55 protein-coding genes and 3 pseudogenes (1 of these 58 cut by a window edge) are annotated in these 57,671 nt (G+C 49.6%); 31 read left to right on the top strand and 27 right to left on the bottom strand.

The features are described from left to right. The first annotated feature begins 3 nt into the window (after positions 1–3). Positions 4–1,323, top strand: coding sequence for a DEAD/DEAH box helicase (locus N8M53_RS15670; protein ID WP_269580273.1), 1,320 nt, complete (start codon positions 4–6; stop codon positions 1,321–1,323). A gap of 661 nt (positions 1,324–1,984) precedes the next feature. Here the strand turns inward: N8M53_RS15670 and N8M53_RS15665 are convergent. Both N8M53_RS15665 and N8M53_RS15660 read right to left on the bottom strand, forming a co-directional pair. Next, a complete protein-coding gene (locus N8M53_RS15665; protein ID WP_131825352.1) occupies positions 1,985–2,182 on the bottom strand; it encodes a hypothetical protein in 198 nt (65 codons plus the stop codon). Positions 2,183–2,381: 199 nt separating this feature from the next. Beyond that, complete coding sequence (locus N8M53_RS15660; RefSeq protein WP_269580272.1) at positions 2,382–2,921, bottom strand: hypothetical protein; 540 nt, start codon at positions 2,919–2,921, stop codon at positions 2,382–2,384. Positions 2,922–3,200: 279 nt separating this feature from the next. Between N8M53_RS15660 and aroG the strand changes: the two genes are divergently transcribed. Next, a complete protein-coding gene (gene aroG / locus N8M53_RS15655) occupies positions 3,201–4,283 on the top strand; it encodes a 3-deoxy-7-phosphoheptulonate synthase AroG (RefSeq protein ID WP_269580271.1) in 1,083 nt (360 codons plus the stop codon). Positions 4,284–4,365: 82 nt separating this feature from the next. Here the strand turns inward: aroG and N8M53_RS15650 are convergent, their stop codons facing one another. Further along, positions 4,366–4,791, bottom strand: coding sequence for a DUF3069 domain-containing protein (locus N8M53_RS15650; RefSeq protein WP_269580270.1), 426 nt, complete (start codon positions 4,789–4,791; stop codon positions 4,366–4,368). 12 nt (positions 4,792–4,803) lie between these two features. Beyond that, a complete protein-coding gene (locus tag N8M53_RS15645) occupies positions 4,804–5,244 on the bottom strand; it encodes a bactofilin family protein (RefSeq protein ID WP_269580269.1) in 441 nt (146 codons plus the stop codon). A 219-nt stretch (positions 5,245–5,463) separates the two neighbouring features. On the opposite strand from N8M53_RS15645, the gene N8M53_RS15640 reads away from it, so the two are divergent. Both N8M53_RS15640 and N8M53_RS15635 read left to right on the top strand, forming a co-directional pair. Continuing rightward, positions 5,464–6,102 (top strand): YceH family protein, encoded by a 639-nt coding sequence (locus N8M53_RS15640; protein ID WP_269580268.1) that lies wholly within the window; start codon positions 5,464–5,466, stop codon positions 6,100–6,102. Between the two features lie 5 nt (positions 6,103–6,107). Beyond that, complete coding sequence (locus N8M53_RS15635; RefSeq protein ID WP_269580267.1) at positions 6,108–6,386, top strand: GIY-YIG nuclease family protein; 279 nt, start codon at positions 6,108–6,110, stop codon at positions 6,384–6,386. Here the strand turns inward: N8M53_RS15635 and N8M53_RS15630 are convergent. Next, the gene (locus N8M53_RS15630) at positions 6,383–8,626 is read right to left on the bottom strand and encodes a putative bifunctional diguanylate cyclase/phosphodiesterase (RefSeq protein ID WP_269580266.1); all 2,244 of its coding nucleotides are present in this window, start codon (positions 8,624–8,626) and stop codon (positions 6,383–6,385) included. The two genes, N8M53_RS15635 and N8M53_RS15630, sit on opposite strands and share 4 nt — an antisense overlap. Positions 8,627–8,904: 278 nt before the next feature. On the opposite strand from N8M53_RS15630, the gene N8M53_RS15625 reads away from it, so the two are divergent. Genes N8M53_RS15625 through N8M53_RS15575 form a run of 11 tightly spaced genes read left to right on the top strand, consistent with a single transcriptional unit; the run spans position 8,905 to position 18,117 of the window. Then, on the top strand, positions 8,905–9,858 hold the full coding sequence (locus N8M53_RS15625) for a YbgA family protein (RefSeq protein ID WP_269580265.1): 954 nt from the start codon (positions 8,905–8,907) through the stop codon (positions 9,856–9,858). Beyond that, positions 9,848–10,678, top strand: a complete 831-nt coding sequence (locus N8M53_RS15620) for a MerR family transcriptional regulator (RefSeq protein ID WP_269580264.1) — start codon at positions 9,848–9,850, stop codon at positions 10,676–10,678. The genes N8M53_RS15625 and N8M53_RS15620 overlap by 11 nt, the downstream gene beginning before the upstream one ends. After that, a complete protein-coding gene (gene phrB, locus N8M53_RS15615) occupies positions 10,669–12,111 on the top strand; it encodes a deoxyribodipyrimidine photo-lyase (RefSeq protein ID WP_269580263.1) in 1,443 nt (480 codons plus the stop codon). Before N8M53_RS15620 ends, phrB begins: the two co-directional genes overlap by 10 nt. Further along, complete coding sequence (locus tag N8M53_RS15610; RefSeq protein ID WP_077772467.1) at positions 12,108–12,548, top strand: nuclear transport factor 2 family protein; 441 nt, start codon at positions 12,108–12,110, stop codon at positions 12,546–12,548. Before phrB ends, N8M53_RS15610 begins: the two co-directional genes overlap by 4 nt. Further along, on the top strand, positions 12,545–13,270 hold the full coding sequence (locus N8M53_RS15605; RefSeq protein WP_269580262.1) for an SDR family NAD(P)-dependent oxidoreductase: 726 nt from the start codon (positions 12,545–12,547) through the stop codon (positions 13,268–13,270). The genes N8M53_RS15610 and N8M53_RS15605 overlap by 4 nt, the downstream gene beginning before the upstream one ends. Positions 13,271–13,273: 3 nt before the next feature. Next, the gene (locus tag N8M53_RS15600; protein WP_269580261.1) at positions 13,274–14,533 is read left to right on the top strand and encodes an NAD(P)/FAD-dependent oxidoreductase; all 1,260 of its coding nucleotides are present in this window, start codon (positions 13,274–13,276) and stop codon (positions 14,531–14,533) included. Then, complete coding sequence (locus tag N8M53_RS15595; RefSeq protein ID WP_269580260.1) at positions 14,530–15,276, top strand: DUF1365 domain-containing protein; 747 nt, start codon at positions 14,530–14,532, stop codon at positions 15,274–15,276. The genes N8M53_RS15600 and N8M53_RS15595 overlap by 4 nt, the downstream gene beginning before the upstream one ends. A 2-nt stretch (positions 15,277–15,278) precedes the next feature. Further along, entirely contained in the window at positions 15,279–16,520 is a 1,242-nt protein-coding gene (locus tag N8M53_RS15590) for an SAM-dependent methyltransferase (protein WP_269580259.1), read from the top strand. A 3-nt stretch (positions 16,521–16,523) separates the two neighbouring features. Next, positions 16,524–17,042, top strand: coding sequence for a DUF2878 family protein (locus N8M53_RS15585; RefSeq protein WP_269580258.1), 519 nt, complete (start codon positions 16,524–16,526; stop codon positions 17,040–17,042). Further along, positions 17,039–17,572, top strand: coding sequence for a hypothetical protein (locus tag N8M53_RS15580; RefSeq protein WP_269580257.1), 534 nt, complete (start codon positions 17,039–17,041; stop codon positions 17,570–17,572). Before N8M53_RS15585 ends, N8M53_RS15580 begins: the two co-directional genes overlap by 4 nt. After that, the gene (locus tag N8M53_RS15575) at positions 17,569–18,117 is read left to right on the top strand and encodes a DUF3833 domain-containing protein (RefSeq protein ID WP_269580256.1); all 549 of its coding nucleotides are present in this window, start codon (positions 17,569–17,571) and stop codon (positions 18,115–18,117) included. The genes N8M53_RS15580 and N8M53_RS15575 overlap by 4 nt, the downstream gene beginning before the upstream one ends. Before the next feature lie 26 nt (positions 18,118–18,143). Here N8M53_RS15575 and N8M53_RS15570 read toward each other — a convergent pair whose 3' ends face one another. Further along, positions 18,144–19,775, bottom strand: coding sequence for a DUF2813 domain-containing protein (locus N8M53_RS15570; RefSeq protein WP_269580255.1), 1,632 nt, complete (start codon positions 19,773–19,775; stop codon positions 18,144–18,146). 199 nt (positions 19,776–19,974) lie between these two features. On the opposite strand from N8M53_RS15570, the gene N8M53_RS15565 reads away from it, so the two are divergent. Continuing rightward, entirely contained in the window at positions 19,975–20,895 is a 921-nt protein-coding gene (locus N8M53_RS15565; RefSeq protein WP_269580254.1) for a LysR family transcriptional regulator, read from the top strand. Positions 20,896–20,970: 75 nt separating this feature from the next. On the opposite strand, the pseudogene N8M53_RS15795 reads toward N8M53_RS15565, so the two are convergent. Beyond that, positions 20,971–22,152, bottom strand: a pseudogene (locus N8M53_RS15795) (GNAT family N-acetyltransferase); the annotation flags it as partial. A 289-nt stretch (positions 22,153–22,441) separates the two neighbouring features. Here N8M53_RS15795 and N8M53_RS15790 point away from each other — a divergent pair. Beyond that, positions 22,442–22,486, top strand: a pseudogene (locus N8M53_RS15790) (hypothetical protein); the annotation flags it as partial. Positions 22,487–22,506: 20 nt separating this feature from the next. On the opposite strand, the pseudogene N8M53_RS15785 reads toward N8M53_RS15790, so the two are convergent. After that, positions 22,507–23,676: pseudogene (locus N8M53_RS15785) on the bottom strand (acetate--CoA ligase family protein); the annotation flags it as partial. A 283-nt stretch (positions 23,677–23,959) separates the two neighbouring features. Here N8M53_RS15785 and N8M53_RS15555 point away from each other — a divergent pair. After that, complete coding sequence (locus tag N8M53_RS15555) at positions 23,960–24,448, top strand: SPOR domain-containing protein (RefSeq protein ID WP_269580252.1); 489 nt, start codon at positions 23,960–23,962, stop codon at positions 24,446–24,448. A gap of 227 nt (positions 24,449–24,675) precedes the next feature. Then, the gene (locus N8M53_RS15550; protein WP_269580251.1) at positions 24,676–25,680 is read left to right on the top strand and encodes a D-alanine--D-alanine ligase; all 1,005 of its coding nucleotides are present in this window, start codon (positions 24,676–24,678) and stop codon (positions 25,678–25,680) included. Here N8M53_RS15550 and N8M53_RS15545 read toward each other — a convergent pair whose 3' ends face one another. Next, complete coding sequence (locus tag N8M53_RS15545) at positions 25,681–26,634, bottom strand: tyrosine-type recombinase/integrase (protein WP_269580250.1); 954 nt, start codon at positions 26,632–26,634, stop codon at positions 25,681–25,683. 213 nt (positions 26,635–26,847) lie between these two features. Here N8M53_RS15545 and N8M53_RS15540 point away from each other — a divergent pair, with 213 nt between their 5' ends. After that, positions 26,848–27,216, top strand: a complete 369-nt coding sequence (locus N8M53_RS15540) for a DUF3319 domain-containing protein (protein ID WP_269580249.1) — start codon at positions 26,848–26,850, stop codon at positions 27,214–27,216. Positions 27,217–27,305: 89 nt separating this feature from the next. Beyond that, positions 27,306–27,629 (top strand): stress response translation initiation inhibitor YciH, encoded by a 324-nt coding sequence (yciH, locus tag N8M53_RS15535; protein WP_077772478.1) that lies wholly within the window; start codon positions 27,306–27,308, stop codon positions 27,627–27,629. Positions 27,630–27,693: 64 nt separating this feature from the next. On the opposite strand, the gene N8M53_RS15530 is transcribed toward yciH, so the two are convergent. Continuing rightward, entirely contained in the window at positions 27,694–28,584 is an 891-nt protein-coding gene (locus N8M53_RS15530) for a TPR end-of-group domain-containing protein (protein WP_269580248.1), read from the bottom strand. 232 nt (positions 28,585–28,816) lie between these two features. On the opposite strand from N8M53_RS15530, the gene N8M53_RS15525 reads away from it, so the two are divergent. From N8M53_RS15525 to N8M53_RS15515, 3 genes are all read left to right on the top strand, one after another. Further along, positions 28,817–29,179, top strand: a complete 363-nt coding sequence (locus N8M53_RS15525) for a hypothetical protein (RefSeq protein WP_046075841.1) — start codon at positions 28,817–28,819, stop codon at positions 29,177–29,179. Further along, positions 29,172–29,711, top strand: coding sequence for an RES family NAD+ phosphorylase (locus N8M53_RS15520; protein WP_269580247.1), 540 nt, complete (start codon positions 29,172–29,174; stop codon positions 29,709–29,711). Before N8M53_RS15525 ends, N8M53_RS15520 begins: the two co-directional genes overlap by 8 nt. 745 nt (positions 29,712–30,456) lie before the next feature. Then, a complete protein-coding gene (locus N8M53_RS15515; protein ID WP_269580246.1) occupies positions 30,457–31,491 on the top strand; it encodes a Gfo/Idh/MocA family oxidoreductase in 1,035 nt (344 codons plus the stop codon). Positions 31,492–31,630: 139 nt separating this feature from the next. Here N8M53_RS15515 and chrA read toward each other — a convergent pair whose 3' ends face one another. Further along, positions 31,631–32,776 (bottom strand): chromate efflux transporter, encoded by a 1,146-nt coding sequence (chrA, locus tag N8M53_RS15510; protein ID WP_269580245.1) that lies wholly within the window; start codon positions 32,774–32,776, stop codon positions 31,631–31,633. Between the two features lie 466 nt (positions 32,777–33,242). Here chrA and N8M53_RS15505 point away from each other — a divergent pair, with 466 nt between their 5' ends. Further along, complete coding sequence (locus N8M53_RS15505; protein ID WP_269580244.1) at positions 33,243–34,163, top strand: LysR family transcriptional regulator; 921 nt, start codon at positions 33,243–33,245, stop codon at positions 34,161–34,163. Between the two features lie 5 nt (positions 34,164–34,168). Here N8M53_RS15505 and N8M53_RS15500 read toward each other — a convergent pair whose 3' ends face one another. Then, a complete protein-coding gene (locus N8M53_RS15500) occupies positions 34,169–35,332 on the bottom strand; it encodes a lysophospholipid acyltransferase family protein (protein ID WP_269580243.1) in 1,164 nt (387 codons plus the stop codon). A gap of 299 nt (positions 35,333–35,631) precedes the next feature. Between N8M53_RS15500 and N8M53_RS15495 the strand changes: the two genes are divergently transcribed. After that, the gene (locus tag N8M53_RS15495; protein ID WP_269580242.1) at positions 35,632–36,198 is read left to right on the top strand and encodes a hypothetical protein; all 567 of its coding nucleotides are present in this window, start codon (positions 35,632–35,634) and stop codon (positions 36,196–36,198) included. A 51-nt stretch (positions 36,199–36,249) separates the two neighbouring features. On the opposite strand, the gene N8M53_RS15490 is transcribed toward N8M53_RS15495, so the two are convergent. After that, on the bottom strand, positions 36,250–36,768 hold the full coding sequence (locus N8M53_RS15490; protein WP_269580241.1) for a nicotinate-nicotinamide nucleotide adenylyltransferase: 519 nt from the start codon (positions 36,766–36,768) through the stop codon (positions 36,250–36,252). 203 nt (positions 36,769–36,971) lie between these two features. On the opposite strand from N8M53_RS15490, the gene nadE reads away from it, so the two are divergent. Then, a complete protein-coding gene (gene nadE / locus N8M53_RS15485) occupies positions 36,972–37,811 on the top strand; it encodes an ammonia-dependent NAD(+) synthetase (RefSeq protein WP_269580240.1) in 840 nt (279 codons plus the stop codon). Between the two features lie 57 nt (positions 37,812–37,868). On the opposite strand, the gene N8M53_RS15480 is transcribed toward nadE, so the two are convergent. From N8M53_RS15480 to N8M53_RS15435, 10 genes are all read right to left on the bottom strand, one after another. Next, positions 37,869–38,423, bottom strand: coding sequence for an HD domain-containing protein (locus tag N8M53_RS15480; protein ID WP_269580239.1), 555 nt, complete (start codon positions 38,421–38,423; stop codon positions 37,869–37,871). 85 nt (positions 38,424–38,508) lie between these two features. Further along, on the bottom strand, positions 38,509–38,667 hold the full coding sequence (locus N8M53_RS15475) for a YoaH family protein (protein ID WP_269580238.1): 159 nt from the start codon (positions 38,665–38,667) through the stop codon (positions 38,509–38,511). Positions 38,668–38,754: 87 nt separating this feature from the next. After that, complete coding sequence (gene traF, locus N8M53_RS15470; RefSeq protein WP_269580237.1) at positions 38,755–39,885, bottom strand: conjugal transfer protein TraF; 1,131 nt, start codon at positions 39,883–39,885, stop codon at positions 38,755–38,757. A gap of 123 nt (positions 39,886–40,008) precedes the next feature. Next, positions 40,009–40,914 (bottom strand): DUF2861 family protein, encoded by a 906-nt coding sequence (locus tag N8M53_RS15465; RefSeq protein ID WP_269580236.1) that lies wholly within the window; start codon positions 40,912–40,914, stop codon positions 40,009–40,011. Then, positions 40,911–41,576, bottom strand: a complete 666-nt coding sequence (locus N8M53_RS15460) for a response regulator transcription factor (RefSeq protein WP_269580235.1) — start codon at positions 41,574–41,576, stop codon at positions 40,911–40,913. The genes N8M53_RS15465 and N8M53_RS15460 overlap by 4 nt, the downstream gene beginning before the upstream one ends. Beyond that, positions 41,548–42,987, bottom strand: a complete 1,440-nt coding sequence (locus tag N8M53_RS15455) for a DUF3404 domain-containing protein (RefSeq protein WP_269580234.1) — start codon at positions 42,985–42,987, stop codon at positions 41,548–41,550. The genes N8M53_RS15460 and N8M53_RS15455 overlap by 29 nt, the downstream gene beginning before the upstream one ends. Positions 42,988–43,131: 144 nt before the next feature. Next, complete coding sequence (gene pntB / locus N8M53_RS15450; protein ID WP_269580233.1) at positions 43,132–44,508, bottom strand: Re/Si-specific NAD(P)(+) transhydrogenase subunit beta; 1,377 nt, start codon at positions 44,506–44,508, stop codon at positions 43,132–43,134. Between the two features lie 9 nt (positions 44,509–44,517). After that, a complete protein-coding gene (locus tag N8M53_RS15445) occupies positions 44,518–46,071 on the bottom strand; it encodes a Re/Si-specific NAD(P)(+) transhydrogenase subunit alpha (RefSeq protein WP_269580232.1) in 1,554 nt (517 codons plus the stop codon). Positions 46,072–46,383: 312 nt separating this feature from the next. Then, positions 46,384–46,665 carry an HlyU family transcriptional regulator gene (locus tag N8M53_RS15440; protein WP_269580231.1) on the bottom strand — a complete coding sequence of 94 codons (282 nt, stop codon included), beginning with the start codon at positions 46,663–46,665 and terminating at the stop codon, positions 46,384–46,386. Between the two features lie 142 nt (positions 46,666–46,807). After that, on the bottom strand, positions 46,808–46,981 hold the full coding sequence (locus N8M53_RS15435; RefSeq protein ID WP_269580230.1) for a hypothetical protein: 174 nt from the start codon (positions 46,979–46,981) through the stop codon (positions 46,808–46,810). 348 nt (positions 46,982–47,329) lie between these two features. Here N8M53_RS15435 and N8M53_RS15430 point away from each other — a divergent pair, with 348 nt between their 5' ends. Beyond that, positions 47,330–48,262, top strand: coding sequence for a hypothetical protein (locus N8M53_RS15430; RefSeq protein WP_269580229.1), 933 nt, complete (start codon positions 47,330–47,332; stop codon positions 48,260–48,262). Between the two features lie 229 nt (positions 48,263–48,491). Here the strand turns inward: N8M53_RS15430 and N8M53_RS15425 are convergent, their stop codons facing one another. Next, a complete protein-coding gene (locus N8M53_RS15425; RefSeq protein WP_269580228.1) occupies positions 48,492–50,240 on the bottom strand; it encodes a bifunctional metallophosphatase/5'-nucleotidase in 1,749 nt (582 codons plus the stop codon). A gap of 110 nt (positions 50,241–50,350) precedes the next feature. Here N8M53_RS15425 and N8M53_RS15420 point away from each other — a divergent pair, with 110 nt between their 5' ends. Both N8M53_RS15420 and ylqF read left to right on the top strand, forming a co-directional pair. After that, positions 50,351–51,253 (top strand): NAD(P)-dependent oxidoreductase, encoded by a 903-nt coding sequence (locus N8M53_RS15420; RefSeq protein ID WP_269580227.1) that lies wholly within the window; start codon positions 50,351–50,353, stop codon positions 51,251–51,253. 330 nt (positions 51,254–51,583) lie between these two features. Continuing rightward, the gene (ylqF, locus tag N8M53_RS15415) at positions 51,584–52,528 is read left to right on the top strand and encodes a ribosome biogenesis GTPase YlqF (RefSeq protein ID WP_269580543.1); all 945 of its coding nucleotides are present in this window, start codon (positions 51,584–51,586) and stop codon (positions 52,526–52,528) included. Between the two features lie 68 nt (positions 52,529–52,596). Here the strand turns inward: ylqF and N8M53_RS15410 are convergent, their stop codons facing one another. The 3 genes from N8M53_RS15410 to nrdD all read right to left on the bottom strand — a co-directional run bounded on the left by N8M53_RS15410 (position 52,597) and on the right by nrdD (position 56,509). Further along, entirely contained in the window at positions 52,597–53,787 is a 1,191-nt protein-coding gene (locus tag N8M53_RS15410) for an aromatic amino acid transaminase (RefSeq protein ID WP_269580226.1), read from the bottom strand. A gap of 74 nt (positions 53,788–53,861) precedes the next feature. Then, complete coding sequence (gene nrdG, locus N8M53_RS15405; RefSeq protein WP_269580225.1) at positions 53,862–54,359, bottom strand: anaerobic ribonucleoside-triphosphate reductase-activating protein; 498 nt, start codon at positions 54,357–54,359, stop codon at positions 53,862–53,864. 8 nt (positions 54,360–54,367) lie between these two features. Then, positions 54,368–56,509 carry an anaerobic ribonucleoside-triphosphate reductase gene (gene nrdD / locus N8M53_RS15400; RefSeq protein ID WP_269580224.1) on the bottom strand — a complete coding sequence of 714 codons (2,142 nt, stop codon included), beginning with the start codon at positions 56,507–56,509 and terminating at the stop codon, positions 54,368–54,370. A 351-nt stretch (positions 56,510–56,860) separates the two neighbouring features. On the opposite strand from nrdD, the gene N8M53_RS15395 reads away from it, so the two are divergent. After that, a protein-coding gene (locus tag N8M53_RS15395) for an endonuclease/exonuclease/phosphatase family protein (RefSeq protein ID WP_269580223.1) crosses the window boundary here: on the top strand, positions 56,861–57,671 show its 5' portion. The gene runs 41 nt beyond the window's last position; 811 of the gene's 852 nt are visible here — the first part of the coding sequence; its start codon is at positions 56,861–56,863; its stop codon lies beyond the right edge, outside the window.

The raw sequence follows: 57,671 nt of genomic DNA, 5'->3' as shown, positions 1-57,671 counted from the left end.
ACCTTGCAATTTGACGATCTGGGACTCGATAGACGCTTACTGTCGCTTATTGCCCACCGTGGATTTGAACAGCCAACAGACATTCAACGTCAAGCCATTCCCGTTGTAATGGCTGGCAAAGACTTATTGGCCTCTTCAAAAACAGGGTCGGGGAAAACCCTGGCGTTTTTGTTGCCAGCTATGCAGCGTGTGTTGCGTTCTAAACCCCTCAGTCGTCGTGATCCGCGTGTTTTGATCTTGGCGCCGACTCGTGAGCTAGCCAAACAAGTGTATGGTCAGCTGCGTATGCTGACTAGCGGCACCAGCCACAAACCGGCTTTGGTACTCGGTGGCGAGAATTTTAACGAGCAAGCGAAGGTGTTTCGCCAGTCGCCAACGTTTGTGGTTGCGACACCGGGTCGATTAGCTGATCATCTTGAACAACGCCATCTGTCTTTGTCGGGACTGGAAATGCTGATCTTGGACGAAGCGGATCGCATGCTTGATCTGGGCTTTAAAGCGCAGCTCGATACGGTTAACCAACATGCTGATCATCGTTTAAGGCAGACACTGATGTTTTCTGCAACCTTGAATCATCAGCAAGTGACAGACATCGCAGCGGGGATGCTCAAGTCACCCAAACGTGTTGCCGTGGGAGAGATTGAAGCGTTACATGGCGATATTGAGCAACACTTTGTGCTGAGTGATCACCTCGACCATAAACATGCGCTGCTTGAGCAACTGCTCAAAGCCAATGCGCATAAACAAGTCATGATTTTTACCGCGACACGTGCGGACACAGAGCGTTTAGCTGAACGTTTTTCTCAGGCTGGCTACCAAGCGATTGCACTCAGCGGCGAATTAAACCAAGCCACACGCAGCCGAATCATGAACGAGTTTGAGCGTGGGTTTCACGAAGTATTGGTGACCACAGACGTGGCATCACGTGGCTTAGACTTGATGAATGTCTCTTTGGTGATCAACTTTGATATGCCAAAGCATGCGGAGGAATATATTCATCGAGTCGGGCGTACTGGTCGTGCTGGACAGCAAGGGTTGGCCTACTCACTGGTAGGGCCTAAAGATTGGCGTAGTTTTAAAAATATAGAAGGCTTTTTACAGCAAAAACTCGAGTTTACTAAGATTGAAGGCTTTGAAGGAAAGTTTAAGGGCTTTAAAGAGAAAAAAGCTGAAGAAGCAAAACCTTCTAAGTCTGCTAAACCCAAAAAAGCCCCGGTTAAGAACAAGAAAAAGGCGCCAAAAAAGCGAGATAGAAGCTTTTATACCAACGTGCCGGTTGGTGATGCGCCTTTGGTAAGAAAGAAGTCCAAACCTGAGTCTTAATCGAGCTGTAATGGCTGAGCTTTTTGGCTCTGACTCTTAAACACTGACTCTTCCGCTATACCAAATGGTGTAGCGGAACCTCTCGACTACGCAATATAACGATTGCTCTGCCACTTTAACGCTACTTTTAAGGCATAGGCCGAGTATCAAACCTCTCTCCATGATTTATCTCTGTCTTTGCCTCAATATCGTGGCAATCTCCCTAACTAGAGGCGTCATTGGTTAAACATGACGTATCGCTAACAGTGAAAGCTGCGCTTTGTCGCACCACAAGATGTTAAGTGATGAAACTTTATGCGTTCAAGTGTCAAGTTGACCAAAAAACTCACTTTTCTTTGCGTGAGATCGATTCTATGGCTGATTTTACAGTGATTTATCCGTAAACTACGTCCATCTGTTGGAAAGCGCTCATCCTTTGAACAGTTTGAGTTGCTGAAAACGCGTATCGCTCTGTCTATCATCTTTTAAACTGGGAAAATTGCTGTGGAAACTGCACTGGTCGTTGCTTTTATCACTGCTGCGGCGTGGATTGTTCGCCGTGAACGTGCTGCACAATAATCTGCTGATTGAGCCCTTTTATACACTCGTTTTATTCAGCAAAAACGAAAAGCCTTCTCCACGGAGAAGGCTTTTTTATGCTTATAAGCGTCGATGTTCTGGATCAGTTGTCGTAATAGTCGCCGTCTGACACTTCATGAAAGTCTTCTACTTGGCTGGCGGCTTGAAAGTCAGCAGCAGGCTTGAGTTGACGTCGCCGCAGCATCGTTACTTGCTCTTCCAAGCGATGAGCGGTTTCAATATTGCCTTCTTGATAGGCCTCTTGGATTTTTCTTTCAAATTCATCAATACGTTGAGTCATCACCATCGTTATACCCTCCGACAGTTCCCACGCACAATCACAACGAGCATCGCTGTGGGAGTTGCACCACGCACTAAGACGCCCGCCTTATAATAGCGACTACGTCCATACCTTAAACTTAGTTTAGATTGACAATATAACCAGTGAGAGAGGTCACACTGGGCGGTAACACAAGGGAGTAGAGGGTTACCGCTCGCTATTAATACAGGTATCTGACAGAAAAAATCAAGCGATTTTGTTCCAAACCATTGGCACGCCACGTCGCGCCTAACGACAAGGTTTCGGTGGAGTGAAAGCGCCCGCCAATTTCTACTAAGCTGGTGGTGTCGTCTTGATCAAAGATGATAGAACCGACGTACAAGTTGGCCTCAATTGGTGGGGCTACCCAGCCGCGCAATCCGGCACCAATTACTGTGGCAAAATCACCGGTATCGTGCTTGTCGTCGTCTGGCCGCCTAAACCAAGCGCCCTCCAGCTCGCCATACACATCGACAAACTGATTAATCGGGGCATGAAACCCCACACCGCCAGAGGTATACCAGTCTCCTTCGAACTGCGTATCCCCTTTGGCGACAAAGTGTGCACCTTCCGTAAACGCAAAACGTCCCAGCCCGCCAATCCCACTAGGATTTGCCAGGACGTTGACCTGAATATGGTTGTAATCAAAATTGGTCGCATGTACTGCGGGTACGGACAGGGTCATGGCCAATAGTGCCGCTTTACTGAGGCGTGAGATCACAGCATTTACTCCATTTGCATTTAACATCAGTGTAATAGCTTCAACGCGGTCAGTGCAATAACTTAGCCGATCTTGCACCTGTATTTAAGTCACAGCGCACATCAATTCGCCCTTAATTCACCGCAGTGCTTGTGTCAATTTTTTGTTTGATTTGGCTTTTTGTTTTTGCGTAAAAAAATATTTGCACAAAAGAATGTGGCAGGTTAGCGTAGGAGTCTAACAAAGAAAACGTGGCAGTCAGCTACGTGAGCCAGCGACACGCAAACACAGGATTAGCCCATGAGTGTACACCCAACGGATGACGTTAGAATTGATCAAATAAAAGAACTCCTTCCGCCTATCGCTGTCTTGGAAAAGTTTCCAGCGACTGACGCGGCAGAACAAACTGTATTTAACGCGCGTCAGGCAATCCATAAGATCTTAAACGACCAAGACGATCGTTTGGTTGTCGTTGTCGGGCCTTGTTCTATTCACGATCCCAATGCGGCGCGTGACTACGCCAAAAAACTTAAACAACTGCGTGAGACATTAAGTGCCGACTTGGAAGTGGTGATGCGGGTTTATTTTGAAAAGCCGCGCACGACGGTTGGTTGGAAAGGCCTGATTAATGACCCATATTTAGACAACAGCTTTAAAATAAATGATGGTTTGCGGCTAGGGCGTAATTTACTGTTAGACATTGCGGATTCTGGTTTACCTGCGGCGGGAGAATTTCTTGACATGATCACGCCACAGTATATGGCTGATTTAATTAGCTGGGGCGCGATTGGGGCGCGGACTACAGAGTCTCAGGTGCATCGCGAACTTGCCTCTGGGCTATCATGTCCCGTTGGGTTTAAAAATGGCACAGATGGGAATATCAAAATTGCCACGGATGCGATTCGCTCAGCGAGTTCACCGCACCAGTTTTTATCGGTGACCAAATATGGACACTCTGCGATCGTCGCGACCGCAGGTAATGAAGACTGTCATCTGATTTTACGCGGAGGCAAAACGCCTAATTATTACGCGGGTGATGTCGATAACATCTGTGGTGCGTTGGCGGATGCTGGATTACGGCAAAAATTGATGATTGATTTAAGCCACGCCAATAGCAGCAAACAATATCAAAAACAGAAAGAAGTCAGCGAAGATGTGGCGGGACAAATTGCAGCAGGTAACAAAGCGATCTTTGGGGTGATGATTGAGAGTCATCTCGTCGAAGGTCGCCAAGACTTAACCGACGGTCAGTCGCTTACCTATGGTCAAAGCATTACGGACGGTTGTATTGGTTGGGAAGATACCGAGAGGGTACTCCACCAGTTGGCGGCCTCTGTGCGTGCACGCCGCGAAAAGACCACGCCACTCAGTGAGTCCGCTTAATCGCGTCTGTTTGGTCACAAAAAAGCCCCCAACGAGTGGGGGCGAATCAAAGACAGAGGTCAGTGCATGGCACTGGCCTTTCTTATTTTTGGAAAATAGCTTGAAACTCGCGTTTTAATCCAGGCTTTAAACGTGCTTGCTTCAGTTGCTTCGATAAATCTTTGACACAAGAGTTGAGCACATCATCAAGAATTTGCGCTTTGTAGTTATCACGCTCTTCATCAGACATATCACTTAAGTCAACTTTTTCGAGTTCGCTCAATGCATCGATACCCGCATAGCTTTGACTTATGGCGACGAGCGCGTGAAATTGATCATAGTTGTCGAGAATGTTTTGCGCACTGGCAGGCAGTTTTTCCCACGCCTCTTTGACACTGGCACTGGACGCATCATGTACAGAGGCGATCATCGTGTACATGGCTTCTGGGGCTTGCTCATAACGGATCACGCATTGTAGCTCAGGAGAAAAGCTATCAAAGCTAACCGATGGTTGATTAGAGTCGGACATTCACAGGCTTCCTTACGACTGTTTCGAGGAGGGTGGATGAGCTTTTTTATCTTTGCTTGCTTTATCGTCAGATCTTGCTTGTTCCGCCAAGGGTACTACGGTGTCTGTTGATAGCGTGGCACGGTTCTCACCGGAAAGCAGTCCACCTTTTTCAATGGTCAGTTGCTCGGTATTCAGCACGCCTTTCATTTTTCCTTGAGAGAGAATATCAATAGCGTCTGCATCACATTGCCCCTCTACCAAGCCATTGATGGTGATATGCTTAGCGTTGATGGTACCGCGAAAGTGGCCTGATGCTGAGATAACAACAGCGTTAGCCTGGATGATATTGCCTTCCCCAAATCCATCAATTTGAATATCACCCTCAAGATCAATATCACCGACCACTTTACAGTTTCTGGCGACGATCGATAAGCCATGACTCGGGGTAGACTTTGAACTAAACAGACCCATGTCGTGCTCTCCAAATACATCATTTTGGTCAAGTATATCATTAGCTGTGCACGGATGGTGGCGCTCTGGTGTACAACCCAGTGCGTAAGATGTGATCCCGCTACCAGTATTGGTGATCGTCGCCTTGGGTGGATTATTGCGCGGTTATCGGTGCAGTGATTGCTTGAGTGACATTCAATTGATATAACTCGATGAAATCGACTAAATGGGATCATCGCTATGTCAAGGACACTCTCACCGTATCAGCAACGTGTCATTGGTTGTTTACTTGAGAAAGAAGTTACCACCCCAGATCATTACCCGCTCACACTCAATGCGCTGACCACCGCCGTGAATCAAAAAAGCAACCGTGATCCTGTCTATGAGATGGCCGATTCAGAAGTATTAGACATTGTAGAGACCTTGATTGAGATGCGCCTAGTTAGCCCTCAAGAGGGTAGTGGGAGTCGTGTTGCCAAGTACCAACATCGGTTCTGTAATACACAATTTGGCGATCTCACCCTCAGCGAGCCACAAAAAGCGATCCTATGTGTCATGCTATTGCGAGGCGCTCAGACGCCCGGGGAGTTGAGAACCCGCACACAGCGCCTCTATGCTTTTAATCGGGTCGAAGATGTCGAGAGCACATTGGCTGACATGATGGCGTCAAACTGGGTAAAAAAATTGCCGCGTGAGGCCGGAAAGCGTGAGTCTCGCTATCAACACTTGTTCTCCGACGGTTCAGACACGCCGGAGATCCCCGCGCCGCAAGAGGAACCAGAACCGACCACCGATGCATCTTTGGTGACGCGAGTGAGTGCGTTGGAGAAAGAAGTGGCGGATCTCCGTCAAATGTTAGAGGCTGTTTTGGAGCGATAACGCCTATGGGTACGCCTTGGTTTGTTTATTTGATTCGAACGCGCCAGGGGCAGCTTTACTGTGGCGTCACAACGGATGTCAGCCGGCGATTAATACAACATCGCCAAGGTAAAGGCGCACGCGCGCTAAGAGGGAAAGGACCGCTATCACTGGCGTGGCAATCGCAACCGATGGAAAAGCGAACGGCGATGCAGCGCGAATGGCAAATAAAGCAATGGCCAAAGCAGCGTAAGGAAGCGCTATGTGCTCGCTTTTGTTGTGTGCGTGACAATGGTGTTGATTAATTAAATAAGCGAGTGATGGGTTGTGACTGCGTGAGGAGCGCAGTCAACTGATGGATATTCAGTGAGGGGTAATAAAGGTGCCCCTGCGCGTAGCGGCACCCCAGGTCAAACAAAAAGTCACGCTGATCTTCACGTTCCACACCTTCTGCGACCACTTTTAATTTCAGTAATTGCGCCATATTAATGACGGCTTGGCAAATCACGGTATCGTCTTTGCATTGAGGCAGATCAGCGACAAAACTGCGATCGATTTTGACGGTGTCCACTGGGAAATGTTTAAGGTAAGCCAGCGATGAGTATCCCGTGCCAAAATCGTCAATCGCTAAGGAAACACCAGCTGCCGCGAGCGTGTGTAAGGTATGTTGGTTTTGGCTAAGGTTCTCAATGAAAACTTGTTCTGTCAGTTCAATTTGCACACGTTCGGGCGGGACTTGATGGCGTTCAATGGCGCGTAGAATGGTATCAGCAAGGAAGCTGTCTTGAAATTCATGCCCAGAGATATTTATCGCGATAAATGGAGGGGCACAGTGCTGCGCCAGCAAGGTTGCATAGGTTTCTAACGCCTCATTGACCACCCAAGTGCCTAACTGCCGCATAAGTCCGGTGTCTTCTGCGGTGCGGACGATGGTATCAGGCGAAATCACCGCACCCTCTGTATCTTGCCAGCGTACCAGGGCTTCAATCCCCGCAATGCTGTGATCTTTTAGATCGATTTGCGGCTGAAAATGTAAGCTCAACTCGTTACCTTGAATCGCTTTACGGATGGCGTACTCGGTATCCTTTTTCTGATGCAGGTGGTCTCGCATTGCCATTTGGAACACCACGACTCTGTGATGAGAGAGTTGACGAGCGCGATGCGCCGCGGTATCTGCGTGACGCAACAGTTCCTGAGCGGGCATGGAGGCATCGTAGCGATAACTAATGCCGACGGCACAGGTCACAATAATCTCCTCTGCGTCGTGGAAGAAGGGCTGCTCAATGGCTTTTCGGATTTGTTTCGCGTAGATCTCCGCTTTTAGCGGTGACAGCTCGCTGCCGACAATCGCGAATTGGTCGTCGCTGATTTTGGCAATATAGTCATCGGTTTGCCTAACGCGTTGTAGACGTTGTGCCAATTCAACTAAAAGCTGGTCATGCACCGCTTGCCCATACAAATCATTGATCTCTTTTAAATTATCAATGTCCACACAGATTAACGCCAGGTCATGGGGGTGCGCGTTAGATTCATGCACACGCTGCTGAATATAGCGAGTGAGGGCATGACGGTTGGGCAGGTACGTCAAGGCGTCGTGATTCGCGATAAAATGTAGCTGCTGCTCGACGTCTTTGCGTTGCTCAATTTCATTTTTTAAATAGTCAATCGTGGTCTGCGCCGCCCGGCGAGACATCAAGTTCACCTCTGCTAGATACAAGGCAACGCCCAGTAAAAGCGCTACAAGCATGCCGGCGATATAAATCAGAATGGGTAGTGAAATAAATTGATTGGCGCCTGGCTCTTGCCAAAGCGCGATCTGAATAGCGGGTTGCGTGCCCGCTAAGGTTAAAGGTGCCGAACCAACCGCGGCAAACGGGGAGATCTTGTCACCGAGCAACACGGTTTCGTTTGCCCAGTGGGTTATCGTGAGGTGTTGATGTTTATTGAGATAGTCGGACGCAACCTCGTCGACAAGCGCATCAAGATTAATGACTGCGCCAAGATAATAGCTTGGCGCTGCGCGGCTATGACTGTAAATCGGGTAAGCAATCCGCCAACGGGTGAGATCGGGCTGATCCGTTTCAAGCTGACCCTCTGGCTCGCCCACGACGTCAAACGAAAAACGCGGTTTATTATGGCTGGTATCTGCGTGTGTTTGCCAACTTATTTCCTTTCGACTGTCCGCCCAAAACAAGGATGAAATATAGGCACTGTCTTGTTGGGTTTGTTGCACCAAAGCTTGCCATGTCGAGAAGGTCGAGGGCACATCTAACTCGATGTTACTGGCTAATGAACTAAGCCGTGTGAGTTGGGTATTAATGTCGCGTTCGACGGCGTTAGATAAGGCTTGAACTTCCACGTTGAGAAGCTTTTCAGTGCGTTGCGCTTGTTGTGACTGGGCAGCCTGATACAACAAAAACGTCGCGACGAGCACACCAAAAAAGACGAGTGCGATGAAAATGATCGCACGGCCACGGGGCTGTGCCGACCGCCTGGCAAGTGTAAGTGGATCCTCGTTGTGATCGTTGAATGTTGATAAAGGCATAGGGCCTGCGCGTAGGGCTTATGGTGACAACCAGATAGTTCCAGTGTAGTGCTAAGCATGGGTGATTGCGCGTATCAATACTGAGACAGTGATCGGCCGCTTGCTGCCGACAAAATCTAGGCGTTAACCCAGTAAACGACGTGGACGCGACATCGCCTTTACTTGTACAAATAATTTTTTTTGTACAATTTTGATCTATCTTCTACTCTTAGTTGTACAACATATTATAAATGTACAACTCCGTAGCCAATGCTGCGCGGTCAGTGTAGAGGTGAGACATGTCATTCCCTGTAGGTGTTAGCGCCTGTGTTATTGGCGAAAAAGTAAGATTTGACAGTGGTCATAAGCGTAGTCCATTTGTCACCAAAGAATTGGCACCGTATGTAGACTTTGTGCCAGTGTGCCCTGAAGTCGGGATTGGACTCCCCGTGCCGCGTCCCGCTATTCGGTTAGTCGACAAAGGCGATCTATCAGTGAGGTTGGTGGAAACCAAAGATCAGCAAAAAGACTATACCGAAAAAATGACAGCGTTCAGTGAACAGAAAGCGGAAGAACTCGCTCACAAAGCACTGCGTGGCTACATTGTCTGTGCCAAGTCACCGACCTGTGGCATGGAGCGGGTGAAAGTCTATCGCGAGAATGGTTACGCCTCAGATATTTCCGGGGTAGGGCTTTACACTCAGGCACTGATGGCGCGCATGCCTTGGCTGCCCGTTGAAGAAGACGGCCGGCTCAACGACCCTATCCTCAAAGAAAACTTTGTTTTTCGGCTATTTGCGCTTGATGATCTTTACCAGAGTGTCGAGCAAGGAGTGACCAAGAAAGCCCTCGTTGATTTCCACTCACGCTACAAGTTGGTGCTGATGGCGCATTCGCCCGAAAAATACCGTGAACTTGGGCGGTTTATGGCCAACATTGGCCATTACGACCTAGATCGCTTTTTCGAGCAGTACCGCACCGCGTTTATGCAAGCCATTGCCATTCGTGCGACGCGTAAAAAACACACCAACGTGTTAATGCACCTGCAAGGCTACTTTAAAAACAACCTCGATAAACATCAGAAAGCTGAGTTAGCGAATCTTATTCATGCGTATCGTCAGGGCACCATGCCCTTATTGGCACCGCTGACGTTGATTTCGCATCACCTTCATAATCACCCTGATGAGTACTTGGCTAATCAAGCCTATCTTAAGCCTTACCCTGATGCGCTGAGGCTTCGCTATGGCTTATAAAACGCCTCATACTCTTACCATCAGTCAGGTAGCGGATCAAACAGGGGTTAACCCCGTGACGCTACGTGCTTGGCAGCGACGTTATGGATTGCTTGCGCCTGAGCGAACGGCCAAGGGACATCGGCTTTATCGCCAAGAAGATGTGGAGACTATTGCTCATATTCTCCAGTGGTTAGACAAAGGCGTGCCGATTAGCAAGGTCAAGCCTCTGCTTGCTCACAGTCCCACGTCGGCCGACGCGGAGGACGACAGCGTGGCAAGTGAGCTGATTGACTGTATTCATACATTCTCAGTCAAACGGCTAGGGAAAGCCTTAGACATGATTCTAAAAGAGTACCCCTTTTATTGGTTAGTTGAACATGCCTTTACACCGGTTGATCAGTGGTTAGGTGACGAGGATGAAGCGGTTCGTGTATTGCAGCGCGATCTGTGGCAAAGCGCGGTGATTGACCGATGCCGAACGGCGCTGGCGGCGAATGCTAAACGGCATGCCCAGTCACGATGCTGGCTTGTCTCATTAACGGTAACCAGCGAATACCAACGTGTGCTTATGGCGATGGCACTTAATGAGAAGGGTTACAGTGTCACACTATTGTCCAGTCCGCATCAACAATTGAATTTGTTAATTGAGGTGATGCGCGAGCAGGGGGTGACAACATTGGCCTTGATGGCAAATCGTCGTCTCGACCGCGCTCAACTCAATCAGGTACGCCATTGCCTTGCTCAAAATGACATTGACGTTGTGAGCCAAGCTTTTATCTGCTCCGTACACGGTGACGAGCTCAAAGAACTTAAGGAGAACAAAACGTTATGCATCTAGTCTGGTTTCGGCGCGATTTACGTGGGCTGGATAACCGCGCTTTGAACGCAGCCAGCGAAGCGTCCGATCCCGTGGTAGGGATATTCATTGAGACACCGGAACAGTGGGCGTCGCACCATCTTGCGCCCAAGCAAGCGGGCCTTATCAAAGCACGGCTAGAAGCGTTACGTGAGGAGCTTAGCGCGCGAAATATTCCCCTAGTGGTTGAGCGTGCGGCTGATTTTTCTCAATCGGCAGAAAAAGTGGCGGACTATGCCCACCGCATTGGCGCAACAGCGGTATTTGCTAACAAGGAATACGAGCTCAATGAAAGCAAACGTGATGAACAGGTGTGCGCGGCGTTAGCAAACAAAGGCATCGCATGGTATGCCTATGATGACCGCAATTTGTTTGCACCAGGCACCATAAAATCGGGAAAAGGCGAACCGTATAAGGTGTTCACACCCTTCAAAAAAGCCTGCTTACGTGCTTTAGACGGCATGGATGTTTCACCCTGCCAAAAACCATCCAAACGCGAGACAAACGTGGCTATCGACACGATCTTTTCAGAGCTTAAACCGGTTCACTTTGATTATCCGACTGAGGATGTCTCGGACTGGGCGTCCGATGAGAAAGGGATCCTCGAGCACATGCGTCGTTACTGCCGCGAGCAAGTGGCTGATTATAAACGACAGCGTGACTTTCCCGCGGTTGATGCCACCAGTCAGCTTTCTCCTTATCTGGCCATTGGCGCGTTATCTCCACGTCAATGCCTGGCGCGTTTACAAGAAGAGCAAGCCGATTGGCGCGAGCCCGATACAGGGGCAGCCACCTGGCTTTCAGAACTTATTTGGCGTGATTTCTATCAGGAAGTGAGTGCGCAAAACCCGGCAATCAGCAAAAAGTATAGCTTTTTAGCTTGGGGCGAATCAGTGGTATGGGATAACGACCCTTCCTTGTTTGAGGCTTGGAAGGCGGGGAAAACGGGCTTTCCCATTGTTGATGCGGCCATGCACCAGCTTAATCAAACGGGCTGGATGCATAACCGGTTGAGAATGATTGTGGCCAGCTTTTTGACCAAAGATCTGCTTATCGATTGGCGCTGGGGAGAAGACTACTTCATGTCCAAGCTGATTGATGGCGATTTTGCCTCTAACAACGGGGGCTGGCAATGGTCTGCGTCGGTAGGGACCGATGCTCAACCTTACTTTCGGATCTTTAATCCGACCACACAGGGAGAGCGGTTTGATAGTGATGGGCGTTTTATTCGTCGCTGGCTACCCGCGCTTAAACAGGTGCCGGGTAAGCATATTCACCAGCCTTGGCGATGGGCGGAGCAATACGCCCAGACGCTAGATTATCCGCGTCCGGTGGTGGATCACGCCACTCAGCGCAAAAAGGCGCTGGCCATTTTTGAAGCGGCGAAGAATCAACCCCAGGAGCAAACACCATGACCCGCTCGCCAACACATGCTGGTGTGTCACAGTTTGTGACGACCTATCAAGCGCTCAATAAAGATAACTTGTCATCACTGGCGACGATTTATCACCCCAAGATTGTGTTTGTCGACCCAGCGCATGAAATAACCGGCTTAGAGGCGTTTATCCAGTATTTTTCGCTGCTGTACGAAAACGTAACCGATTGTCAATTTCATATACACACGACCGCGGTAGACGGAGACGATGCCTTTGTGACTTGGACCATGATGTTATCGCACCCCAAGCTGGATGGGGGGAAAACGCGACAAGTACAGGGCTGTTCTCACTTACGTTTTTATGACGGCAAAATCATTCGCCATCGTGATTACTTCGACTTAGGTGAAATGCTGTACGAAGCGCTGCCTGTGATAGGTCGCCTGCTCAAACATATCAAAACGAGGCTAGGACAATGAAACACGTATTGATCACCGGCGCCACGTCGGGAATTGGTGAGCAATTGGCAAGAGACTATGCGCGTCAAGGTTGGCAGGTGACGGCCTGTGGGCGAAACCAAGACAAGCTTAACGCCATGGCTAGCGATCACGCATCATTAGACGCCTTGGCGTTTGATGCCACAGATGGCGAACAAACCCATCAAGCGCTGAGTCGCCTAAGTGTCTTTCCCGATTTAATTATTCTGAATGCGGGTACGTGTGAATACATTGACCATGGCAAGGTCGATGTGGCGCTGTTTAAACGCGTTTTTGAGATTAATGTATTCGGCGTCCTCCATTGCATTGAAGCATTACAGGCCCGATTCACTAACAGTACGCACCTTGCCATTGTCGGCTCGTCGGCCAGTTACATGCCGCTGCCACGTGCGGAGGCTTACGGTGGATCGAAGGCGGCGATTAGCTACATTGCCAACACCTTATCGGCAGATCTAGCGCAGCAAGGAGTGACGGTGTCACTTATTTCACCGGGGTTTGTAAAGACACCACTAACAGACCGAAACGACTTTGCGATGCCAATGCGCATCACGGTGGAGCAAGCATCTGCGGCGATTCAACAAGGATTGGCGAAAGGAAAAACGGAAATACATTTTCCGCGAAAATTTACCTTTATTCTCAAGTTTCTCGCGCGATTGCCTATGTCCTGGCAGCGAGCCCTCGCACGACGTATGACAAGGAACTAAATCATGAAAATTGCCATTATCGGCTCAGGCATTGCCGGTTTGACGTGTGCTCATTATCTCAATAAACAGCATGACATCACCTTGTTTGAAGCAAATGATTATTTGGGGGGCCACACGGCCACGGTCGATGTCGACGTCGCCAGTGGACAGTACGCGATTGATACCGGGTTTATCGTTTTTAACGATCGTACCTACCCGAATTATGAACGTTTACTCAATGAAATTGGTGTGGGTCGCCAACCTTCTCAAATGAGCTTTAGTGTTCGCAATGATGCGAATGGACTGGAGTATAACGGGCATAGTCTGTCCTCGTTATTTGCGCAGAAACGCAATGTTATTAATGTGCGCTTCTACCGCTTTTTGGCGGAGATCATGCGATTCAATCGCCTCGCTCGTGAAGCACATGCCGCGGGTGAGGCCGAGCAGCAAGGCGTACGCAATACATTGGGCGACTTTCTCAATCAACATGGGTTCAGCGACTATTTTTGCCAAAACTACATTCTGCCCATGGGCGCGGCGATTTGGTCATCCACCTTGTCGGATATGCGTGGTTTTCCCTTGTCGTTCTTTCTGCGTTTTTTCCAAAATCACGGCTTGTTGGATATCACTAACCGGCCGCAATGGTATGTGATCCCCGGAGGCTCACGTGAGTACGTTAAAAAGCTCACACCTGCCTTTGAGGATAAGATCCATCTGAATTCACCAGTGACAAAGGTCCGCCGCACCCCTGATGCGGTATGGGTGACGACAGAAGCCGGTGAGCAGGCGTTTGAGCAGGTGATTTTTGCCTGTCACAGTGACCAAGCCTTGGCCATGCTGGCCGATCCTAGTGAAGCGGAACAACAGGTGCTCGGGGCGATCCCGTATCAAGACAATGAGGTCGTACTTCACACTGATACGTCGCTGTTGCCTAAGCGTCAAGGCGCGTGGGCAAGTTGGAACTATCATTTACCGTTGTCAGATAAAATAGACACAGAACCAGCCGCTTTGACCTACAATATGAATATATTGCAGTCAATTCAGGCGCCTGAGACATTTTGCGTGACGCTAAATCAAACCGACAGGATCGAGCCGAGTAAAATTCTTAAGCAATTTGTCTATGCTCACCCCGTGTTTAATACCGACAGTGTTGCCGCACAGCAGCAGCGCCATCGGGTTAATGGCCAGCAACGCAGCTGGTTCTGTGGCGCCTATTGGTATAACGGCTTTCACGAGGATGGTGTGCGAAGTGCGCTTGATGTCGTGGAGGGGATCAATTCGTGAATGAGTCGGTTTCAGCACTAAATAGCGGTTTGTATGTCGGGCAAGTGCGGCATCGGCGTTTTAGCCCGATAAAACACACGTTTAATTACTCGGTGTTTATGCCTGTGATTGATCTTGATGAGCTTAGTTTGCTGGCATCACAGGTCAAAGGATTTCGCTTGGGTAAGTGGGGATTAGCCGCCTTTGACCACCGCGATTATTTGAATGGACAAGCCGACACCAAAGCGGCGTGCATCGATAAGGTCCAGGAACTGACGGGCGAGCGCATTGAGGGGAAAGTATATGCATTGTGTCAGCTACGTTATTTGGGCGTGTATTTCAGTCCGGCCAACTTCTATTACCTCTATGACCAAGCCCATAACTGGCGTTATTTATTAGCCGAAGTGAGTAATACCCCGTGGGGAGAGCGGCATTATTATGCCGTGCCTGCGGGTCAGCGGTATGAGCACGACAAGGCGTTTCACGTCTCACCGTTTAATCCCATTAAGCAACGTTATCACTGGCGTCTTCGCCCTTTAGGCGCGCGGGTTCACTTGCACCTCGAGGCTCACCGACAACAGAAAGAATTCGACGCCACACTTGGACTGCAGCGACGTCCATTTACATCAAAAACACTGAATAAGTTATTGATCCGGACGCCGATGGAAACAGTAAAAGTTGTCATTGGTATTTATTGGCAAGCGCTCAAACTTTGGATAAAGGGCGCACCGTTTTATCCGCACCCGAGTGCGAAGAAGGAGTAATTATGTCTGCAACGGACGTACCTCAGAGTCAACGCACACTGACACGTAAAGAGCACTACGCTAAACAGTTGGTTTATACCCTGCTAGCACATGTTGATGAGGCGTGTATCTCGCTGGTTGATGAGCAGGGCCAAACCTTACAGTGTGGTGATCCTCAGGCACAATTACATGCATCCGTGCTGGTACACGACCCACGTTTTTACACCCGGATTTTAACAGGCGGTAGCATTGCGGCGGCCGAGGCTTACATCGATGGTTGGTGGGAATCACCGAACTTGACCGACGTTATTCGCGTATTTGCCCGTAACCTTCCTGCTATCGACAGAATTGAAAAGCACACTGGCTGGCTGGTGGGGCTAGGGAACAAGCTTGCTCACTGGCGCAATCGCAATGAAAAAGAGACCGCGCGCCGCAATATCGCAGCACATTATGACCTCGGCAACGACTTGTACCGTCATTTTCTTGATGAGCAAATGCTGTATTCCAGTGCGATTTACACTGACAAAGAAATGACCCTAGAGCAGGCCCAAGTGGAAAAAATGGACCGACTCTGCCGACAGCTTGCGCTGACCTCAAACGATCATTTGCTCGAGATTGGCACTGGCTGGGGAGGAATGGCGGTCTACGCGGCTAAGCATTACGGCTGCCGCGTGACCACCACCACGATCTCACAAGAGCAATATGCTTGGGCCAAAGCCTGTGTCGAGCGAGAAGGGTTGGAAGATAAGATCACGCTGCTACAACAAGACTACCGCGATCTGACCGGTGAATACGACAAACTGGTATCGATTGAAATGATTGAAGCGGTGGGCAAAGAGTACTTGAACACTTTTGTGCGTCAATGCCAGGCCTTGCTTAAACCCAACGGTTTGATGGCCATCCAAGCGATCACCATTGCTGATCAGCGCTACGAACATTACAGCCGTAACGTCGACTTTATCCAAAAGCACATTTTTCCCGGAGGGTTTTTACCCTCAGTGAGCGTATTGTTGTCTCACCTTACTACTCAGACTGACTTTGTGATCAGAGACTTAAAAGACATCGGCTTGGATTACGCTCAAACGTTGGCTGATTGGCACACACGCTTCAATCAGCAGTCGGAGGTACTGCGCGATTACGGCTATGACGACCGTTTTGCGCGTTTGTGGCGCTACTACTTTTGTTATTGCGAGGGCGGCTTTAAGGAGCGAACCATTAGTGCCGTGCAGCTACTCCTAAGTCGCCCTGCTTGGCGAGAGGCATAATCCGTGCGCTTTGTCGTTATCTCTTTATTGTTCAATGTTTACTGGTTTTCGGCGGCGCTTGGCCCGCCGAGCTTTCAGTGGTTAATGGTCGCGATGCTGCTGGGCGCGATCCTTTATGATCGCAGCGTGATGTGGGCTATTGCCGTGCTTACGCCTGTTGGCTTGATTGGAGATAGCTTATTACTCCACACACAGTGGTTGGCTGTTGAGGCCGAGTACGTTGTGATGCCGCTGTGGCTACTATTACTCTGGCTAGGATTTTGCAGCTTTGTGTGGTTAATGCGTGAGCTTATCCTCGCACGCGCACTTTGGTTTATGGCGGCGCTGGGCAGTTTTGGTGGCGCAAGCAGTTACTGGGCAGGAGAGCGTTTAGGGGTTTTAAGCTTCCCACAGTCAATATGGGCTACTGGCGCGGTGCTGATTGGCACTTGGTTAGTCTACAGCATCATCCTGATTAATCTGATGCAATGGCTGCAACACCAGTTAAATGCCCGTTCTGCCGCGACAAGGAGAGAGCCATGAAAAAGTGGATGAAACACCTTGTATTATTGCTCGCGTTCGCAACGCCTTACGCCACCATGGGGGCGACCTCGTCCTCAATGACATGGCAAAGCTGGCCACAAGTTGGCGAAGCGACGTTAACCTGGGGCTGGTGGACGATATATCAATCATCACTGCGCTCACCGACCGGGCGTTATCAAGCACAAGCGCCTCATGCTTTAGTGATTACCTACGCGCGCGACATCAGTGACCAACGACTGATGAAAGCAACAAACGATCAATGGGAGCACCTAGGCTTTTCGGAAGCACAACGAACGCGTTGGCAACAAGCGCTGGACAACGCATGGGGAGAGATAACAGAGGGCGATCGTCTTGCGTTTGTTCGCCACGAGCAAAAGGGCGTTTTTTACGCTCAGCCAAAAGGGAAAGACTGGGAAGAGACTTTGACGGTCAAGGACATCGAGTTGGCAGATGCATTTCTCGCAATCTGGTTATCAGAAGACACTGACTATCCAGACCATCGTCGAGCATTATTAGGAGAAACGCCATGAGACAAGTGACGCAGACGATAGGCAAAATTCTAACGGTACTGGTGAGTGCTGTGCTATTGGTAGCGTGCTCTGCCGACATTGAAGACTACCAGGGTCAAAAGCCTGACTTTAACTTGTTTGAATACTTCGAGGGACAAACAAAAGCCTGGGGCATGGTACAAGATTTTACCGGTGAGCAAACCCGACGCTTCGTTGTCGATATCGAAGGTGTGGTAGAAGGGGACACACTGACGCTGGATGAATCCTTTGTGTATGCCGATGGTGAAACACAAACCCGAGTGTGGACGATTAAACGTCACTCTGATGGGACTTACACGGGGACAGCGGGCGATATCGTCGGGACAGCAACCGGTGTTGTGGCGGGTAATGCGCTTAATTGGCGCTATGATTTGGTGGTTCCTGTCGGCGATAGCGAATATCAGCTTCACTTTGACGACTGGATGTTTCGGCAAGACCAAGATCGCCTTTTTAACGTCACCTCAATGCGCAAGTGGGGGATTGAAGTAGGCAAAGTCACGCTGTTTTTTGAGCGGGTGGCGCAATAGTTCACGAATGGGCCGCGTCAGCGGTGTTAACCCACACCTCTGGCCAAACCGATTGCGCGTTGGATAATCCAGCGCAGCAATTTGGGGATCGGCGCTTTTAACTCGTTCTCGGTATAGGCGATAATGGCCAGTGCGGCGTCTGGCTTGGCATAGCGTTTTAACGCTTTGGCGATAATGCGTTTGTCGTTCATATGCGGCTGCTGACTGGTCACGCCCGCCATCTCACGAAACAAAGGCTCATAACCGTTGTTGTACAAATAGTGCTCAATATCTCTGTCAGGCAGCACGGTTAAACGTGCGCCCTCTGGTTGATGCTCTATTTGCCCGCGCGCCGTTGCAGCGTATTTCTTACCAGCCATATCACCATCTGCCACCAAATGCCATTCAATGCCCAAGGCCTTTGCGGCCTTGATTAAGGGGCGCAAACCGCTTTGTGCAAATTCGATTAGGTGTACGCCTTCGGCTGCCAAATCATACCCTTGTAGCCGAGCAAGCTCATTAAACAACCAAATTTCTGTTTCACCCTCCACCAATAGCCAACAGCGAGCAAACAGTGCACTGGGTCGGTGAAACCGAACATGGAAGGTGACACGACGGCGCTCGTCCTGGCTAAGAAGGTGAGATGGTACTTGGTGGCTATGGGTTTCGGTGGGGTGTCGTACCAGGCGGCGAATATGATCCAGTTGCACGCCTGCGAGCAGGTCACCGCTGTTGGTGGTGAGTAATTTTTGCATTGGCATCAACTGAATAAGGCGCCAGGCTTGGTTCAGCAGTGTGGGGTGGAGTCGCCCTTCAGGATCTTCAAACAGCATCACTGGCCGCGCATTAGGTTTGAGCTGTTTAGGCCCGCGCGCTCGGACAAACGCACTTAACAAGCCCATGAGTACGAGCCGGCTTTGATTAGAGGTATTTGCGGCCACTGCTTCGAGCGGGTGCATTTGGTTATGAGTGATCGCTAATGCGCCAGGGGCATGAATGGGATAAGGAGCGCGGTCATGCTCGTAGGCGGCAAAATAGTGATCGAGCAATTGACGCATGGCATGCAGGCCACTTTTTATCTCGCCTTTATTCACATGACCCGGCATCATCAATAGGCGACGGTAAGTATTATCTAACCGCTGTTCCAGACGGGTGTTATCTTTTGTCACTGCTTGCCCTGGTACACGCATGCGCCTAGCATCACGCACACGAACCACCGGATGGATTTGCATCAGATGGCTGGCGAGCGCGTCACTGTCTGCGTGTTCGATGATATTGCCTTGGGAAGACAAAAACTCTCTTCGTACCGCGACTTTACTCTCTTGGATTGTGGCACTCAAACAGTAGTCGAGCGTTCGACAGCCCGCATTTTCTCCATTCCATATAGGTTTAAAACGGCGATAGCGACGCGCTTTATGTTCTCCAGGAAAGCTTTCTTGCCAGCGAAGAATGATTTGAAATTGTTGCTCTAGTGAGACCCCCAAAACATGGTCGACATGAAAGTCCGAGCGTTTGAATTGAGGTTTATCGCCACTGGGGTGGAGGGCAATTTCCAACGCATCGAGTAGAGAAGATTTACCCCATGCATTTTCACCGATTAAAACGGTCAGTTCATCTACTTGCAGTGACAGGCGATTGATACCACGGAAGCCTGCTATTTCAATTCGGTCTAGTCTCATCGTCACCTCTGTTTTACAGTATGACACCTTCTTGAAAAAGGAAACCAAGTCCTTTGTGGTTTTGTGCTATATGCCTGATTTATTGCACTTAACCGAGTAGGTACTAGGGGTATATTTACAATAGGGTGGTGAGCGAAACCCTGATATAGTGTTTAAAGTTAATAACGCAGCCCGATTGGGCGATCATCAAGAGACAGTCATGTTATCGTTTGAAGCCCTACAAGTGCTGGATGCCATTGAAAGAAAAGGAAGTTTTGCTGCGGCAGCTGAATCACTGAATCGTGCGCCGTCATCATTAAGCTACCAGGTTCAAAAACTCGAAGACGAGCTGGGTTTGGTGATTTTTGATCGCTCCGGACATCGCGCCACATTTACCGATGCGGGGCATTTATTGGTTGAACGTGGGCGGATGTTATTGAATGCCGCCGATGAGATGGTCGCCGATGCGGCCTCCTTGGCACACGGGTGGGAGTTGGAAATTTGCTTGGCCTATGATGGCTTGTTTAAAAGCCACTTCTTTTTTCCTCTGATTGAGCGCTTGGCGAACAAAAGCAATACGCGCCTTAAGTTGACCGAGCAAATCTTGGCAGGATGCTGGGAAGCGCTGGCCCAAGACCGCGCCGATGTCTTGGTGGCGCCCATTCCCGACACTGTGCCGCAGGGCATCAAAGTGCAGCCTTTGGGCGACATGAGCGCCTACTGGGTGGCCGCGCCCGATCATCCCATTCACAAAGAGGCGCGTCCCGTTGAACCTGATGTGCGTGCCAAATACCGCGGGGTGGCGGTGGCGGATACGGCGCGTGGTATGCAACCTAAAACCTTTAATGTGTTAGAGGACCAACCGCGGCTTACCGTCAGTTCAATGCATGATAAATACGCGGCGATCTTAAACGGACAAGGGATCGGTACGCTACCTTGGTTTTGGATACAAGATGATTTGAATGCAGGTCGTTTAAAACGTTTAAAAGGGGGAGAGCCATTTGAGCTAACACTCGGGCTGGCCTGGAAGCGCAACCGCATGGGGAATGCTAAATCATGGTTAGTACGCCAGCTTCCCAAGCTGCTTGAGCCCTACTTGCAAGCTGGGGACATACCTATTGCTGACCAGTCGATAAAATAGGAGCGACGCTCGCTCGTCTTTAGCCGCGATCGGTGAGCCCGATCGCACGGCAGATGAGTATCGCCCAAGACGAGCCTAGTCGTTACCTGGCGGATGCTGGCGCAAAGGCAGTTGCATATCGACAATACCATCTTCCATTTGCACATCAATACTAAACCCACACTTTTGTGCCAATGCGATCATCCCGCGGTTATTAGGCATAGTCATCCCGGTGATCCGCGATAATCCTGCTTGGCGACCATAATCGATGATCGCTTGCATCAGCACACTGCCTAAGCCAACGCCTTTTAGATCGGAGCGCACCAGCACGGCGAACTCTGCTTCGGTGTTTTGTGGGTCAGCCAGCAAACGTGCCACTCCCCAAATTTCTTCTCGGCCTGAAGGAAGGTGATAAGTGGCAACGAGCGCCATTTCACGGTCATAATCAATTTGCGTCAGGTTTGCCAGCGCTTCATGATTCAGTTCGCCAACGTCAGAAAAAAAGCGACGGTACAAATCCTCTTCGGACACTTTTTCCACAAAGGCTTTATGGGTCGGTTCGTCCTCGGGCAAAATAGGGCGCAACAAAATCGTTTGGCCGTTTTTCAGTTTAATCGATTGCTCCAGCTCTTTTGGGTAAGGGCGAATCGCTAACCGTTTTTGCTGACTACCCGCGTAATCACGTAGCCGCAAAGAAGCATCAAGAATCGTGAGCTCATCGCCAGACACCAATAAAGGATGAATATCGAGCTCATCAATCTCCGGGCAGTCGATGATCATCTGTGACAGGGTCACTAAAAAACGGCATAAACTGGGAATGTCGATCGATATGGGAAAGCCACGTTGTTTGATTTTGCCGCTTTTTATCGCACCAATGACGAGATAGCGTGCCAATGCCATGTTCAATGGCGGGATCGCGACCGCGGCATCTTTAGTGACATCCCAATCCGATCCCCCTTCACCCAGCAGAATAATGGTGCCAAACACGGGATCATTGCTGATCGTCACCCGCAATTCTTGCGCACCAGCACGAGAAGCCATGGATTGGACTAACAAACCCTCAATACGCGCGTCTGGAAACGTCACGGCGACGCGATCAACAATCGCTTGTGCGGCATTGGCGACTTCAGCGCCAGTGCGTAAATTGAGCATTACCCCCTGTACATCCGATTTATGCCGGATGTCAGGCGAGCGCAGTTTTACCGCTACCGGATAGCCAACTTGTTCAGCAATTTGTGCGGCTTCGACCGAATCGGTAGCCAACCAGGTTGATATCACCTGCATGCTATAGGCTTCGAGTAACGGACGCACTTCGTGGGTGGTTAGGGTTAAGTGCTCAATGTCTTCTGCTTGGTCGATAAACGCGCGAGCAGCGGGTAAGTCGTAGTCCATACTCCCGGTAGAGGTGGGGGTTTCCATCAATTGCTTTTGGTTGCGTCGGTATTCTACAAGGTGCATATAGGCAGTGACGGCGCTCTCGGGGGTGCGATAGGTCGGAAACCCAGCGTGAGTAAAGGCGAGACGTGCAACTGTGGCATCATCACCTTCACCTTGCCAATTGGTGAGTATGTTAAATCGTCGCGCGCGTGGGTTTTCTTTGAGTGAATTGATAATGGCCTTGGCAGTACTTAATCCCGGTGCGGTTACTGAGGGGGAGTGCATAATCAGTACGGCATCGGCATCGTCACTGTTTAGCACGATATCAATCACTGCTTGATACCGTTGCGTGTCGCCATCGCCAACGATATCAATGGGGTTGGTTTGCGACCAACTTTTGGGGAGTACTTGATGTAAGGCCTCGAGCGTTTGCTCGCTGAGCGTCGCTAACTTGCCGCCAGCATCCATCAGCGTGTCGACAGCCATCACCGCAGGCCCCCCACCATTAGTAATAATTGCAAGACGTTCACCGCGGAGCGGCACCGAGTGTGAAAGGGTTTCCACGGCCGCAAACAGTTCATGAGTATTGTTAACGCGAAGCATACCAGAGCGACGAATCGCCGCATCGTAGGCGGCATCTAAGCCAATATTGGCATGACTGAGTTGTTCAAGCGCTACCGAACCACCTCGTGTGCGGCCGCTTTTAAGGACCAGGATCCGCCGGTTACGCGCAGCGGCCCGCGCGGCTGATATAAATCGCCGCGCGTCGCGGATTGAGTCAACATAGAGCAAGATCGCATCGGTTTTACTGTCGCGACAAAGAAAGTCGAGTAATTCGGGAAAGTCGATATCACTCGCTTCGCCCAACGAGATAAAAGTAGAAAAACCAATGCGCTTGTTGCGTGCCCAATCCAGGATAGTAGTGCATACCGCTGCAGATTGAGAGACAAACGCAATATTGCCTCTATTGGCCGAAACTGGCGCAAATGAAGCATTGAGGTTGAGCCAGGGTAAGATCATGCCAAGGCTGTTTGGACCGAGCACGCGCATAGTATATTTCGCGGCAATTTGTTGCATGGCATCGTATTGGCTTGTTCCTTGTGCATCCACCTCACTGCGCATTCCAGCGGCCAACACAATCACCAACTTCACACCGCGCTCGCCAAGCTGCTCGACAAGCGCTGGGGTGCTCTCGCCTCGCGTGCACAAGATAGCTAAATCAGGTACTAAGGGAAGCTCCGCCACTGTTTTGTAAGCCAAGATCCCAGCGACAGCCTGATATTTAGGGGTAACTGGCATGATGGGGCCTTGGAAGCCGCCCGATTGCAAATTGCGCGTAACGACATAGCCCGCACGACCACGACGATCAGAGGCGCCCACCACGGCAATGGATTTTGGCTTAAGGAGTTGATCGATACCGGCCATGGCGCCCTCCGTCGATTGAAGTATGCTAATGGGTAAATGTCGAATACATGAACCGTGTGTAGAGGCCAGTTTATCGGTTCACGCTTGAATTCAACGGTTTTTTTTAACGCAATGTGATCTCGGCATGGCAGAAAGTAGAGTCTGAGATAGACTAATAAACGTCTTTCCACGTGACTATCTGTGAGCTGTAGCCGGAAACCTCGTGTGAGAGGGTAACTTTTGGTTGAATGGCCACAAGGTCGGGGGCACAATGAAACAAACTTGGATAACTGACAGAATCACAATGAAAAAATTGGGCTTACTGGCCATCGCTGTGCTCCTTACTGGGTGCAGTAGCGGTGGCGTTACCACTGAAATCTACAGCCAGACGATTGAGTCGACCGATAAGCGTGACACCGCGCAAACGGCAGACGTCGAGCCAATGATGAATACGGCCAAGCCTGAGCCGAAGCCGGCACCGAAAAAGCAAACGGTGAAATCAGCGACGCAAGGCGCTGGGTATACCATCCAAGTAGTGGCGCTGAGTCATGATCGAGGGTTTAGTGATTACGCTAAACGCCTACCCAGTGATCAACCATTGTGGAGTAATAAAAAAATGGTAGATGGCTTGCCTTGGTACACCTTGTTATACGGTGAATACCCAAGCCGTGACGCGGCAAAACGTGCGATTAAAGCACTCCCACAAACCATTCAGCAATATGGTCCTTTTGTGCGTGACATTGGTAAAATTAAACGTTCTTCAACACCTGAAATGACCCGTATAAATCAATAAACGGGAAAAGGGTGCGGATAAAAGCTGGCTGATGCCAGCTTTTTTGTTGAGCGCTGTTCGTCGCCCGCATCGTCTTGAATAATTTAGCTGCCGAGTTGAACAAACCTGCAGCAAATGGTTTCTAATCACTGCATAAAAGACGTTTGAGAGATGAAAGCCTGTCAGCATTTGTCTACTATGGCGATAGAGTCCAGATAGCGCGTGTAAGCGCGTGATGAGAGAAGAAAATGACCAAACTTAACCTGCTTTTGTTATGCGGCGGTGGCGGTGCAGAGCACGATATTTCGCTCGTGTCTGCACGATATATTGAGTCACAGCTGGCAAAATTACCGCGTATCAAGGTACACAAAGTTGAAATGACCCAAGACGGTTGGCGCCTTGATGATGGTATGCGCTGCCACCTTGATACCGACGGGAACCTGTGTAGTAAAGTGGAACACACGCAAATTCACTATGTCATTCCTTGTTTACATGGCTTCCCTGGGGAAACAGGTGATATTCAGTCATTACTCACGATTACGGGGTTACCCTATTTGGGGTGTGATGCCGAAGGAAGCCAGATTTGCTTTAACAAGATCACCTCTAAATTGTGGTTTGATGCGCTGGGGATCCCAAACACCCCTTACGTATTTATTACGGACCAAAGTGAACACAGTCAGGCGAGCGCGTCAGCATTTTTTGCTGAGCACCAAACCGTGTTTGTTAAGGCGGCCAGTCAGGGCTCCAGTGTTGGTTGTTACCGCGTAACAGAGGCAGAGCAGCTACAGGCACGCATTGCCGACGCGTTCACATTCTCAGACCAGGTATTAATTGAAAAAGCGATTAAGCCGCGTGAATTAGAAGTGGCGGCGTTTCAAGTCGGCGATGAAATAATCGTGACGCGCCCCGGGGAAATCCGATGCCCTGAAGGGAGTTTTTACACATTCGAAGAAAAGTATAGCGATGGTAGCCACAGCAATACCTACATCGAGGCGGAAGATCTGACCGAAGAGCAGGTTGAGGCAATCCGTACCTATGCCTACCAAGCGTTCAAACAACTGCGTTTAAAAGACATGTCGCGTATCGATTTCTTCTTAACGGAAGACAACGAAATCTTAGTTAATGAAATCAATACGTTCCCTGGTATGACGCCTATTTCAATGTTCCCAAAACTCATGGAACATCATGGCTTAGCCTTCCATGAATACCTAGCATCGTGCATCACGTATGCCACAGGGCGACGCGTGAGCTAATTACTCGCTCAGCTTTTTACGTCGGTAACGCGACTTGGCTTGCTCACTGGCCACCGTGTTACCGACATACTGCGCGGGCATCGCCGGGCTTTTCCAACGTCCCATGTGTTGGATTTGTTTTATCGTCATGCCTTTTTTAGCGAGCGACCGACTTGCCCCCACTCTGGGTGACTGGCCGGAAAAGGTAACGGACTCCTCCAACAGCGCACTGGCTCGCCGAAAGACACGATAAATCGATGAGGGGTCAAGGGGCGCTTCTCCCAAGTGGCCGTGCTTGTTGATTCGCCGCAGTAGGGGACCTTGACGAATCCCTGTTTTGTCTAACCAATCCATCAATAGCCTCGCGACGGATTCAGACAGTGGCACGCGTTGCTCTTTTACCAAAATGGATGCTTGGCCTTCAGCGGTGATAAGGTCATCCACTAACAGGGCGGCTAATTCACTTCGCTTTAATAACCCTTCATAACAAAGCGACCACACCAAGCGGTCGCGAATATCTTTTAGGCGTTTGGAGCTGGCAAGCTGCTGATTTAACTTGGCTAAATGATAGGCCTGAAAAGGTGTGGCTTCGCGGCTTTCTGGCAGCTTTTCTTGCAGAAGGCGCGCCATTGTATATTTCACTTCTCGGTGCTTGCTGGGGTCTTTATATTGATGAAGCTTATGAACCAACCCTACCGTGATAACCATTCGCCGCACTGCAGAAATCTTGCGCTGGTTCGCTGTTATTTCAGCAAAACGGCGCAGTGTGGTGACAGCACAAGGTAGTGGCGTCACGTTTTGCTCTTGGCAGAAGGCAACAAACACGCGCCAGTCGTTGCGATAACTCAATAGCGAGTTTTTGCTGTAGGCGTCTTGTGTGATGGATGACCATTCTTCAATGCTCAATACACCCGTGTTAAAGCGAGCTTGACTGGCTTCAATAGCACTAGGGTCTAATGGTAATAATCTTTTCATAACGCACTATAACTTTTTATCGATAATACCAATATATCAGACATCGATGAAAATTGTTTGAAATACTTCTCAGTTTGTCTATTCCTCGGCCTATCAGCAGCTTGGGCTGGTGAAATTGCTCGAACAACGCGTGATAATAGTCTAAAAATGAAGAATGCTCGTAATCCATTGCATACAGGTGTATCGGATTATTGTTCGCGAAAGGAGAGAGCCATGACTCGACGCCTTTTTCATCGCGGGTATGCGATTGAGAAAACCGAGGGCAGCGGAGACGTCACAGAAGAATACCGCGCAAGGTTAGGTGGAAAGGTGATATCAGGTAGCCTACAAGCGGTGAAGAAATCAATTGAATGGTGGGCGGACACCAGCACTTTGGTTGACCCTGCGGATCTCGAGGAGGAAGATACAGACGGCGCCGGAACGCGTCAAGTCGAGGAATACAAGGGCTTTCGTATCATGAACGATAACCCTGATAAAGACAGCAAAGGCTGGTATATGATTGTGCGTGGTAACTTGATGAAAGGCTCGCTACCTGCGCTCAAACAATTTATTGATAAAAATGCAGAGCAATTACGCGCGTAACTCTCCACGATATCCTTGAGCAGCGTCACCAGCTGCGAAGTGCTGCGGCCTTTGATATAGTGAGAGAAACTTTTTAACGACCTAACTTTATGTCTGACGATAATCATCTAGTCTATTCAACCGAAACGGGCAGGATTAAAGCCGAGCCAGAAAAACCGAGTCGCCCTAAAGGCGACGGTATCGTTCGTATTCAGCGACAAACTAAAGGGCGAAAAGGCAAAGGTGTGAGCCTTGTAACGGGCCTCGACCTTGATGACAGTGCGCTGAAATTGCTCGCCGCTGAGCTCAAAAAAGTGTGTGGTTGTGGTGGCGCAGTCAAAGAGGGAGTCATTGAAATCCAAGGGGATAAGCGAGATACCCTCAAGGCGCATCTAGAGAAGAAAGGCCATACGGTAAAGCTGGCGGGCGGTTGAACCCTCGAAGGCGTCACAACAGCAAGTAAAAAGGCAGCGTAGGCTGCCTTTTTGTGTTCAACGCTTAGACATGACCTTCAGAGTCAATCAAGACATCGAACCGCTCATTGCCGTGCAGAGATTCGAAATCCGCTTCCTCGCGTGCCGCTTCGCGCAACGACGCACTTTCTGCAACTGCCAGCTCTAAGTCAGACACCGCTTGATCTTCGGCACCTAAACGCGCATATGCGCACGCACGCTGGAAGAGGGCATTGGCATTGCGTTCATCCACTTCCAGCACACGGTTACTGATACTCAGCGCCCAGTGATATTCGCCCATTTCCATTGCCGCATCCGCTTTATGGGTGAGCGCCTCGAGGTCACCAGGGCGGATTTTCAGGATTTCATTGTAAATTTCCATCCGCTGTTCAGGCGTCTGCGAGTGCTGAGCGCGTAGCCATAAGTTATGGATCTCGTTGATACGCTCAATCTCTTTGTTGTTTTCTGCAATAATGCGCGTTTTACGCTTCAAGTCGCGCTCCAAGGCTTGGAACTTGCGTTCATATTGCTCTGCAATTTCTGATAGCTGCTGATCCGCCAACTCTTTGGTATTGGTTTTTATATCGCGCAACGATTGCCAACCCACCAACGCAATCAATGAGGCCGCACCGGCAATCAGATAAAAGAAGTAGGTGACCGTCACATTGGCATAGTTCAGTGACTTATCCGCTACATCTAACTCACGATCGGTAATCTCCGTCACCATTCGCTTTTCTAGCGCCTGGAAATCTGTTCTTAAGTTTCGGATTTCATCCAAAACATACCTTTCCATCAACGGCTTATCGTAAATGCTTTGCTCAGCATACGAGGTCGGCTCTTTTGCCGCTTTGGTATGCTTGACATCGTTTTCATCTTCAGCAGTAGCACTGAAGCTTGCCAACGCCACGAGCAAACAAGCCCAAATGTGCGCTTTCATGGTTATCCTTATGTAACGAATCAGTTTAAAACTAGCGAGACTTTAGCAAACCTTCTGCAGACTAAAAAGGTTAACAGGCGGAATTCGCCGATAAGATGACGTTTCACAATCCATCGCCCTTCACATGCCATGATTGATACGCTAAGCATAGCGGATACTCGCCTTGACAATAACCATAGTGACAATCATATTGGATGTATATAGGTCAAATATTGTTGACATGGTGAGCCAAATGAACCAATCCATTTTAGATGCAGTCATGAACGCAGAAGGTATCGTCGAACCCAGCAAAATGGCTGCGTTCTTCCATACCAATTTGAAAGAAATTGCGTCTTTGTCTGGATTACCTTATTCCACGTTAAGCCGCACAGAGCGATACTCAACGATCAAGGCACAGCAACAACTGCGTAACTGCACAGAAGTGATCAACCGAATCCTTCCGTGGACGGGAAATGAATTTCATGCCTACGCATGGTATCGGAGTGAAGGGCTACCAGAGTTTGGCGGATTAACCGCAGAGCAACTGGTTAAACACGATCGAATGGACGCGCTGAGAGCCTACCTTAACCATACGAGCGAAGGCGGTTATGCGTAAAGAAAAGCTACAGGAATACCTATTTCGCTATGAAGGTGCGGTATTTCGTGGCCATAACCCTCGCTGGTCATACGCGCCTAACAGTGGGGAAGGAGCAAGACGCAATGGTGGGCGCTTTAACCCCAAAGGTGTTGCCGCGCTGTACACCTCATTGTCTCAATCGGGCGCATGGGTAGAGGCTCAGCAGGGGTTTCGTTTTAAAGCGCAACCTTTGACAATATGTCAGTATGATGTCGACTGTGACAAGGTACTCGACCTGACCGATGAGACAGTGCTGCTAAACTGTGGCATCAAGCCTTCGACGCTAAGCGGTGCTTGGTTAGATCAAGTGACCCAGAACCAAACCCCCGATAGTTGGCACTTAGCGAAACAGCTTATCAGTGCAAAGGTCAACGCCATTATTGTGCCCAGTTTTGCGCGTGGCGCCACCCGAGAGATGAAAAACATCGTATTTTGGCGATGGAGTGATACGCCACCCAACATGGTTAAAGTGATCGATGACTTTGAACGGCTACCGCCATCACCTTACTAGCGGCACCCGCCGAGGTAAGTGAAGCCAGCAGGTGCCCAAGGGGCTTGGTGTTGCCCACAAAGCAGTGCCGTCTGGCTTATCACCGCGTGCTTGAAGCACCTTAGGTCAAGCGAAGCATTTGAACTGAGTGGGTTAAAGAAAGTGGTGATTAGCTATTTTATGGTAAATGATGTTTATGGTGAATGAGAGGTAAGCGTGAATACACACCGCTAGGTAGGGCGAAAGTCATCCTGGCGGCGCACCCGCAGCGGTCTTAATACGATAAACAACAAATTTTATACTAATTAAGCATTCTTAAATATCATTTAACATAACATACATAATGCGCACTTAGGGTTGATTTGTTAACATGCAGCCGTATCGACTAGTCCATTGCATAAATCTTCTCAACCTGACTGATTTCTTTCTCGTTCCAAATCATATCGGCATGTAAGCATTGGAAAACATCGCTAACCACTTTCGGCGTAGACATCGCCCAGCAAATCCTTCCTTCATGTCGAACTGAGTGGTTATAGCCTACCGCTTGATTTTCTCTAGCACGAGGCATGCCTAACCCCACTGACTTGAGCGTAACGCGTCGACACGACAGAACACTTCGTAAAGGTCAGCGAACTTGCCACTACTAAATTGTATGTCTTACCGCATTAAACGGCGATGAGTTATCAGACCTCGCTTCGCTTGGATTGATTGGCATGTCGATGTCCGATAAAGTGCTGATAATACGTCGTCAATGCGAGTGAGCTTTATGATAAAAACAGCTTTGGTGGGTTTTGGCTTTTCTGCCAACACATTTCATATCCCTTTTCTGAGTGCAATCTCTGAGTTTGCGATTTCAGCTGTTGTGTCCAGTAAACCCGATCAAGTTGCACAGCGATTGCCTAAAGCTGCCTGCTTTGATGATCTCAGCACGTTACTAACGCAACAAACCCCGGACTTGGTGGTGATCACCACCCCTAACCATCTCCACTACCAGCATGTTAAACAAGCATTAGAAGCCGGTTGTCATGTCTTAGTGGAAAAGCCTTTTGTTACCAATAGCCGTGATGGCCTTGAGCTCGCCGCGCTGGCTAAACAAAAAGGTTTAGTATTGTGCCCCTACCATAACCGCCGTTGGGATGGTGATTTTCTCACCTTAAAAGGCTTACATCTCGCAGGCGAGCTCGGTGAGATCAAAGTAATGCACTCTAGCTTTAATCGCTACCGCCCAGAGGTTCGTCAACGGTGGCGTGAGATGCCAGGCGAAGGCGCCGGTATCTTATATGATTTGGGTTCACATTTAATTGACCAAGCACTGCACTTATTAGGGGATCCGAATGCGGTTTCAGCCAGTTGCCGCGCACTCCGCCCAGGGAGTGAAACGACCGACTACTTTCAGGTGACTCTGCATTACCCAGACAAAGAGGTGGTTCTTTCCTCAAGCCCCTATCGATCTGGCACCACAGAACGCTTTGTTGTTCACGGTGAAAAGGCGACCTTCAGTACTGTGGGGTTAGATATTCAAGAAGAGCAACTACGGGCTGGTCTGATGGTGACTGTCTCTGGTTTTGGTGAACAAGCGTATCAAGGGATGCTTGAAGTGGGTGACAGTGTCACACCTGACCCACTCACGCTTGAAGATGGCCAATACCACCGCCTGTTCGACGAGTTAGCAAAGGCAATTTCCGATAACCAGCCCTCGCCTGTTTGCCCCATTTCAGCCAGCAAAGTCATCTACGCCATCGAACTGGCACAAACAGCTTCTGACACGGGCATTCGCCAACCTTGGCAGTTCCAAGACTAACTCTCTTTAAAAGATTAAACCTAGCCTAGTCACATCATCGGTGTGACTAGTGTTTTTCATTCAACCATTTAAAGTTATAGTGCACTAGAGTGTTAGAAAATAGCCCAGGACATGACTGGGCTATGAAGCAGAGTGCGATTTAGGCGATGGTAAACTGATAGATCATCATCAACAGCAGTAACCAAAACACTGAAACACGCCACTTGATGAGCGCAACCAAACCTAGCGCTATCGGCAATAAATCAAGCGGTTGTGTGTAAGCTGACACCCACACAGGTTGATAAAGCGCGGCGGCGAGTAACCCCACAACACAGGCGTTGATCAGGCTAATTGCCCCCGCTAGACGAGGTTGTGTCTTCACTGCATCCCAAACGGGCAACACGCCAAACATCAGCAATGCGCCAGGCAAGAAAACTGCAATCGTGGCGATAATACTGCCCCAAACGGGTGACAGCCCCTCAATACTCGCCCCCAAATAGCTTGCCATAGTGAACATTGGCCCAGGCACCAGCTGTGCCGCCGCGTACCCTTCAATCAAGGCCGAATCAGTGACAACGTCACCAACTATTGGCTCTAGTAAAGGTAGGACTACATGGCCTCCACCAAACACAAAGCTTCCCGCTTGATAAAAAAGATTAAATACTTGCACCCAGAGTGTTTGGTTGAATAACCAAGGTACGGTCAGTAACAGCAAAAACAAACCAATGATTGTGCCACTACGACGCCATGCAATGGTGACCGGCGCTTGGCGCTGCTGTGGTTTAGCAAAACCAATCGCCCCCACGATACCGGCAATCAGAATTGGTAACACCTGATACAACACGCCTGACGGTGTGAACAGCAACCATAACGTCGTCATCACCGCTATCGAGGTTGTCACCCATGAGTTAATAAATTTTTTACCCATCGACAAGGTAGCATCAATTACGACCACCACCGCCAATAACTTCGCTGCACTGATGATGGTTGTAACCCAGTCAGATGCTTGCGCGCCACTGTTTAACACCGCTGCCGCGGTCAATAAAGCAAACGACGGTAAGGTAAAAGCGACAAAAGCACCCAACGCCCCGATATAACCGGCACGCTGATAGCCAATGTACATCCCCAACTGACTACTTCCCGGCCCGGGTAAAAACTGGCTAATTGCTAAGCCTGAAGCAAATGTCTCTTCGCTTAACCATTGCTTATTTTTGACGAACACCCTTTCAAAATAACCCACATGGGCGGCAGGCCCACCAAAGGACATACAGCCCAACAAAAAAAACTGTTTGATTAGTTCTATCATTGCTTACCTCCTACTGAAGAGTGTAAGCGAACCTGACAATGAACAAAAACAAGCCTTTTTGATTATATTCATCGATAACATTAATACACGTGCAGGCCGAAAGGTCGCCTATCTTCATTCTGTAAGTTAAAAACAAAAATGAAAGTGAGTGCTTACAATCTCTCCTATTAATCGTTTATGCATAGAAACAGCGAAATTTAAATCGTTATTAAACAGTCATTTAAATGGTTGCTGATATTATTTATGAATAGTAAGGCTACCCTTTTTCTTCTACGGAAAGAGCAGTGTTTCACCTCTTGCCCTTAAGCTGGTAACGTCACAAACCATCAATATTTAATGAAATGTTGTCTAGGGTCGAATGAAAATAGATGACAGATTGAAATATAAGTGACAACGTCACTATTATTCCTGATGGCAAGCGTTGTGTGGTAATCTCTTCTTACAACAAATATGGATGTGCTCAGAAATGCTCGAATACCTTCAACAAATCGTGGTGTTGGCCGCAGTCGCGCAGGAGCAACACTTTACTCGCGCAGCAGAAAGACTGGGGATTTCTAAGTCTCAAGTGAGTAAACAAGTTCGCTATCTTGAAGATCGCTTAGGTGTGCAGTTAGTGCAGCGCAATACCCGCTCTGTTTCCCTTACCGAAGTGGGCAGCAGATACGCGGAATACGGCAGTCAATTGATCGCTACCTTGGACGAAGCGGAAGCGATGGTAGCTGGCTATCGCAATGAAGTGACAGGGAAACTCAAGATTGGCGTCGCACAGTCATTTGGCAATACATTAATGACTCGTCATTTCGCGAAATTTCGGCAAGCCTATCCCGACCTCAATTTAAACATTAACCTCTTTGACCACCGCCCTAACCTTGTCGAAGAAGGCTATGATTGCTGGGTGGCTATTCATGAGCATCCTCCAGAGGGGATGGTGGCACGAAAACTGGCGGATTGTCAGTTCAAGCTTGTTGCGGCACCCAGCTACCTTGAAGCTCGTGGTACACCGCAACAGCTGAGCGAGTTGCGCCACCACGATTGTATAACCTATCAAAGCCGCGAGCGCCGCTACGATAAATGGCCGTTTGTAAAAGGTGGCACCGAGCAGGTGGTGCATGTAAGCGGACAGTACACAATAAATAACGCGCCCGCTGTGCTAGAGGCGGTAAAGGCGGGTTTGGGTATCGCCTATTTGGCGACGTATCTTATTAACGAGGAAATAGAGAAAGGTGAACTCGTTGAGCTACTGCCCGAATGGCAACCTTGCCTTGAGCTACCCATATATATTGTGTACCCAAGACGCAAACACCTTGCCCCCAAAGTCAGAGAGTTTGTCGACTTTATGCTGCAAGAAGTGGGCGATCCCCCGATTTGGGATCGCCACCATGAGTGACGCTGTCACTTATTGTTTTCAGCAGCGAGAGGACTCTCCTGGCTGGTATTGTCTGAGCTCGTAGCACACTGATTAAGCACGGGGTTTGCATACATTTCACGCAAATAGTCACGCGCTGCTTCGGGGGCCTGTGCAAGCTTTTGCTCATATAGGCGCTGCTCTGCTGGCGTGACACTGTCATGCTCCACCCCAGCCGCAATGTAGTTGGCTGGATAGAGGCGGTATAGCTGATGGATTTGTGCATCTATTTTCGCCGCCATCGACTCTGGCGCATCTTGTGACAACGTCACAGGCTCACCAAAGGCCACGTGCACATGCCGTTTGTCACCGACAATCCCTTTCACGATGGTTTGAATGTCTTCAAACTCGCTTTTTTCGTAGGCGCCAAGGCGGTTGACGGCGTCTAATTCAGTTGCTTTATCCAGATCGCACGGATCGTTTTGGTAGGAGATAGCCACAGGCACCACGTTCAGCGCTTCCATATAGCTGTCAAAGTCTTGCTTACGTTTTCGCCCTTCCATGAAGAACATTTTTAAGATGGCCGGATCCGTGACATCTTGGCCGGTCTTGGCTCGCCCTTCTCGCTGAGCAATCCAGATCGACTGCCCCTCATCAAGGGACAAACGCAAATAGGCCGATAGCTGTGATAATGACTTCATCATTTCACGTGGTGCTTTGGCTGAGCGTTTGACAATAAAGCTTTTGTTAAGCTTCATCAGCTCAGTCGCACAAGGCTTACGTAACAGATTATCACCGATAGCGATTCTCACTGTATCGAGCCCCTGTTGGTGCAAGCACCAGTTTACCAGCGCAGGATCCATAGCAATGTCTCTGTGGTTGGAGACAAATAGGTAGGCTTTATTCGGATCCAGTTTTTCTACGCCAGAGACCGTGACTTTGTCACAGGTTGTTTTGATCATCTTGCGCATGTAACTCGCGACATGCAGTTGGACATCCTGCACCGTTTTAATATTGTTCCACTTTTTAGTTAGATACAATTTAAGAGCAGGCTTTAAAAGCCAACCAAGCGGACCAGACGCATGCGGATAGCGATAAGATAAGATCGCATTGATAAACTCGTCATCTTGGATGAGTCGCTGAATTGCACTGGGGACTTCGTCGTCATGATAAGGACGAATCTCTTGATAAGGATCGTTAACTGTCTGCACTTTCTTCCATTATATCTAGTAAAAACCGCGCCATTCTACGCAGTCAACAAAGGATTCAAAGTGAACCCACCGAAATTTTACACAGGTTGGAGGTCAGACCTTCAGCCAGGTTAAGAGTTCCCTTTGCCGTCATTGACTTGACCTGAACAGCAAAAGTGCTCACCATTGCCGCCTTATTACGATGAGACATGGCTATGAAGACCACAAGCGAACACACTCTTTATCACTCAACATCTCTGTTATTTACGCCTCGAAAGCGCCGATATACAGCGAACCTGCTGTACGTTGAGGACGGTCTAGTGTTAGTTCGCTTAGGAAAAGCGGACATTCCTGTGTACGCCGGTCAGGGCTTTTGGTTACCTTTTGAGTGCCTTCATGCACTGACCATTACGCCCGATACCCGTTTACACCAATTGGCCGTATCACCACGCACACAACACCCTCTCCCTGAGCGCGTGGGGCATGTTGTTTTACCTCCATTACTGACCGCTGGCTTGATGGAACTTGGCACGCCGACAGCATCCGTGCTAACGGCACAGCAATCTCATCACATTCAAGCCGTGCTGCTTGACCAAATCATGCATTTAGCGCCGACGCAACAACTCGATGCCCGCACGCAAGCGCTGGCAGACTGTGTGGCGTGCGCCCAAACAGGTCAGCCACCGGTGAGCGCAGCGCAACACTACCAATTACAAGCACTCACCCAGCTGACCATTGCACAACTGCAAGAGTATTTTACCGTTCGACAACTCAGAGCGGCAATAAAGTCTGGGAAAAGCCGAGAAAACGCAGCGGTGGCTGTCGGGCTCACGCCTGGCGACGCCGAATCGCTTTACGCCCGCTACGCCAGTACATTTGCCAGCTAACTATCAATACTCATGGTGAGGCCATGAGCACTCGCGGCAAATCGATGAGCACTAGCCGTCAAAAGCCGATGCTGTTAGTTGCGCTGCAATAGTGGGTGTGGTGAGCTCTTTAATAGGTAAACCCTGTTTTAGTCGCTCGCGAATGTGGGTGCTGCGCACGACTACCTTTTCTGGCACCCCTAACACCGACCATCGCGATAATATTTCCTCGCTCTGGGCGAATTGACCAAACTTAACCAGGTTGTCTGGGCCAACCACGAAGGTCAAGGCCGCCTCGGGATGGTCTTGCTGCAACGCAGTCAGCAGCATAAAAGTTGTGACAGCGTCACCTTTTTGCCCTAACGACGCCTCTCGCTGACACAAGTGTAGATTCGGTAAGCGCAAATCATTAATCAATGCCTGTACCCACCCGCATCGCACCTCATAAGGCGCCATCGTTTTTCCCCATGCATGCTTATAGCTTGGTACTAACAAGACACGATCAAAGTGACAAAGCTGGGTCAGGACAGACACATGCCCGCGTGTGGGTGGATTAAATGCACTACCAAAAACTGCGATTTGCTCAGCCATTATGCTCTCTTTGCTTTGCTAGGTTTTCGCGATTAAACGTTGCGACGAAATAATGCCATGAATCGAACCAAAAGCCTAACTCGTCACCATCAAAGCGATGAGTTGAGCTTGGCCTATACCCAAGCCAACAGAGATCATGCACAATAACCCACAGTAGAGTCTTCACTTAAGCCGTACGCTAGAGTTATTGAGAGGAACATAGAATGGAACACCAGATCCGCGAAGAAATGCGCGTCCAACCCAATATCGATCCGGAAACGGAGATCCGACGTCGTATCGCCTTTATCAAAACCATGTTGCAACGTTCAGGCACGCGCAGCCTGGTGCTGGGTATTAGTGGTGGGGTTGATTCTTCAACGTGTGGACGTATCGCCCAGCTAGCGGTTGAAGAGCTCAACCACGAAGCCAATCGCGAGCATTATCAGTTTATCGCGGTTAGGCTTCCTTACGGGGAACAAAAAGATGAAGACGAAGCACAGTTAGCATTGTCTTTTATCAAGCCAAGTAAAACCGTCACCGTCAACGTCAAGCCGGGTGTTGATGGTACCCATCAATCGGTATTAGACGCCGTGTCTACTGTGGGCCTTTTACCCGATAGCGACAGTCGTATTGACTTTGCTAAAGGTAACGTCAAAGCACGTGCAAGAATGGTCGCCCAATATGAGATTGCTGGGTTAACCCAAGGACTAGTGATCGGCACCGATCACTCCGCGGAAAACATCACGGGTTTTTATACCAAATTCGGCGATGGCGCATGTGACTTGGCTCCACTGTTTGGCTTAAGCAAGCGCCAAGTGCGTCAACTTGCTGCCACATTGGGGGCTCCTGAGGTGTTGGTGAACAAAACACCAACGGCCGATCTGGAGGATTTGTCACCGCAAAAAGCCGATGAAGAAGCCCTACAACTGACCTATGATCAAATCGATGATTTTCTTGAAGGTAAGCCGGTTGAAGACGCGGTCAAAGAGAAGATTATTCGGGTTTATCAAGCAACACAGCACAAGCGTCAACCGATTCCGACAATTTACGACCTTGATAACTGATAGATTAGGGGCAAAGAGCGGAAAGCCTATCGCTATGACCATGTATCTATCTCTGCATCATGAGATAGATGCGTGGAGCTGATGATCGGGATGCCGGTCTGCCTGTTGGCCGGCATCAATCAAGCCATCAAGCTCACGCCATAAATGGTCACACAGTCCCGGTCGATAAACGGCAATCCGGAAGCCACCATGCTCGCGCTGGTATTGTTGAAAGCGTGGTAGGCTGTGCTCACTGCTGGCAATCACATTAGCTAAACGGTCACAGGTTTTCACCACTAACGCTAACCAAGCGGCTTCATCACTTGGATCTAGCGCGATCAAACGTTGGTTCAGTGCTCGCTTTCTCTCTTCACGGCTAGGCCGCCGCGGGTCAGTGACCAACATCACCGCTCTGGCGACGGTTGGGCCAAACAGTGCTGAGATTTCATCAACACGTGTTGCCGTGTCTTCCAAAATGTCATGCAATTGCGCCACAATACACGCCTGTTCGCCAAAGGGGGCAGCAATTCGCTCAACATGATCGAGGTGACAACGATAAGGCTGCGCGCCATAGCGCTGAAGGGCATGCCTTACTCTCGCCCACTCGCGTGCCTTTTCAAGCCGATTGCTCATCAGACATTCCTCTTACCGCTCTCCTTTAAATAAATCAGGGATCGGAGGAATTGTAAATAAAAAGGCGATTTGTTTGCAGCTTGTCTCACTCTTCAGACGAAGATGCCTGAGCTGCTTGTGTCCTGATTTCGTTGGCAACGTGCATGATGGCCTCGCCACTGCTCATCCCTTCCGCCATCAGCGCATGGATACGCTCTGCCGCTTCTTGTTGTTGTTCATGGTTGAGTGTAACGCCATCAAACATAGGACTGCTCTCTCGGTGATAAATCGTGTAGAAAAAAGGCAGGCCATTTTAGGACCTGCCTCATCATTTGTCATCATCAATAACAGGCTAGAATGTAAATGCCAATTGTGCCGAACCACCATAGCTGTTGCTATCAATAATACTGGCAGCAATATCGAAGTTGGCCACACCAAAGGGAGACAACCCTAAACCGAGCGTAAACGCATTATCGACGTTATCTTCAAGGTCCGCGCGATAACCGGTGCGCAGCTGAGCATGGCCAAAGGCATCAAACTCTGCCCCAATTCGGAAAAACTGGGTGTCATCGTCCACATCCAAGGTACCTTTAAAGCCTTTCTTCTTGTTCAAATCCAAATCTGCCGCCAGGGTGACAAAGTCAGACACAAACGCCGAACCCAGGGTAATTTGCGGCTCAAGTTCATAGGTGAAGCTGTGGCCTGTTCTGGCGCTAGTGACTGTATCGACGTCTTGGCTAATCAGGTTTTTTCCTGCCAGCCCCACGCGATAAGGGCCGGATTGCCATACCGCCCCAAGATCAAGGTTAAAGGTATTCTCTTCTTCACGATAGCGACTATCGTCCCAGTCATCTGTGTCGTAATCATCGACCGCAACGCCATAATTATAGGTGGTAACCCTTTGCAGTTTCGGCGTCACACCCACCGCTACACGTTGTCCAGCAAGCTCGAGGTTCGTGGCTAACGCGACCCCTAACTCACCGATACCGGCAGCAATGATCGTCGCATTTGAATTAGGATTGGAGGTTACGCCAAAATCACTGGTGTCGATATCGGGAAGCACAGCCCCTTCAATTAAGCCTGACGTGTAAAGTGTGGCGGAAACAGACCCCGTCGGGATCCCGACCGCGGCACCGACGCCCGCATCGAGATACGCTTTATCGCCTTGCACCGCTCTCAATGATTGTTCAATTTGATTGGCATCATTGGTATCAAACGCATCCGCCACATCATCAAGCCCATCAACGAGCTCATCAGGGTCACGCACTTCAGCGCCAAGGTAAGGCACGAGGACACCAAACGCGCTCTCCGGATCGAGCGCCGCCAAAGCAGGGTTATGAAAGCCAGCAGAAAGGTAGTCGCCCGATGCTACCCCCACTCCGCCCATCGCATTACCACGCGCATCAGTTGGATTGGTTGCAGCCATCGCACTGGCAGAGCAAGTGGCTAACGCTAGAACAAGTGCTTTTGTTTTAAAAGTCATTGAGCGGCCTCTATATTGTTTGTCTCGCTACTAACAGCAAGGATAGAGGCTAAAACCCATGGGTGGAGAGCGTTCACTGAAACCTGTGAGCTTTATCAAACTACGACACGTCTAAACGTTGCTTTACTGATTGTCAGCCTCAGGTGCAATCGCCTCGAGTGAGTCTGGATCCAAGTCCGGTAAATCAATTGCACGCCCGATGCGTTGCACTTCTTCTATCGATAACGCGCCTTGCCAGCGACGCTCAATCAAGGCAACACTGAACCAATACTGTCCATTAGGTACATCCAGCATGGGTAAACGAGTCGGGAGTCGTTTGTGCTTTTCTGCCGACCAAATCGGTGCTCCGTCAGTTTGGTTTTGCGGATAAAGATTAAGCGTCAAAAAAGGACGTTGGCAGGTTGAGTTAAAATCATCAAAAGGCGCAATATGCCAACTGCGAGTATCTTTCCAGCTCAGCGTTTGACGCGGCTGAGGCAGTGTCAGCAATAACCAGCTAGACCAAGTCTCCCCAGCCACTGACTGAGCGGTTAACTGATACAGCCCTTCAGAAACCGGCTCTGATAGCCCATCTTTCACAAGACGCCAGCGATGTTGTTGCTCTGCTGATAAATCGTCACTGATGACGGTTTCGTCGGGCCATTTTTTCAATGTAAAGGCGTCAACGCCAAGCTGCGACTCTCCCGCCACCTGGATGCGATAGTAAACGCGACTGGTGGTCTGCACCGTTTCTCGACGAATGGAGATGTTATTCAGCCAATCTGGTAACGTCTGACGGCTCAAACTGCGACCACAATCTTCAGTAATCGCCAGTGCCAATAACTGAGCCAGATGATCTTGACGCGACGCTGAAAGGCTAGGCTGTTGCCAAGCCTCAATCATTGATTCGACACTGGCCGCAGTTTTCCCCTCTAACAGGCGCTGATGGGCACTGGTTAATGCATCATTGCCATCAAACCACGCTGCATGCACGCCACTTGTGGTCAAAACCGTCAGTAATGTTCCAGAAACGACCCACTTTTTCATCATGCTTTCATACGGTAGCCAACGCCACGCAAGGTTTCGATATTGACAGAGGGTAGCTTTTGTCGCAGCTGTAATATGTGGGTATCGACGGTGCGAGTCGTGGGGTAATGGTTGTAGCCCCACACCTGATCCAATAGCTCATCACGCGTAAATACCCGTCCCGCATTCTTGGCCAAAAAGTGTAAAAGATCGAACTCGGTTCGTGTCAAGGTCATCTCTTCTTCGCCACAAAATACCGCTCGGCTCGCGGTATCGATACGCACATCATTGATAATGATGTCATCGCTCGAGGCTTCTACCTCGCCCACGGGATGGCGAAGGTGCACACGTACGCGCGCAAGTAACTCGGCCTCTGCAAAGGGTTTAGTGATATAGTCAGTGGCCCCCGAGTCCAACCCGCCGACACGATCGCGTACCGAGACCATGGCCGTCAGTAAAATCACAGGAATGGTTTTAAGCTTATTCCAATCCGCTAGCCACTCAATTGAGTCTCCTTCTGGCAATTGGCGATCAAGGATCACTAAATCGGCATCGCGCCATAATTCGGCCACCTTTGTCGCATTTTCTGCATATAAGCAGCGGTAGCCTGCTTGCTCCAAGCTTGCCAGTAACCCGTCCGCCAGGTTGGCATCATCTTCAACCAGAAGTAACGTCGCTTGCGTCACAATGAATCTCCAAAGTAAATGTGGTGGGTGGGCCAGATAAAATTAACTTCCCCCCCATTCGCTCAATCATGGATTCTACAATCGTCAGCCCCAGTCCAAGACCACTTTGGCTGACAAAAGGTTTACGTATATGTTTCCAGTCCTTGGCCGTAAGCTCCCCTTGATCGCGTATCGCGATCGTAAAACGATCTTCTGACACGTGCGCATGAACATCAACGGGTGCAACGCCATATTTGACCGCATTTGCAATCAAATTGTTCAACGATGTTGTTAACCAATAAACATTTGCTCGCACGGCACCATCTTGGCTTACATGTAATGTAACCTGGTGCTCGTCGCAAATATAACCCAACCACTCTTCAACAGAAGGAATCGTCTCTTTACTGAGAGGCTTCTGGTTGGATTGTAAATAGTCTTTACTTGCCTCTGCCAATTGTTTTAGGCGTCGCGAATCCTCGCAAAGCCGGCGGAACTCCTCATAAAAATCATCGGGTAAACTATCAAATTTGCGCCGAAAGCCCTCCACTGTCATGGATAAGCTAGCAATCGGCGTGCGCAGCTCATGAGTGAGGATCTGCAACACCAGCATACGCTCTTGCATCAACCGGCGCTGCACCGTCCAACGGTTAAACGCCCAACCGCCCAGTGCCACGAGATTGATAACGATTAATGCTCCGACCAAGTAGGGCCAATAACTGGGTGCTTTTTCCTCATTCCAACAAATGTTGCCCACTCGCGCCAAACAGAAATCTTGCTCCCCACGAGGGGTGATCCTTAAATCAAACTCGGCCAGTAATGGCTGCCATTGCGAGGCTTGGTATAAGTGATAATAACTGCCAACACGCACCCACATCTCATCCTGACTGATTAACGATTTAGCGCCGCTGTTTAAGGCATCAACGGCATTTGACTCCATACGCTGTAATCGTCCCAACAAGCTGTCTGGTTCTGCTTGAGGCCGCTCTTGAATATGAAAGAAGCGCATTAATTCGCTACGCCGCTCAGGAAACTGCTCTGCATATTTTGCCGCATAACTCCCCCCTCCGGGGTGAATAAAGCCAGACCGCGAGAACCATGCCACGGGAAGCTGGGTGTTATTACACATGGCTCGCGTGAACACTAATGGCTCTGTCACCTGCGGATTAACGGGCCACGGCCCCTGGCATTTTTGTGCAGCTTGATAAAGGCGGCGAATATCTTTTAAGGGATAATTAGCGCTCTGCGGCAATAAGCTATCGGGGCTAAGCAGCACACGGGGGAAAGCGCGGTTAATACCAATCAGGTTATAGCGTGCAACGGGATCGGCAAGCAATAACTGCGCACGAAAGGCAGTCATCTGTTCCGAGAACGTGCTCGCGGCCAACGTTGGCCAGCCAGTCAATGTGAGAATGAGTAGCAGCAGAATTCGCATGATCGCAAGCTTATCATCAATTTTTATCAAAATGTCAGTACCGTGTAAGTTCCATCATCGCTTGCTTAGTCAAGACACACCAAACAAAAAAAGAGCCAGTCGGAACTGGCTCTTTTCGGCAACGCCACCAATCAGTAAGTGTCATTATAACGCTTTAAAGATCGCTTCAACGCTCTGTTTCGCGTCCCCAAATAGCATACTGCTATTGTCTTTGAAGAACAGTGGGTTTTGCACCCCGGCATAACCTGTGTTCATTGAGCGCTTAAACACCACAACATTCTTGGCGTTCCAAACCTCAAGGACCGGCATGCCAGCAATGGGGCTCGATGGGTCGTCCGTCGCCGCAGGGTTTACCGTATCGTTGGCACCAATGACCAAAACTGTATCTGTGTCAGGGAAATCATCATTGATTTCATCCATCTCCAGTACAATGTCGTAAGGCACTTTGGCCTCAGCCAACAATACGTTCATGTGGCCTGGTAAACGACCCGCAACAGGGTGAATCGCAAAGCGCACCTCAATACCCATACTGCGGAGTTTTTCTGTCACCTCGAAAACAGGGTATTGGGCTTGTGCGACCGCCATGCCATAACCTGGGGCGATGACCACACTGTTTGACTCTTTCAGCATTTCAGCGACTTCTTCGGCTGTGCTTTCTCGATACTCACCGACTTCGTCATCACCAGAAGACGCAGAGCCATCAGAGCCAAAGCCACCAGCGATCACACTAATGAAAGAGCGGTTCATCGCTTTACACATGATGTAAGACAGAATCGCCCCCGATGAGCCCACTAACGCGCCTGTCACAATCAACAGATCGTTCGCTAGCATAAAGCCAGCAGCCGCAGCCGCCCATCCCGAGTAGGAGTTGAGCATCGACACCACAACGGGCATATCTGCGCCACCGATAGAGGCCACCAAGTGATAACCAAACGCTAACGCAATGACGGTCACAATCAGCAGTGCCGCTGTTGAGCCTTCTGCGTTGACAAAGCTGATTAGCAACAGGAACGACACAACCACGGCGGCCAAGTTAAGCTTGTGGCGATGTGGCAACATCAGTGCCTTGGACGAAATCACGCCACGTAACTTACCAAAGGCGACAATCGAGCCGGTGAAAGTGATTGCACCGATAAAGACACCGAGGAAAATCTCGACCAAGTGGATATTAAGCATCGCGCCAGTCAGCGGCGGGTGATCGATGTAGGTATTAAAGCCCACCAGTACCGCAGCCAGGCCCACGAAACTGTGTAGCATCGCCACCAGCTCCGGCATTTCTGTCATTTCTACGCGCTTGGCGTAATAAATACCGATCGCGCCACCAATGACCATGGCCAGAATAATCCAGCCCACACCTTGTACTTCCGGCCCCCAGATGGTCGCAACCAGTGCGATCGCCATCCCGGTAATCCCGTAATAGTTACCTGCGCGCGCTGACTCTTGCTTTGATAGCCCAGCCAAACTGAGAATAAAACAAAGCGCAGCGACAATATACGCAGCTTGTACCAATCCTTCAGACATTCTTTCTCCTTACCCTTTACGGAACATTTCAAGCATGCGCTTTGTAACAGTAAAGCCGCCAAATATGTTAATGCTGGCGATCAACACGGCAATGAAAGCAAGGAAGGTGACAAAGCCAATGCCTTGCCCTACTTGCAATAACGCCCCAACGATGATGATGCCAGAGATCGCATTGGTCACGGACATCAGCGGGGTATGCAGCGCGTGAGTAACATTCCATACCACGTAGTAGCCCACCACACAGGCCAGTACGAAAACGGTAAAGTGAGAGAGAAATTCACTGGGGGCATAATTGGCAATCCACCCGAACGCCCCTGCGGCGACGGCCATCAGGCCATACTTGGTCGCACGGGAGGTTTTTTTAGGTGCCGGCTTAGGAGCAGGTTCCGCTTTAGGCTCTGCTTTCGGTTGCGCGGAGACTTGAATCGGTGGCGCCGGCCAGGTGACCTCGCCCTCTTTGATCACGGTAACGCCGCGCACGACCACATCGTCAAAATCAATCTGGATGTTGCCGTCTTTTTCTTTGCAAAGCAGCTTGGTGAGATTGACTAAGTTAGTCGCATAAAGCTGTGACGATTGAGTTGGCAAACGGCCCACCATATCGGTATAGCCGATCACTTTTACCCCGTTGGGCGTGGTGATTACTTGATCTTTTTCAGTGTACTCACAGTTGCCACCATTGGCTGCTGCGAGATCGACGATCACGCTGCCCGGCTTCATGTTGTCAACCATCTCTTTGGTGATCAGCGTTGGAGCGGGTTTACCGGGAATCAATGCGGTTGTCACAATAATGTCGACATCTTCCGCTTGCTGCGCATACAGTTTTTCCGCCGCCTGATTAAACTCGTCAGACATTTCTTTGGCATATCCATCGCCACTGCCTGAGTTGTCTTGTTTAAAGTCGACTTCTAAAAACTCCGCCCCCATGCTCTCGACTTGTTCTTTCACTTCAGGACGAACATCAAAAGCACGGACAATCGCACCCAAGCTACCCGCTGCGCCAATTGCGGCCAGCCCGGCAACGCCAGCACCCGCAACAAAGACTTTCGCAGGCGGTACTTTACCCGCCGCCGTGATTTGTCCGGTAAAGAAGCGGCCAAACTCATGCGCCGCTTCAACGACTGCACGATAACCGGCGATGTTAGCCATCGAACTTAACGCATCCAGTGACTGCGCACGCGAAATACGTGGAACCGCATCCATGGCCATCACATTCACGTTCTGCGCTGACAAGCGTTCGAGTAATTCTTCGTTTTGAGCGGGCCAAATAAAGCTCACCAAGGTGGTGCCTGCTTGCAGCAATGCCACTTCATCTTGGCCAGTCTCTTCAATCACGCCTGGTGCATTAACTTTAAAGATGATGTCAGACTGCCAGGCAGCGTCTGTATCAACAATGCTCGCCCCAGCTTGTTCGTACGCAGTGTCTTCAAAGCTTGCTTTTTCGCCTGCTCCCTTCTCTACTACGACGTCAAAACCGAGTTTGATAAGCTGCTCAACCGACTTGGGTGTCGCAGCTACCCTCGTTTCATTAACGAGCCTCTCTTTTGGAACACCAATCTGCATAGCTATTCCCTGAATGTTGGCTTATAAGAAATTTTTTTGGTTATCACAGGCGCTAAAACCGCGGCCTGGAATAGGTTCACTGACAAAAATAAGCATTCCAAGCGGTTTTATTCGCTTATCACACTGTTGCGGTCTGTTGTCAGTGTTTCGTGCTTAGCAACGCAACAGTGTTAACTTAACGAGTTTATTCCTTAATCACCACAGGGCGGGGAACGCCATTGGGGCATAAATGTGATCTGGGCTACACTTTATCCGAATTAATTGCTCATATTTATGCATTATTTTTGCTATCGCGCGATTCGTTGACGTCCCTCAATCAAATAGTCGATCACCGTTTTGATCAATCATCATTTTTGCTTTTGTGACCATCAAGCTGTTGGCATCTTCCTGACTTCCCAGCAAATCTGATCGAATAAACGTATGGGTGAGCATCTTATCATCCAGCGGTTTGCAAATACGGCCACTGACACGATATTGACCGTTTTCGGCGGTCGATTCAGGGTAAATTAAATAGCCTTGGTATTCTGTCGGGGTGATTGACGCCTGTGATTGTTTGTCGCTTCCCTTGGAAAACAGTGCAGAGAACCATCCCATCTTTTGTACTCCTCAATTTGATCGCATTCGTCGGCTTGGTGAACCACTCATTTTGAGTAAACGCTCGGGGACGATTAAACCACAAAAAAAACGCCACATCTCGGTGATGTGGCGTTTCGTGTTCTATCCGTTTTAAGTCGTCTTATCGGTTTATACCAATATCACGCTGCAAATGTGCCGGTAAACGACTGGCATCATAAGCGGGAGCGTGCGTGCTGCTAGTGAACAACACATCCATGGCATGAGCGATCAGTCCTTTGATTGTCACCGCGTAAGATCGACGAGAACGGAGCATATTAACCGTTGCAGTCGTCATAAGATCCTCGCTTTGTTGTCTTAATCACTCGAGGCAGATTATAAGACGCTTCTCCGAGATTTAAACTGATGAAAATTAAATCAATGGATTAGTTTTTCTAATCCATAGCCTGGCGTGTCGTTATGCTTAGATAATGTTAAGCACCGGTAAAATAAGCGAATCACTTACCTGACATATAAACCATCAATGATCTCAATTTGTCTGTTTGAAATCACCGCGCTCTCCCGCATACTGCCTGATTATTTGTACTTTCGTGGTGTATTAATCATTGAAAAAGACAAGTTTTCACTCGATTAGTTGTGTAAACCTGATAACATCGTGGTTACACATGTGACCAAGGTGTTGACCATGCTTGCGTTTCTCGCCCGACATTCTGCGTTGTGTCTGTTTATTGCCGCATTGATTGGCTTTGCCTTTCCGAGCGTCTCGTTAGCCTTATTTCCGTTTTTACCTTATGTGCTATTCGCCTTGATGCTGTTTACTCTGCTTGGCATCAATCAAGGCCTATTAGTGAAAGCATTAGCCCGGTGGCAAGTCTGGGTGTACGCATTGGTTCACTCAGTGCTACTCACCGTACTCACGTGTGCTCTTGCGTGGCTACTCGGCGCATCAGCCCCTTTGTTGCTTGCGATCAGTGGCATTTGCGCCACTGGATCTTTATTTGCAACGCCAGCCATTATTCGTTCTTTGGGGATGGATGCACTCATCGCCATGGCCTATACCATTGCTTCCACGTTGCTAATGCCCGTGGTCTTGTTTATTAATCTCACGGTGCTATCCGGTGACACCTTCTCACTGAACCTGCAAAGCTATGCCGTGCGATTGGTGATCTTCATTTTTGGTCCCATGCTGTTTGCCGCGCTTTTTCACACGCTGATCAAACCGGAGAAACTCAAACGCATTCACAGCAAACTGGCACAGTTTACCATTGTGCTGGTATTCAGTTTTCCTTTGGGTCTAGTCGGGCCGTTCGGAGCAATGTGGCAAAACGATTCTGGCTATGCGTTAGAACTTTTAGCCATTTCAGTTGCAATTTGCATACTTTTTTTCATTATTGCGTATGGGCTATATCGACATCAGGGGCGAGAAGCGAGCATGATCGCCGCGGTGTCAGCGGTCAACCGGAATGTACTGCTAACGTACACCGTTGCCGGTGCCGCGCTCGGGCCGGCATTTCTGCCATTAATCGGCGCCATACAGCTGCCAATCTATTTACAACCGTTGTTAGTACGTTGGGGAACCCGGCTCAAACAGGTTCCCCCGCAATCCGCGGATCAGTAAATGGGTTAAATGACCGGTACAAAGTAGACAATCGATGCCCAAGCCACCAACCAAAAACTGATCAAGCCGATATCAAACCAATCACGTTTTTCCATAACCCCTCACCTTTCGATAGTGTGTCGATCAATTCAGGTTCACTACATGTATCGACAATCTTGTCAAAAACTTAAACGGCAATTGCCTGCCGTCAATACCAAGCTAAGTATCAATAAGCAAGGGATAGGCCAAGTTATTCTCCCCAACAGGTTTTCCTCTCACCAGGCGTTGGGAGGTAACACACTAAAGGCCCATTAGGAAGCGCTAACACTGGCTGCTGCCGTGCATAGTCAATAAAGCACTCCGCCATGGATAAACCAATCGAGCGGCGGTGGCCGGTTTGAATGGCATCGTATCCTTCTTTACCTTGGGCAGTATAAGATGACGACACACCCGTATATTGCCGCTCATCATCTATCGCTATCCAGTGATTACCGCGCTTTATCTCGAGTTGTGTTACCCGCGCGCCCATCGGCTGCCAGGCTTCGTAGCGATAGCGGATATCAGCGCAATATGGAAAACTGCCCGACCCGAGGCCAGTCATGCCATTATCTGTGGCATTGTTGATCGCGCCTTCAATCGCACGACGGATCTGTGCGCCGGTTACTTGGTAGGCGATCACGTCGATAGCGAACGGTAACAACGCGCCTGCAATTAAAGCGGCAGAGAGCGGCCCAGCGTTTAAACTGACTCTCACACCACCCGCATTATGAATAGCAAAATCGGCTTCAATGCCTTGCTCACGCGCTGCCCACAGAAAGCTTTCTGTCACCAGCGGTGCTACTTCGCTACCACCCTCGCTGTCAGGCACGCGCACATGGCGGAGTCGTTGCGGCACATGTGTGACAATGTCACTTTCCAGTTGCGCGACATGGGGTCGGTATGTGCGTTGCAGATACTGTTTTAGCTTAAGATCGCTAGGCAGGATCAGTACATTTTCTTGTCGATTGAGATAGGTTCTCACTGCTTGATACGAGCCTTCGGTCAATTGCTGTTCCCGTGAGGCATCCATCGCAAGGCTGCGACCGAGCAACAAGTAGTTTTGGCCATCAAAGGCAGCTGGCCGACCGTTTTCATCAATAGATAACGTGAAGCGACCGATGGCTTGCGCATGGCAACCCGCTTGTACAATCCAAGTATCGTTGACTTTATAGCCATAGGGATCTTCTTTTGCCAAACCAAGGTTTTGAAAGTCTCCCTGCAGCACATGGGTATGGCCGCCCACAATCACATCAATCCCACTGACCGTAGCCGCTAACTCCTTGTCTTTGTCATAACCCAAATGACTCAACAAAATAATGGTGTTCACGCCTTGTTGACGCAAAAAAGCCACGGTGTTTTCGGCGATGCGTGTTGCCGGCAAGAAAGGGGTATCGGGATCAGGGTGTGCCAATGCGGCCATTTGCTCGACCGCCAAACTAAAGATGCCCACTTTGTGCCCGGCATAGGTTTTGATGAGTGTACTCGCACGCTCCTCCGGAGCAATGTATGGCAGTAAAGCAGGCTTATCACTAACGCGATTATCCTTGTCTTTTGATTCATCCGCCACATGCCAATTACCCGCAAGCAACGGGAATTGAATATCATCAAGAAAATCAGCCACCGGGCCATTGCCCTGATCTAGCTCATGATTACCAATCGCCATCGCATCAATGCCGAGTCGATTCAGCAAATCTGCATTCGCCTTACCTTTAAATAAGGAATAATACAGAGTCCCTTGAAAGCAATCCCCAGCATGCAAGAAAAGGAAGGCGTGATTATCGTGCTCAGCCTGCTCACGAAAATGTGATACCGCAGATGCAATGCGTGCGAACCCGCCGCTATTGGCATAAACCGGTGTCGCCTTGTCGTCCAGGTTCAGTGAGACAGGCGTGGACTCAAAATGAGAGTGGGTGTCGTTAATATGGGCAATCGTTAACGAGAAAGGTTGTCGTGCTGTCATAATAATCCGTGCCACAACACAAAAGAAGATGATACAAGCTTATCATCGGCAAATACAACAAAGGTTAACTTTCTGATAAATTAACCACAAATTAACGACAAGGAAGCAAAATGACCATGCAAGCCAACGATACTAAGGTTGCCTTTATTGGCCTAGGCGTGATGGGCTTTCCAATGGCGGGGCACCTTCAGCGCCACGGCTACCCAACTCGCGTCTATAACCGCACCACCCGCAAAGCCGAAGCTTGGTGCGACACCTATTCAGGCACATATGGAATGACGCCAGCCGAAGCTGTAGATGATGCTGATATCGTCTTTATGTGCGTGGGAAACGATGATGACGTACGCAGTGTGGTGTATGGCGATATTGGTGTGTTAGCCAATATGAAAAAAGGCAGTACGCTGGTCGATCACACCACCACCTCTGCCGAGCTAGCCCTTGAGTTGGCACAAGTATGTGAGCGTCAAGGCCTGAGCTTTCTCGATGCCCCCGTCTCAGGCGGCCAAGCCGGTGCGGAAAAAGGCGCACTCACCATTATGGTCGGTGGCAACCCGACTGTGTTCAGTGACGTTGAACCAGTAATGAACGTCTATGCCAGCGCCATCCAGCATATTGGCCCGCATGGCAGTGGCCAGCGCTGTAAAATGGCCAACCAAATATGTATTGCCGGCGTCTTACAAGGCTTATCCGAAGCACTCACCTTTGCGCAATCCGCTGATCTCGATATCGAAAAGATGATCAATGCCATTAAGCATGGTGCCGCAGGCTCTTGGCAAATGGAAAATCGTGCTTTGACCATGGCAGAAGACAGTTTTGACTTTGGCTTTGCAATTGATTGGATGCGTAAAGATCTGGGCTTCTGTGTAGAAGAAGCCACCAAATTAGGCGTGAGTCTTCCCTTAACCGAGCAGGTGGATCAACAATACAACAAGTTACAAGCGCGCGGCTATGGTCGTTGCGACACCTCGGTCCTGATCAAGCAGTTTGATACAGATACCAAACCATCTTCATAAACCTGACCCACAAAGCGACAATCCTCGGCACTTGAGGCCGAGGAAGGGCTAAACAAGGTGTATACTAAAGTTAACCAATAAGGAGGGTTGCAATGACAGCTATCTATGTAATCTGCGCCATCGCCATGATCATTGGCCTGTTCACCTTATACGCACCTTCTATTGAGAAATGGTGTGATAAGAAGTTGAGTACGGGAAAGAAAGATAAGTAACTATTCAAGGCTGCCCTCGCTTTTCTCATCCCTCTGATTAAGTGGTATGATGCGCGCCATTATCGCGCCACTGACTGGTATCGTGTTGGCGCATTCGCATCAGCAAGGTTGTACAAACATGGTTAACAACAAGATCCAGTGGTTTCCTGGGCACATGCATAAAGCTCGCAAGGAGATCGAAGAAGTCATCCCCAAGATCGACGTGATCATCGAAGTGATCGACGCGCGCATTCCGTTTAGTAGCGAAAACCCCCTCATCCGCACGCTGCGTGGCGAAAAGCCGGTGATCAAAGTGCTAAATAAACGCGATCTGGCCGATCCGGCCATGACCGAGGTGTGGATGGCGCACCTAGAAAAAGAGCAAGGTGTGTCAGCGATGGCAATCACTACTTCGCATCCGCATGAAGTCAATCAAATCATGGATCGCTGCCGTGCTCTGGCTCCGCATCGCGAAACCATGGGGAAAAACATTCGCTCAATGATCATGGGGATCCCCAACGTCGGCAAGTCGACCATCATTAATAGCCTTGCCGGCCGAGTGATTGCAAAAACTGGCAACCAGCCGGCGGTGACGCGCCAGCAACAGCGGATCAACCTGCAAAATGGCGTGGTGCTTTCCGATACACCCGGGATTTTGTGGCCAAAGGTAGAAAACCCACACAGCGGCTTCCGCCTCGCGGCAACCGGCGCCGTGAAAGACACGGCAATGGATTATGACGAAGTCGCCTTTTATACCGTGGAATACTTGGCGAGCGCCTACCCCGAGCGGCTAAAAGAACGCTATCAACTTGATGCGTTACCCGGTACAGACATTGAATTGATGGAAGCGATTGGTGCCAAGCGTGGTTGTCTACGTGCTGGCGGTCGTGTCGACCTCCATAAAGCCTCAGAAGTGCTATTGCACGACTTACGTGCCGGTGCGCTGGGTGGCCTCACCTTAGAGAAGCCGGATATGATTGAAACCGAGCTGGTACAAGTTGAAGAAGACAACGCCCGCCGCGAGGAAGAAAAAGCGGCTAAAAAAGAAGCCCGCCGCAAGCGTTACCTCAAAAATAAACGGTGATGTGAAAATTAAGGATGAAAAAAAGGGGCGCAATGCCCCTTTTTTTGTTCCGTCGCGCGCGACGACAATTAGCCGTTGCGCGTCACGTCCACCAGCGCATCGGCCAGTTTATCAATGTGACGCTCTGCCAAGCCGGCAATGTTAATCCGGCTATCGCCGACAGCATACACGCCGTGTCGGTCTCGCAACTGATTCACCTGTTCAACCGTTAACCCCAGAACAGAGAACATGCCACGGTGGTGCTGAATAAAGTCAAAATAACCATCGCCGGTACGGTCGCGCAGTGCTGCTGTTAACCCTTCACGTAATGTATTGATCCGAGTGTTCATCGCTTCAATTTCATCACGCCACTGTTTGGTGAGGACATCGTCGGTGAGGATGGTTTCAACAATCGCGGCACCATGATCAGGCGGCATGGTATAGGTGCTTCGCGCAAGCTGAAGGATACGACCTTTTGCGTTTTGTGCTTCTTTGGCGGACTTACCCACCACAATCGCCGCCCCTGTACGCTCACGATAGAGACCAAAGCTCTTTGAGCAAGACGTGGCAATGAGCATCTCTTCAACGTTATCGGCAAGAATACGTAAACCACGCGCATCTTCCTCTACCCCATCACCGAAGCCCTGGTAGGCAATATCAACAAACGGTGTAAAGCCATTGCGGTTAGCAAGCTCGGTAATCGCTTCCCATTCTTTCAGGCTGATATCTGCCCCGGTTGGGTTATGACAACAACCGTGTAGCAAGACCACATCGTCAGCACCGGCCTGTGACAAGGCGTTAAGCATCGCATCGGTATCCACCATTTTGGTGTCGCGATTAAAATACGGGTAGAACTTGACCGTCAGGCCCGCCGCTTCCATCACCGGCTTATGATTCACATAGCTAGGATCGGTCAACCACACAGTGGTCACCGGCTTAGCCAGATTCATCAGATCAGCCAACATACGCAGTGCGCCGCTCGCGCCTGGGGTTTGTACCGCAGCGCAGCGATCATAGCCATCTGTCCCTTTGAGCAGCAGGTCAACCATGGCTTGGTTGAAATTTTCATTGCCCGCCAGCCCCACATAGGCTTTGGTTTGTTGGCTGTGCGCCAAGGATTGCTGTGCCGCTTTAACCGCTTGCATGATAGGCGTTTGACCGTGACTGTCACGATAAACGCCAATGCCCAAGTCCATTTTGTGCTCACGCGGATCGTCACGATACGCCAATGACAAGGAGAGAATCGGATCCTGCTGAGCAGGCGAGAGCAGATCTAACATAGTATTACGTCCTTTTAAGCTTGGATGCTCAAGATACGCTATACCCTACCCCATGCGGGAAAATTGGCAACCTCTTAACGGCGATTCTCTTGCCCTTTTCGCGCACGCTCGGACAGAAAGTGTACGCATTGGTTGGCACTTCCACGCCACACCAAGTTTGGGTCTGCTTCAGTTTGGATATATTTTCCATCAATCAGTACATCGACATATGCAATAACATCTCGCTGTTTTGACGACAATTCTGCCAATGTATAGCCAGTCCATAGCCAAATGTCTTTGCTCGGCGCGCGGTCGACCACTTCTTGTAACAATTTTTTTACATCGTCAAGATTAGCAGGGTGAAGCGGATCACCACCGCTTAATGATAATCCTCGTCGCGGAATACGCGTGTCGAGCAAATCTTGGACAATTTGTTCTTGCATGAGGTCGGTGAATGGATGGCCGCTTTTAAGCGGCCAAGTGGCTTTGTTATAACAACCGCGACATTGGTGCTCGCAGCCGGACACAAACAAGGTACAACGTGTGCCAGGCCCGTTAACCACATCAACGGGAAGGTATTGGTGATAATTCACGCTTCCCCCTACATGTGTTTCACACGGCGAATCACTTCTTGTTGTTTACCCGGATTAAAAGGTCGTGTATCAGGGCTTCCTAAGTAGCCGCACACACGCCGTGTCACCGACACGCGAGCCGGATCATGATTGCCACACGCGGGACAGGTAAAGCCTTTACTGGTGCAATTGAATTCGCCGGTAAAGCCGCACTCGTAGCACTCGTCTATGGGCGTGTTGGTCCCATAATAAGGCACGCGCTCGTAGCTGTAATCCCAGACATTCTCTAACGCTTCTAGGTTGTGTTGAATGTTAGGGTATTCCCCGTAGCAAATAAAACCGCCGTTGGCCAAGCGCGGGTAATCCATCTCAAAATCAATTTTATCGTAAGGGGTGACCTGCTTTTCTACATCTAGATGAAAACTGTTGGTGTAGTAGCCTTTATCCGTCACCCCTTCAATCACGCCAAATGCTTGCGTATCGAGTTGGCAAAAGCGGCTGCATAAGTTTTCACTTGGGGTGCTGTACAAACTAAACCCATAGCCTGTTTCATCTTTCCAACGCTCAGTGGCATCGTGAAGATAAGCCACAATCGCCTTGGCTTTCTTCTGTTTCACTACGCTGTCGTAGATGTGCGGCACGCTACCGTAAAGCGCATTGATGGTCTCGTGCAGGCCAATATAACCAAGCGAAATGGACGCACGTCCGTGTTTAAAAATCTCACTGACATCATCATTTGGGTTCAAACGGATCCCACATGCACCTTCCATATAAAGAATCGGTGCCACGCGCGCTTTAACACCCTTAAAACGATCAATCCGCGTATCAAGTGCTTGGCGAGCAAGATTTAGTGTCGCATCAAGGCGCGCATAGAATTCTTCTTCATCCCCTTCCGCTTCAATGGCCAGGCGCGGCAGGTTTACACTAACAACCCCTAAATTGTTTCGCCCTTCATGCACCAGTGCACCGTCTTCTTCATAGGCACTTAAAAAGCTTCGACACCCCATTGGTGTTTTGAAAGACCCGGTGACTGATACCACTTGGTCATAGTTAAGAATATCGGGGTACATACGCTTAGACGCACACTCGAGGGCCAATTGCTTGATATCGTAATTAGGGTCATCAGCCCGCCGGTTTAAACCCTCTCGGATACAGAATACGAGTTTTGGGAATACCGCTGTTTTACGATTCTCCCCCAGACCCGCAATGCGGTTGGCTAAAATAGCACGTTGCACCGCTCGCGCCGCCCAGGATTCACCGAGGCCCAAGCCAAAGGTCACGAAGGGAGTCTGCCCATTGGCGGTATGTAAGGTGTTAACCTCATACTCCAACGATTGAAAGGCATCAAAACACTCTTTATCGGCGCGCGCACGGGCATATGCTTCAGGCTCCTTAATTGCCCACTCACGCGCGACCAGCAAGTGCTTCTGATAACTGGCTTCCACATAGGGTGCCAGCACTTCATCGATGCGGTTAATGGTGGTACCACCGTATATATGGCTGGCCACTTGCGCGATGATTTGTGCGGTGACAGCAGTGGCGGTTGAGATAGATTTGGGCGGCGCAATTTCCGCATTACCCATCTTAAAGCCTTTTTGCAACATGCCCGCCAAATCAATCAGCATGCAGTTAAACATCGGGAAGAAAGGTGAATAGTCCAAATCATGATAGTGAATTTCACCTGACTCATGGGCTCTTACCACCGCACTGGGCAGCATATGTTGCTTGGCGTAATGTTTGGCCACAATCCCCGCAAGCAAGTCGCGTTGCGTCGGGATCACTTTGCTGTCTTTGTTGGCGTTTTCGTGCAGTAGCTCAGTGTTGGTTTGTCCTACCAGCCCTTGTACTTCATGGTTCAAGCGACCACGGCGCTCACGAGCGATGTCTCTATCATGACGGTACTCAATATAGGCGCGCGCGACCGCTTTGTGCGGCCCAGCCATCAGTACATCCTCAACGGCATATTGAATATGATCGATATCCACTTCGGCATCGCCAGCAAACTGTGTCGCAATGGTATCGGCTAACCGTCGAATCTCATCGTCGCTCAGTTGACATTGCTCAGCATCACGCATCGATTGCGCCGACTCACGCGCACAAGTCACCGCCTGGACGATCCGATCTGCATCAAATGGGACGCGTGTTCCATCGCGTTTAATTACCGCTGGCATATGCCCTCCACACCATATATAGGATATACAATAGACTTAAAACACAAGATGTGGCATTAGATAGCAATTAGGGGGCACATTGTGTTGACACAGATCATCGAAGTCTCGAATAACCTTCGCCAGGCGAACTAAATGCCTATCTGTGCCGCAATCTCACTGATCTTCGTTATGATAATTATCAGTTAAAATCAAAGGCTCTCCGCAAAGTGCTACAATGCGCCAGTGCATGCGCAACATTTCCAGTAGGATCACAGAGAAACGCGTAATAATGAGGTATCTACCATCGTACGTCGAGTTTTAGGCCTGCTCGTGCTTGTCGGGGTATTTTCAGCCCCTAGTTATGGACTGACAGTGGCAACATGGAATTTTGAGTGGCTGACCTTAAAAGACGATCAGCGGGCAGGCATTCGCGATCAAGATGATTATCAACAGCTTTCGTCGATCTTTGTTCAACTCGCCCCCGATGTGTTGGCTTTTCAGGAGGTTGATAGTCCTGAGGCGCTGGCACGTGTCGTTCCCGCAGAGGATTATACTGTCTATTTTTCCGACCGCTATGCCGACGTTAAAACACGAGCCCAAAGCCAGCAACTCACCGGGATTGCCGTACGCAAAGGTTGGAAAGTGGAGGATCCTAAGGATCTGCGTCAAATCGCGCTGCCGGATTTTTTTGGCGTTCCATCGCTGCGGTATGGCACCTATGTAGTGGTTACGCCGCCTAATCAGGAGCCAATACATATCCTTTCAATACACCTTAAATCTGGGTGTTTCAAACAAACCCACGCCTCACGAAGTTGCAAAAAACTGAGCAAGCAATTTGGCGCGCTAGCAGACTGGGTCATCGCACATGGTGATAAAAACATCCTCATTGCTGGCGACTTCAATCGCTATATCAGTGACAAACAGGATCCCTATTGGCAACAATTTCGCCAAACCCTCCTTGAAAATACCTCCGCCCCAACAGATATTGTTAATGTCACTCAAAGCGTGCGTGCTCGGTGCAAAGCGAGACGCTACAACTGGCGCACCCAGACATGGAATCAAGTGATGTATAGTCGTCTGGTCGATCATATTTTGGTGTCTGAATCACTGGCATCTCAGTGGCAATATAGTTATCAACACCATTTCGCTTATCACAGGGTGATGAATTATCGACTTAGCGATC

It is taken from the genome of Salinivibrio kushneri (genome assembly GCF_027286325.1).
GTDB classification, from domain to species: Bacteria; Pseudomonadota; Gammaproteobacteria; order Enterobacterales; family Vibrionaceae; genus Salinivibrio; species Salinivibrio kushneri_A.
The sequence above is the reverse complement of the archived record's forward strand: the minus strand, read 5'-3'. Positions and strand labels throughout refer to the sequence as shown.

Excerpts from the sequence above, each read along its gene's own strand:
- N8M53_RS15605 (WP_269580262.1), top strand. The coding sequence starts at position 12,545 with ATGAAACACGTATTGATCACCGGCGCCACGTCGGGAATTGGTGAGCAA.
- N8M53_RS15610 (WP_077772467.1), top strand. The coding sequence starts at position 12,108 with ATGACCCGCTCGCCAACACATGCTGGTGTGTCACAGTTTGTGACGACC.
- pntB (WP_269580233.1), bottom strand. The coding sequence starts at position 44,508 with ATGTCTGAAGGATTGGTACAAGCTGCGTATATTGTCGCTGCGCTTTGT.
- N8M53_RS15475 (WP_269580238.1), bottom strand. The coding sequence starts at position 38,667 with ATGTTTGATGGCGTTACACTCAACCATGAACAACAACAAGAAGCGGCA.
- N8M53_RS15490 (WP_269580241.1), bottom strand. The coding sequence starts at position 36,768 with ATGGCTGAGCAAATCGCAGTTTTTGGTAGTGCATTTAATCCACCCACA.
- N8M53_RS15555 (WP_269580252.1), top strand. The coding sequence starts at position 23,960 with ATGAAAAAATTGGGCTTACTGGCCATCGCTGTGCTCCTTACTGGGTGC.
- chrA (WP_269580245.1), bottom strand. The coding sequence starts at position 32,776 with ATGATAGAACTAATCAAACAGTTTTTTTTGTTGGGCTGTATGTCCTTT.
- ylqF (WP_269580543.1), top strand. The coding sequence starts at position 51,584 with ATGGTTAACAACAAGATCCAGTGGTTTCCTGGGCACATGCATAAAGCT.
- N8M53_RS15645 (WP_269580269.1), bottom strand. The coding sequence starts at position 5,244 with ATGGGTCTGTTTAGTTCAAAGTCTACCCCGAGTCATGGCTTATCGATC.
- N8M53_RS15620 (WP_269580264.1), top strand. The coding sequence starts at position 9,848 with ATGGCTTATAAAACGCCTCATACTCTTACCATCAGTCAGGTAGCGGAT.
- N8M53_RS15640 (WP_269580268.1), top strand. The coding sequence starts at position 5,464 with ATGTCAAGGACACTCTCACCGTATCAGCAACGTGTCATTGGTTGTTTA.
- traF (WP_269580237.1), bottom strand. The coding sequence starts at position 39,885 with ATGACTTTTAAAACAAAAGCACTTGTTCTAGCGTTAGCCACTTGCTCT.
- N8M53_RS15480 (WP_269580239.1), bottom strand. The coding sequence starts at position 38,423 with ATGAGCAATCGGCTTGAAAAGGCACGCGAGTGGGCGAGAGTAAGGCAT.
- N8M53_RS15520 (WP_269580247.1), top strand. The coding sequence starts at position 29,172 with ATGCGTAAAGAAAAGCTACAGGAATACCTATTTCGCTATGAAGGTGCG.
- N8M53_RS15545 (WP_269580250.1), bottom strand. The coding sequence starts at position 26,634 with ATGAAAAGATTATTACCATTAGACCCTAGTGCTATTGAAGCCAGTCAA.
- N8M53_RS15530 (WP_269580248.1), bottom strand. The coding sequence starts at position 28,584 with ATGAAAGCGCACATTTGGGCTTGTTTGCTCGTGGCGTTGGCAAGCTTC.
- N8M53_RS15435 (WP_269580230.1), bottom strand. The coding sequence starts at position 46,981 with ATGACGACTGCAACGGTTAATATGCTCCGTTCTCGTCGATCTTACGCG.
- N8M53_RS15515 (WP_269580246.1), top strand. The coding sequence starts at position 30,457 with ATGATAAAAACAGCTTTGGTGGGTTTTGGCTTTTCTGCCAACACATTT.
- N8M53_RS15440 (WP_269580231.1), bottom strand. The coding sequence starts at position 46,665 with ATGGGATGGTTCTCTGCACTGTTTTCCAAGGGAAGCGACAAACAATCA.
- N8M53_RS15570 (WP_269580255.1), bottom strand. The coding sequence starts at position 19,775 with ATGAGACTAGACCGAATTGAAATAGCAGGCTTCCGTGGTATCAATCGC.
- yciH (WP_077772478.1), top strand. The coding sequence starts at position 27,306 with ATGTCTGACGATAATCATCTAGTCTATTCAACCGAAACGGGCAGGATT.
- N8M53_RS15525 (WP_046075841.1), top strand. The coding sequence starts at position 28,817 with ATGAACCAATCCATTTTAGATGCAGTCATGAACGCAGAAGGTATCGTC.
- N8M53_RS15650 (WP_269580270.1), bottom strand. The coding sequence starts at position 4,791 with ATGTCCGACTCTAATCAACCATCGGTTAGCTTTGATAGCTTTTCTCCT.
- N8M53_RS15575 (WP_269580256.1), top strand. The coding sequence starts at position 17,569 with ATGAGACAAGTGACGCAGACGATAGGCAAAATTCTAACGGTACTGGTG.
- nadE (WP_269580240.1), top strand. The coding sequence starts at position 36,972 with ATGGAACACCAGATCCGCGAAGAAATGCGCGTCCAACCCAATATCGAT.
- N8M53_RS15410 (WP_269580226.1), bottom strand. The coding sequence starts at position 53,787 with ATGTTAGATCTGCTCTCGCCTGCTCAGCAGGATCCGATTCTCTCCTTG.
- N8M53_RS15540 (WP_269580249.1), top strand. The coding sequence starts at position 26,848 with ATGACTCGACGCCTTTTTCATCGCGGGTATGCGATTGAGAAAACCGAG.
- aroG (WP_269580271.1), top strand. The coding sequence starts at position 3,201 with ATGAGTGTACACCCAACGGATGACGTTAGAATTGATCAAATAAAAGAA.
- N8M53_RS15565 (WP_269580254.1), top strand. The coding sequence starts at position 19,975 with ATGTTATCGTTTGAAGCCCTACAAGTGCTGGATGCCATTGAAAGAAAA.
- N8M53_RS15430 (WP_269580229.1), top strand. The coding sequence starts at position 47,330 with ATGCTTGCGTTTCTCGCCCGACATTCTGCGTTGTGTCTGTTTATTGCC.
- N8M53_RS15445 (WP_269580232.1), bottom strand. The coding sequence starts at position 46,071 with ATGCAGATTGGTGTTCCAAAAGAGAGGCTCGTTAATGAAACGAGGGTA.
- N8M53_RS15455 (WP_269580234.1), bottom strand. The coding sequence starts at position 42,987 with ATGCGAATTCTGCTGCTACTCATTCTCACATTGACTGGCTGGCCAACG.
- N8M53_RS15505 (WP_269580244.1), top strand. The coding sequence starts at position 33,243 with ATGCTCGAATACCTTCAACAAATCGTGGTGTTGGCCGCAGTCGCGCAG.
- N8M53_RS15635 (WP_269580267.1), top strand. The coding sequence starts at position 6,108 with ATGGGTACGCCTTGGTTTGTTTATTTGATTCGAACGCGCCAGGGGCAG.
- N8M53_RS15590 (WP_269580259.1), top strand. The coding sequence starts at position 15,279 with ATGTCTGCAACGGACGTACCTCAGAGTCAACGCACACTGACACGTAAA.
- N8M53_RS15630 (WP_269580266.1), bottom strand. The coding sequence starts at position 8,626 with ATGCCTTTATCAACATTCAACGATCACAACGAGGATCCACTTACACTT.
- N8M53_RS15580 (WP_269580257.1), top strand. The coding sequence starts at position 17,039 with ATGAAAAAGTGGATGAAACACCTTGTATTATTGCTCGCGTTCGCAACG.
- N8M53_RS15600 (WP_269580261.1), top strand. The coding sequence starts at position 13,274 with ATGAAAATTGCCATTATCGGCTCAGGCATTGCCGGTTTGACGTGTGCT.
- N8M53_RS15425 (WP_269580228.1), bottom strand. The coding sequence starts at position 50,240 with ATGACAGCACGACAACCTTTCTCGTTAACGATTGCCCATATTAACGAC.
- N8M53_RS15420 (WP_269580227.1), top strand. The coding sequence starts at position 50,351 with ATGACCATGCAAGCCAACGATACTAAGGTTGCCTTTATTGGCCTAGGC.
- N8M53_RS15665 (WP_131825352.1), bottom strand. The coding sequence starts at position 2,182 with ATGACTCAACGTATTGATGAATTTGAAAGAAAAATCCAAGAGGCCTAT.
- nrdD (WP_269580224.1), bottom strand. The coding sequence starts at position 56,509 with ATGCCAGCGGTAATTAAACGCGATGGAACACGCGTCCCATTTGATGCA.
- N8M53_RS15550 (WP_269580251.1), top strand. The coding sequence starts at position 24,676 with ATGACCAAACTTAACCTGCTTTTGTTATGCGGCGGTGGCGGTGCAGAG.
- phrB (WP_269580263.1), top strand. The coding sequence starts at position 10,669 with ATGCATCTAGTCTGGTTTCGGCGCGATTTACGTGGGCTGGATAACCGC.
- N8M53_RS15625 (WP_269580265.1), top strand. The coding sequence starts at position 8,905 with ATGTCATTCCCTGTAGGTGTTAGCGCCTGTGTTATTGGCGAAAAAGTA.
- N8M53_RS15465 (WP_269580236.1), bottom strand. The coding sequence starts at position 40,914 with ATGATGAAAAAGTGGGTCGTTTCTGGAACATTACTGACGGTTTTGACC.